The organism is Roseibium aggregatum IAM 12614 (assembly GCF_000168975.1).
Taxonomy (GTDB): domain Bacteria; phylum Pseudomonadota; class Alphaproteobacteria; order Rhizobiales; family Stappiaceae; genus Roseibium; species Roseibium aggregatum.
Window position 1 is genome coordinate 55,603 of record NZ_AAUW01000015.1, and the last position, 57,113, is coordinate 112,715.

The 57,113-nt window shown below is 60.8% G+C and carries 57 protein-coding genes (2 of these 57 only partly in view); 25 read left to right on the plus strand and 32 right to left on the minus strand.

Annotated elements, in window-relative coordinates:
* Positions 1–301: the 5' end (the start) of a sensor histidine kinase gene (locus SIAM614_RS19615; RefSeq protein ID WP_157139971.1), read on the minus strand. 1,502 nt of this gene lie to the left of the window's left edge; 301 of the gene's 1,803 nt are visible here — the first part of the coding sequence; it begins with the start codon at positions 299–301; its stop codon lies off the left edge, out of view.
* 86 nt (positions 302–387) lie between these two features.
* On the opposite strand from SIAM614_RS19615, the gene SIAM614_RS19620 reads away from it, so the two are divergent.
* Positions 388–678: a CsbD family protein gene (locus tag SIAM614_RS19620; RefSeq protein ID WP_324294002.1), complete on the plus strand. Its 291-nt coding sequence runs from the start codon at positions 388–390 to the stop codon at positions 676–678.
* Between the two features lie 159 nt (positions 679–837).
* Here SIAM614_RS19620 and SIAM614_RS19625 read toward each other — a convergent pair whose 3' ends face one another.
* Complete coding sequence (locus tag SIAM614_RS19625; protein WP_040440670.1) at positions 838–1,638, minus strand: response regulator; 801 nt, start codon at positions 1,636–1,638, stop codon at positions 838–840.
* Positions 1,639–1,824: 186 nt separating this feature from the next.
* On the opposite strand from SIAM614_RS19625, the gene SIAM614_RS19630 reads away from it, so the two are divergent.
* The 3 genes from SIAM614_RS19630 (at position 1,825) to SIAM614_RS19640 (ending at position 4,054) form a co-directional block, all read left to right on the plus strand.
* Positions 1,825–2,031: a NepR family anti-sigma factor gene (locus SIAM614_RS19630; protein WP_040440639.1), complete on the plus strand. Its 207-nt coding sequence runs from the start codon at positions 1,825–1,827 to the stop codon at positions 2,029–2,031.
* Positions 2,028–2,582, plus strand: coding sequence for a sigma-70 family RNA polymerase sigma factor (locus tag SIAM614_RS19635; protein WP_006937206.1), 555 nt, complete (start codon positions 2,028–2,030; stop codon positions 2,580–2,582). Before SIAM614_RS19630 ends, SIAM614_RS19635 begins: the two co-directional genes overlap by 4 nt.
* A gap of 161 nt (positions 2,583–2,743) precedes the next feature.
* The gene (locus tag SIAM614_RS19640) at positions 2,744–4,054 is read left to right on the plus strand and encodes a DUF2254 domain-containing protein (protein ID WP_006937207.1); all 1,311 of its coding nucleotides are present in this window, start codon (positions 2,744–2,746) and stop codon (positions 4,052–4,054) included.
* Positions 4,055–4,297: 243 nt separating this feature from the next.
* Here the strand turns inward: SIAM614_RS19640 and SIAM614_RS31280 are convergent, their stop codons facing one another.
* On the minus strand, positions 4,298–4,468 hold the full coding sequence (locus tag SIAM614_RS31280) for a DUF1328 domain-containing protein (RefSeq protein ID WP_006937216.1): 171 nt from the start codon (positions 4,466–4,468) through the stop codon (positions 4,298–4,300).
* Positions 4,469–4,626: 158 nt separating this feature from the next.
* Between SIAM614_RS31280 and SIAM614_RS19650 the strand changes: the two genes are divergently transcribed.
* A complete protein-coding gene (locus tag SIAM614_RS19650) occupies positions 4,627–4,812 on the plus strand; it encodes a PLD nuclease N-terminal domain-containing protein (RefSeq protein ID WP_006937218.1) in 186 nt (61 codons plus the stop codon).
* 123 nt (positions 4,813–4,935) lie between these two features.
* Entirely contained in the window at positions 4,936–5,865 is a 930-nt protein-coding gene (locus tag SIAM614_RS19655) for a PRC-barrel domain-containing protein (protein WP_006937220.1), read from the plus strand.
* 262 nt (positions 5,866–6,127) lie between these two features.
* On the opposite strand, the gene SIAM614_RS19660 is transcribed toward SIAM614_RS19655, so the two are convergent.
* The 25 genes from SIAM614_RS19660 to SIAM614_RS19785 all read right to left on the minus strand — a co-directional run bounded on the left by SIAM614_RS19660 (position 6,128) and on the right by SIAM614_RS19785 (position 31,541).
* The gene (locus SIAM614_RS19660; RefSeq protein ID WP_006937222.1) at positions 6,128–6,715 is read right to left on the minus strand and encodes an exopolysaccharide biosynthesis protein; all 588 of its coding nucleotides are present in this window, start codon (positions 6,713–6,715) and stop codon (positions 6,128–6,130) included.
* Between the two features lie 121 nt (positions 6,716–6,836).
* Positions 6,837–7,322 carry a DUF992 domain-containing protein gene (locus SIAM614_RS19665; RefSeq protein WP_208984048.1) on the minus strand — a complete coding sequence of 162 codons (486 nt, stop codon included), beginning with the start codon at positions 7,320–7,322 and terminating at the stop codon, positions 6,837–6,839.
* 108 nt (positions 7,323–7,430) lie between these two features.
* Complete coding sequence (locus SIAM614_RS19670; RefSeq protein WP_006937224.1) at positions 7,431–8,714, minus strand: TRAP transporter large permease; 1,284 nt, start codon at positions 8,712–8,714, stop codon at positions 7,431–7,433.
* Entirely contained in the window at positions 8,714–9,262 is a 549-nt protein-coding gene (locus tag SIAM614_RS19675) for a TRAP transporter small permease subunit (protein WP_006937226.1), read from the minus strand. Before SIAM614_RS19675 ends, SIAM614_RS19670 begins: the two co-directional genes overlap by 1 nt.
* An 18-nt stretch (positions 9,263–9,280) precedes the next feature.
* Positions 9,281–10,318, minus strand: a complete 1,038-nt coding sequence (locus SIAM614_RS19680; protein ID WP_006937228.1) for a TRAP transporter substrate-binding protein — start codon at positions 10,316–10,318, stop codon at positions 9,281–9,283.
* 25 nt (positions 10,319–10,343) lie between these two features.
* Positions 10,344–11,165: a putative hydro-lyase gene (locus tag SIAM614_RS19685; protein ID WP_006937231.1), complete on the minus strand. Its 822-nt coding sequence runs from the start codon at positions 11,163–11,165 to the stop codon at positions 10,344–10,346.
* Positions 11,166–11,238: 73 nt separating this feature from the next.
* The gene (locus tag SIAM614_RS19690; protein ID WP_006937233.1) at positions 11,239–12,147 is read right to left on the minus strand and encodes a LysR family transcriptional regulator; all 909 of its coding nucleotides are present in this window, start codon (positions 12,145–12,147) and stop codon (positions 11,239–11,241) included.
* Between the two features lie 213 nt (positions 12,148–12,360).
* A complete protein-coding gene (locus SIAM614_RS19695) occupies positions 12,361–13,935 on the minus strand; it encodes an acyl-CoA dehydrogenase family protein (RefSeq protein WP_006937235.1) in 1,575 nt (524 codons plus the stop codon).
* Positions 13,936–14,161: 226 nt separating this feature from the next.
* Positions 14,162–14,617 carry a DUF3237 domain-containing protein gene (locus tag SIAM614_RS19705; protein WP_006937239.1) on the minus strand — a complete coding sequence of 152 codons (456 nt, stop codon included), beginning with the start codon at positions 14,615–14,617 and terminating at the stop codon, positions 14,162–14,164.
* The gene (locus SIAM614_RS19710) at positions 14,614–15,486 is read right to left on the minus strand and encodes a 4-hydroxyphenyl-beta-ketoacyl-CoA hydrolase (protein ID WP_006937244.1); all 873 of its coding nucleotides are present in this window, start codon (positions 15,484–15,486) and stop codon (positions 14,614–14,616) included. The genes SIAM614_RS19705 and SIAM614_RS19710 overlap by 4 nt, the downstream gene beginning before the upstream one ends.
* A gap of 16 nt (positions 15,487–15,502) precedes the next feature.
* Complete coding sequence (locus tag SIAM614_RS19715; RefSeq protein ID WP_006937246.1) at positions 15,503–17,317, minus strand: feruloyl-CoA synthase; 1,815 nt, start codon at positions 17,315–17,317, stop codon at positions 15,503–15,505.
* 25 nt (positions 17,318–17,342) lie between these two features.
* The gene (locus SIAM614_RS19720; protein WP_208984049.1) at positions 17,343–17,813 is read right to left on the minus strand and encodes a MarR family winged helix-turn-helix transcriptional regulator; all 471 of its coding nucleotides are present in this window, start codon (positions 17,811–17,813) and stop codon (positions 17,343–17,345) included.
* Positions 17,814–17,832: 19 nt separating this feature from the next.
* Positions 17,833–18,600, minus strand: a complete 768-nt coding sequence (locus SIAM614_RS19725; RefSeq protein WP_040440640.1) for a crotonase/enoyl-CoA hydratase family protein — start codon at positions 18,598–18,600, stop codon at positions 17,833–17,835.
* A 10-nt stretch (positions 18,601–18,610) separates the two neighbouring features.
* Complete coding sequence (locus tag SIAM614_RS19730; RefSeq protein WP_006937252.1) at positions 18,611–19,375, minus strand: SDR family NAD(P)-dependent oxidoreductase; 765 nt, start codon at positions 19,373–19,375, stop codon at positions 18,611–18,613.
* 88 nt (positions 19,376–19,463) lie between these two features.
* Positions 19,464–20,780 carry a TRAP transporter large permease gene (locus tag SIAM614_RS19735; RefSeq protein ID WP_006937254.1) on the minus strand — a complete coding sequence of 439 codons (1,317 nt, stop codon included), beginning with the start codon at positions 20,778–20,780 and terminating at the stop codon, positions 19,464–19,466.
* A complete protein-coding gene (locus tag SIAM614_RS19740) occupies positions 20,777–21,364 on the minus strand; it encodes a TRAP transporter small permease (RefSeq protein WP_006937255.1) in 588 nt (195 codons plus the stop codon). Before SIAM614_RS19740 ends, SIAM614_RS19735 begins: the two co-directional genes overlap by 4 nt.
* Positions 21,365–21,430: 66 nt before the next feature.
* Positions 21,431–22,471, minus strand: a complete 1,041-nt coding sequence (locus tag SIAM614_RS19745) for a TRAP transporter substrate-binding protein (protein ID WP_006937256.1) — start codon at positions 22,469–22,471, stop codon at positions 21,431–21,433.
* Between the two features lie 514 nt (positions 22,472–22,985).
* Positions 22,986–24,632, minus strand: a complete 1,647-nt coding sequence (locus SIAM614_RS19750) for a dihydroxyacetone kinase subunit DhaK (protein WP_006937257.1) — start codon at positions 24,630–24,632, stop codon at positions 22,986–22,988.
* A gap of 11 nt (positions 24,633–24,643) precedes the next feature.
* Positions 24,644–25,639: an ABC transporter ATP-binding protein gene (locus tag SIAM614_RS19755; RefSeq protein WP_006937258.1), complete on the minus strand. Its 996-nt coding sequence runs from the start codon at positions 25,637–25,639 to the stop codon at positions 24,644–24,646.
* Positions 25,632–26,729 carry an ABC transporter ATP-binding protein gene (locus SIAM614_RS19760; RefSeq protein WP_006937259.1) on the minus strand — a complete coding sequence of 366 codons (1,098 nt, stop codon included), beginning with the start codon at positions 26,727–26,729 and terminating at the stop codon, positions 25,632–25,634. The genes SIAM614_RS19755 and SIAM614_RS19760 overlap by 8 nt, the downstream gene beginning before the upstream one ends.
* A gap of 5 nt (positions 26,730–26,734) precedes the next feature.
* Entirely contained in the window at positions 26,735–26,926 is a 192-nt protein-coding gene (locus SIAM614_RS19765) for a hypothetical protein (protein WP_006937260.1), read from the minus strand.
* On the minus strand, positions 26,923–27,864 hold the full coding sequence (locus tag SIAM614_RS19770; protein WP_006937267.1) for a carbohydrate ABC transporter permease: 942 nt from the start codon (positions 27,862–27,864) through the stop codon (positions 26,923–26,925). Before SIAM614_RS19770 ends, SIAM614_RS19765 begins: the two co-directional genes overlap by 4 nt.
* Positions 27,861–28,808, minus strand: a complete 948-nt coding sequence (locus tag SIAM614_RS19775) for a carbohydrate ABC transporter permease (protein ID WP_006937268.1) — start codon at positions 28,806–28,808, stop codon at positions 27,861–27,863. The genes SIAM614_RS19770 and SIAM614_RS19775 overlap by 4 nt, the downstream gene beginning before the upstream one ends.
* A gap of 159 nt (positions 28,809–28,967) precedes the next feature.
* Positions 28,968–30,287 (minus strand): ABC transporter substrate-binding protein, encoded by a 1,320-nt coding sequence (locus SIAM614_RS19780; RefSeq protein WP_006937270.1) that lies wholly within the window; start codon positions 30,285–30,287, stop codon positions 28,968–28,970.
* Positions 30,288–30,512: 225 nt separating this feature from the next.
* On the minus strand, positions 30,513–31,541 hold the full coding sequence (locus SIAM614_RS19785; RefSeq protein WP_040440641.1) for a LacI family DNA-binding transcriptional regulator: 1,029 nt from the start codon (positions 31,539–31,541) through the stop codon (positions 30,513–30,515).
* A gap of 536 nt (positions 31,542–32,077) precedes the next feature.
* On the opposite strand from SIAM614_RS19785, the gene SIAM614_RS19790 reads away from it, so the two are divergent.
* The 14 genes from SIAM614_RS19790 (at position 32,078) to SIAM614_RS19855 (ending at position 47,404) form a co-directional block, all read left to right on the plus strand.
* Complete coding sequence (locus tag SIAM614_RS19790) at positions 32,078–33,154, plus strand: coiled-coil domain-containing protein (RefSeq protein WP_006937274.1); 1,077 nt, start codon at positions 32,078–32,080, stop codon at positions 33,152–33,154.
* 11 nt (positions 33,155–33,165) lie between these two features.
* Positions 33,166–34,299 carry a hypothetical protein gene (locus SIAM614_RS19795; RefSeq protein ID WP_006937277.1) on the plus strand — a complete coding sequence of 378 codons (1,134 nt, stop codon included), beginning with the start codon at positions 33,166–33,168 and terminating at the stop codon, positions 34,297–34,299.
* A gap of 9 nt (positions 34,300–34,308) precedes the next feature.
* Complete coding sequence (locus SIAM614_RS19800) at positions 34,309–36,258, plus strand: ATP-binding protein (RefSeq protein ID WP_006937280.1); 1,950 nt, start codon at positions 34,309–34,311, stop codon at positions 36,256–36,258.
* A complete protein-coding gene (locus tag SIAM614_RS19805; RefSeq protein WP_006937282.1) occupies positions 36,255–37,622 on the plus strand; it encodes a DUF6638 family protein in 1,368 nt (455 codons plus the stop codon). The genes SIAM614_RS19800 and SIAM614_RS19805 overlap by 4 nt, the downstream gene beginning before the upstream one ends.
* Entirely contained in the window at positions 37,619–38,287 is a 669-nt protein-coding gene (locus SIAM614_RS19810; RefSeq protein ID WP_006937285.1) for a DUF1523 family protein, read from the plus strand. Before SIAM614_RS19805 ends, SIAM614_RS19810 begins: the two co-directional genes overlap by 4 nt.
* 204 nt (positions 38,288–38,491) lie before the next feature.
* Positions 38,492–39,172, plus strand: a complete 681-nt coding sequence (locus SIAM614_RS19815; protein WP_040440642.1) for an HAD family hydrolase — start codon at positions 38,492–38,494, stop codon at positions 39,170–39,172.
* Position 39,173: 1 nt separating this feature from the next.
* The gene (locus tag SIAM614_RS19820; RefSeq protein ID WP_006937289.1) at positions 39,174–40,130 is read left to right on the plus strand and encodes a sugar-binding transcriptional regulator; all 957 of its coding nucleotides are present in this window, start codon (positions 39,174–39,176) and stop codon (positions 40,128–40,130) included.
* Positions 40,131–40,294: 164 nt separating this feature from the next.
* Complete coding sequence (locus SIAM614_RS19825) at positions 40,295–41,605, plus strand: ABC transporter substrate-binding protein (protein ID WP_040440673.1); 1,311 nt, start codon at positions 40,295–40,297, stop codon at positions 41,603–41,605.
* Positions 41,606–41,690: 85 nt separating this feature from the next.
* Positions 41,691–42,563: a carbohydrate ABC transporter permease gene (locus tag SIAM614_RS19830; RefSeq protein WP_040440643.1), complete on the plus strand. Its 873-nt coding sequence runs from the start codon at positions 41,691–41,693 to the stop codon at positions 42,561–42,563.
* Between the two features lie 3 nt (positions 42,564–42,566).
* Complete coding sequence (locus SIAM614_RS19835; protein WP_006937301.1) at positions 42,567–43,397, plus strand: carbohydrate ABC transporter permease; 831 nt, start codon at positions 42,567–42,569, stop codon at positions 43,395–43,397.
* 11 nt (positions 43,398–43,408) lie between these two features.
* Complete coding sequence (locus SIAM614_RS19840; protein ID WP_006937304.1) at positions 43,409–44,413, plus strand: ABC transporter ATP-binding protein; 1,005 nt, start codon at positions 43,409–43,411, stop codon at positions 44,411–44,413.
* Positions 44,410–45,183, plus strand: a complete 774-nt coding sequence (locus SIAM614_RS19845; RefSeq protein ID WP_006937305.1) for an L-iditol 2-dehydrogenase — start codon at positions 44,410–44,412, stop codon at positions 45,181–45,183. The genes SIAM614_RS19840 and SIAM614_RS19845 overlap by 4 nt, the downstream gene beginning before the upstream one ends.
* A gap of 3 nt (positions 45,184–45,186) precedes the next feature.
* Complete coding sequence (locus SIAM614_RS19850) at positions 45,187–46,698, plus strand: mannitol dehydrogenase family protein (RefSeq protein ID WP_006937307.1); 1,512 nt, start codon at positions 45,187–45,189, stop codon at positions 46,696–46,698.
* A gap of 166 nt (positions 46,699–46,864) precedes the next feature.
* On the plus strand, positions 46,865–47,404 hold the full coding sequence (locus tag SIAM614_RS19855; RefSeq protein ID WP_006937308.1) for a TlpA family protein disulfide reductase: 540 nt from the start codon (positions 46,865–46,867) through the stop codon (positions 47,402–47,404).
* A gap of 32 nt (positions 47,405–47,436) precedes the next feature.
* Here the strand turns inward: SIAM614_RS19855 and SIAM614_RS19860 are convergent, their stop codons facing one another.
* The 4 genes from SIAM614_RS19860 to SIAM614_RS19875 form a co-directional block, all read right to left on the minus strand.
* Positions 47,437–48,264 (minus strand): heme ABC transporter ATP-binding protein, encoded by an 828-nt coding sequence (locus SIAM614_RS19860; protein ID WP_006937309.1) that lies wholly within the window; start codon positions 48,262–48,264, stop codon positions 47,437–47,439.
* Positions 48,265–48,273: 9 nt separating this feature from the next.
* Entirely contained in the window at positions 48,274–49,416 is a 1,143-nt protein-coding gene (locus tag SIAM614_RS19865; RefSeq protein ID WP_006937310.1) for a FecCD family ABC transporter permease, read from the minus strand.
* Positions 49,416–50,231, minus strand: a complete 816-nt coding sequence (locus SIAM614_RS19870; RefSeq protein ID WP_006937311.1) for a heme/hemin ABC transporter substrate-binding protein — start codon at positions 50,229–50,231, stop codon at positions 49,416–49,418. Before SIAM614_RS19870 ends, SIAM614_RS19865 begins: the two co-directional genes overlap by 1 nt.
* Before the next feature lie 78 nt (positions 50,232–50,309).
* The gene (locus tag SIAM614_RS19875; RefSeq protein ID WP_006937312.1) at positions 50,310–51,392 is read right to left on the minus strand and encodes a hemin-degrading factor; all 1,083 of its coding nucleotides are present in this window, start codon (positions 51,390–51,392) and stop codon (positions 50,310–50,312) included.
* Between the two features lie 266 nt (positions 51,393–51,658).
* Here SIAM614_RS19875 and SIAM614_RS19880 point away from each other — a divergent pair, with 266 nt between their 5' ends.
* From SIAM614_RS19880 to SIAM614_RS19900, 5 genes are all read left to right on the plus strand, one after another.
* Entirely contained in the window at positions 51,659–53,782 is a 2,124-nt protein-coding gene (locus SIAM614_RS19880; protein ID WP_040440644.1) for a TonB-dependent receptor domain-containing protein, read from the plus strand.
* 170 nt (positions 53,783–53,952) lie between these two features.
* Positions 53,953–55,017 carry a LacI family DNA-binding transcriptional regulator gene (locus SIAM614_RS19885; RefSeq protein ID WP_006937314.1) on the plus strand — a complete coding sequence of 355 codons (1,065 nt, stop codon included), beginning with the start codon at positions 53,953–53,955 and terminating at the stop codon, positions 55,015–55,017.
* 38 nt (positions 55,018–55,055) lie between these two features.
* Positions 55,056–56,051, plus strand: coding sequence for an ABC transporter substrate-binding protein (locus SIAM614_RS19890; RefSeq protein WP_040440645.1), 996 nt, complete (start codon positions 55,056–55,058; stop codon positions 56,049–56,051).
* 63 nt (positions 56,052–56,114) lie between these two features.
* Complete coding sequence (locus tag SIAM614_RS19895; protein WP_006937316.1) at positions 56,115–56,918, plus strand: ABC transporter permease; 804 nt, start codon at positions 56,115–56,117, stop codon at positions 56,916–56,918.
* Position 56,919: 1 nt separating this feature from the next.
* On the plus strand, positions 56,920–57,113 hold the 5' portion of the coding sequence (locus tag SIAM614_RS19900) for an ABC transporter permease (RefSeq protein WP_040440647.1). The gene runs 598 nt beyond the window's last position; 194 of the gene's 792 nt are visible here — the first part of the coding sequence; the start codon lies at positions 56,920–56,922; the stop codon falls past the right edge of the window.

Sequence of the window (57,113 nt, forward strand, 5' to 3'; positions counted from 1 at the left end):
GCTTGATCAGGCCTTGCGCGCCGTAAATCGGCCACCAGAGCGTTGCCAGGGCCGTCAGATGGGTCAGCGCACACGCCAGAATGAAGGCGATGAACAGATACCCGATCCTGCGGGAATTCCCCTGAATGTCCGGACGCTTGCGCAGGAAGTCGAAAATCATCAGGGGAATGATAATATAAGCCAGCGCGATCAAACCGTCGGAAATAGCATGGATTGCCACGAGATCCGGGCGCCAGAGCAGGCAGTATCCATGCGGCATGAACGCCGCCGCGCCAAAAAGATAAGTAACGATATCAGACATTTCGGTCTTGCTCCGTTGTCCGGGCATATGGCCTTGCGCAAAAGTCCCGCAAAAAGAAAGCCGCTTCCGCACCTGGGTGCCAGTCCATGTTCGGCGCCGGTGCCGACCGCAGTTCATTTGGAACCATTGACCACAGGAACCGTTTTCCATGTGTCATCAAGACAAGGAGAAAACGACCGATGAATTGGGACCGGATTGAAGAAAACTGGAAAGAATTCAAAGGAAAGGCCATCGCCCAATGGGGCAAGCTGACCGACGACGAAGTCGATCGGGTCGACGGCCGCCGAACCGAACTTGCTGGCCTCATCCAACAAAAATATGGCAAGACCCGCGAAGAAGCCGAGAAGGACATTGAGGACTGGCTCTCACGGCACTGAAGGAAAAGGGCGGGCCTTGGTGCCCGCCTCTTCCCTTCCGGATTGAATTTGCAGCGTTCTGACACGGTAGACAAGCGACCCGGACTTCCATCTTGCTCGCGTCCCGAGGAACGCACGCAAGACAAAGGTCCCGTTTCGCTCATCCCGTCACCACTTGCCTCAGGCAGCGACGACTTCTTCCGTGCCTTTGAAAAACAGGGCCTGGCTGATGCCAGCCTTGACCGTGTTCGGGTTGAACGGCTTGGTGATGAGGAACGTTGGCTCCGGCCGCTCGCCCGTCAGGAGGCGCTCTGGGAAGGACGTGATGAAGATGACCGGAACGGACATTTCCGCAAGGATTTCCTTCACCGCATCGATGCCCGATGAACCGTCGGCGAGCTGGATATCAGCAAGAACCAGCCCGGGTTTCTGTGCCTTGGCGGCAGCAATGGCGTCGCTTGCCGTCCGGGCCACGCTGGTAACACCATGACCGAGGGATTCCACGATCTGGATGAGATCCATGGAAATAAGCGGTTCATCCTCGATGATCAGCACATCGGTCTTGGTCTGCCGGTCGATTTCAGCAATCGCATCCTGAACCAGGCCGGTCACATCCTCTTCATTGCGCTGAATGATGAGCGCGGTTTCGGGAAGCGAGAAACCTTCCAGCGTCGACAGCAACAGGGTTTGCCGGCTTTCTGGTGCCATGGTTGCCAGACGTTGCTGAGCAGTCTGCTCGAAAATGGAAACGGTCCCGTCGTGTGTCGTTGGCGGAACGACACTTGCGTTCCACAAAACATGGAAAAGACGATACAGACCGATCTTCACGCCATGAGTCGTGTCGATGATGGTCTGATCTGCCACCAGCGCCTGCAAGCAGGCCCTGACGTAGGCATCGCCACTTTTCTGACTTCCCGCCAAAGCTCTTGCATATCTGCGCAGATATGGCAGCAGCGGCGCGATTTCTTCCGAAAGGCTCACGGACATAAATAAGTTCCTTAATATGGTGCCGCTCGATAGCGGCCGAACGGCCCGCTTTTTAGCGCGCCCGTAACTCGAAAATGCATTCGGCAAAAAAAAGTTCCCTGCGCAAGGAACTTTTTTTTTGCGGCTGCGTTTATGTCTCAATTAAGCCTATCTTCGAAGACGCGAAAATCGGAAACCGCAATGGCAAGCAAGCTCAAACCCGAAGTACCCAACGCTGGGTTCGGTGTCATCACACCCTCGGCGGGATCCAAGTCCAAAGAGGACTGGATCGGTAACCAGCTCAAGAAAGTTTATGACGAGGCCCTGTCGGAAGACATACCCGACGACATGATGGATCTGTTGTCTGCATTGGATGTTAGAGGCTCTGACGAGGAGGCCGCAGAATGAACGTCGCACAGTTCAAACAGGATCTAGTCGACGCAATACCGCGATTGCGCGCCTTCGCCAGATCCATCAGCGGCGACCGTGACCGCGCGGACGACCTGGTACAGGAAACACTGGCGAAGGCGATAGCCAACAAGGACAAGTTCACCGAGGGCACCAATCTCACCGCCTGGCTGATCACCATTCTCCGCAACCAGTATTATTCCGTCGGCAGAAAGATGCAGCGCGAAGTCGCAGATCCCGACGGGGAACATGCCGCCAGCCTGGAAAGCAAGCCGCAACAGTCAGGTCATCTGGAACTGAAGGATTTTCTGAGCGCCCTTCAGGTTCTCGCCGATGACCAGCGCGAAGCCCTCATTCTGATCGGTGCCAGTGGCTTCTCTTATGAGGAAGCTGCCGAAATCCTCGGTGTGAAGGTTGGCACCGTCAAAAGCCGCGTCTCCCGCGCACGACTGCGCCTGGAAGATCTCATGAACGGCAACGAACAGTTCGAACGGTCCGAACTTGCTGCCGCCGCATCCGCATCCCTGATCAGGGACGCTCTGACCGTCTGATCATTCTCGAAAAACCAGATTGTATCCGCTTCTGCGCCTGTAACAGACGGGCGTATGGTTTCGGGTGCGGATTCGCGAGTTTGATTGGAGCGTCTAATAGCAACAGCGGCTAGCAGGGTTTCATCCTGGATGACGCCCTGCCGGTCTGAGGGGGAACTGTGATGCATCTGATCTATCAGGAGAATGCCCGCGAACACGCGCTTGTCCGTCTGACCAAGGGTTTTCTGTTCATCCCCATTTGCATCACCCTCATGGGAGCCCTGCTCGCTTTCGCGGCCTTCGTGATAGATGATCTGGGTCTGCTGAACAGAGCTTTCGACTTTTTCGCCTACAGCACCATAAGTGTGGATGGTGCCCGCTCGGTCCTGTCGACCATTGCCGGCGCCATGATGTCCGTCATCAGCCTGGTCTATTCGTTGACGCTGGTTGTCTTTACCCTCGCCGCGGGCAATATTTCGGCGCGTCTTCTGGAGACCTTCGCCAGCAACCGGACAACGCAGATCACCATCGGCCTTCTGGGCGCGACCTTCCTTTACTCGATGATTGCCTTGTTCGGTGTCGACGAAAACGAAGACCTGCGATTTTCCGTCATCCTCTGCATTCTGCTGGCCTGCGCGAGCTTTTTCTGGCTGGTCTATTTTGTGAACGACGTGGCCGGACGGATCCGCGTTGATGCCGAAATCGGCCGGATCCATTCCTCGCTCCGGTTCTCGATCGACGAGCTACTGGCCAACGAGCCGCGTGAACAGCCCAATGACTGTGACGAGATCCCTGATCTGCCGGTCCGGGTCTACAAATCAACCTACAGCGGCTACATCACCTTCATCGACAGCAACCAGCTCATCGAAATCGCGAAGTCTCTCGACGGCTTCATCGAGGTGACGGTCAGCCCCGGAACCTACGTCATCGAAGGCATGCCGATTGCAAAAGTCCGCACTGCCGAATCCGAGCCGGATCTGAAACAACTCGAGAAAACTTTCCAGATCGAAAAGGCGCGGGCTCCTGAAGGGGACATCCAGTTTTCGGTCCACCTGATGGTGGAGATCGCCCTGCGCGCCCTCTCGCCCGGCGTCAACGACAGCTACACCGCCATCAGCGCAATCGATCACCTGTCTGCCTCCGTCGCTCGGATCCTTCAGCGCGGCGCTCCAAGCTCGCTGATCACCGATGACGAAGACACCCCTCGCCTCTGGCTGACCATTCTGGAAATGCACGATCTGCTGGACACGGCAGTCAGCCCGCTGCGGCAGGCCTCCAGAGGCAACATCCTTGTGCTGGATCACTTCATCTCCGCCCTGGAAAAGGCATCCCTGGTGTGCCGCAAGGAGCATTTGCCACTGGTTTCCAAGCAATTGTACAACATCGCACAGGACGCGGTCTTCTCCATTGAAAGCAGACCGGACAGACAGCAGATCGCGCACAGGCTCTGGACCGCCCGCAATACGGTGCGCGAACAGGCGAGAGCCGGCTAGAACATAGCGTGGAAAGCAGGTTCTGTTTTTTCTGGAAAAGCTTCACGCTCAGAAAGTAAAAAAGCGTGCCCCGCTTAAACGGACAGAACACGCTTTGGACGAGGCGCCGAGCAGACCATTGAAAATGGAAGCGATGGAGGGGGCCAAGTGCCGCCTGAGCATCTGTTCCGCCCGTTCCCTCTACTTCATCCAGGCCATGTAGAAGGCAAAAAAAGGGGCGCCGTAGCGCCCGTTTTTCTCGTATCAAACCCTGCGGCCTCTGATCGCGTGCGCGACTGCCGAAATCAGGAACAGCGCGATAGCGACGAAGAAGATCAGCTTGGCGATGCCGACCGCAGTACCGGCGATACCACCAAAACCAAGAACGGCTGCAACGATAGCAACCACCAAGAACAACAGTGCCCAGGAAAGCATATCAACCTCCGATATTTGAGATATGGAGATTTAACGCAGCGACCCGAAATTGGTTCCGAATATTTTTTCAGTTTTATTTCACCCCATTAAAAGAAGAGCAGGGAACCTTCTGCACGCCTGACCGTTTCCGAAACAGCTACACAACCCGGAGATCTGTCATGGAATATGGAATCGTTGGCCTCTTAATCCTCATCGTGGATGTCTACGCGATCATCCAGGTTCTCGGGAGCGGATCCTCCACAGGCGCCAAGCTGCTGTGGGTCCTCGGCATCCTGATTTTCCCGGTTGTCGGCTTCATCGTCTGGCTGCTGGCCGGACCGAAAAGCTCCGGCAAACTGGCCTGAATTCCCGCGCCGCGATTACGCCTGCAGATAGCTGTGCATCGTGGCGCGACTTCGGAATTTCCTGAAAATTCAATCATTTACCAGGCAAACCCCAAATTTCTAACCCCAAAGGGAGATGCTCAAATGCTTCGCCATCTACTCGCCACCACCGCACTCGTTGCAGGCCTTTCGACGGCCGCCATCGCCGGTGACACCGCTGCGATGAAGGACGGCGGTCAGACCGGTGCAAAAAATGACACCGGCGTCTATGAATTCGAACTCCACACCCTTGCGCCGGACGCAACCACCGGCATCCTTGCCACCAACATGGTCGGCAAGCCGGTCCTGACCAGCAGGAACGCTGACGGCGAAGAAATCGGCGACATCAATGACGTCGTCTTCGGCCGTGACGGAACCGTGCGTGCGGTCATCGTCGGCGTCGGCGGGTTCCTCGGCATGGGTGAAAAGGAAGTCGCCCTCGACTTTACCCGCCTCAGCTTCGTGTCCGGTCAGGAAAACCAGCTCATCGTCGTCACCGACGTCTCTCGCCAGGAACTGGAAGGTGCGACCCCTTACGAGCGTCCGGACTATATTCCGCACTGGATGACGGCAGAAGGTGCACGCGAGCAGATGGACAAGGTCACTGCAAGCGCCAAGGACACCTATGAAACCGTGCGCAAGGAAGCAATCGACCCGGCAAAACAGCGTCTGGACGAAGCCATGGCCGACCCCTGGACCGCTGAAAAAACAGAGGTCGACGCGGCCAGCGTCTCCACCGATGAGCTGATCGATTCCACGGTCTACACCAACCAGGACACTGACATTGGCGACGTCGCCGAGGTTCTGATCGGCAAGGATGGCAAGGCACAGGCAGTCGTCATCGATGTAGGGGGTTTCCTTGGCTTCAACGCGAAGCCGGTTGCCGTGTCCTACTCCAGCCTCAAGATGTTCGAAACGGAAAATGGCGACCTTCTGGTGACAGCCCCCTTCACCAAGGAGCAGCTTGAAAACGCGCCGACCTATGAGCCGGCCGCTTACAAGTCCAATCCGGATGCGGTTCTGCTGAAAGGCTGAATGGTAAGATCGGACATGTGAGCAGAACGGGTCGCCTCGGCGGCCCGTTTTTTTTGCCCTCGTTTCAGGCGGCAGCACCGGCAACAAGGATGAACTGTCCAGAAGGTGTCTGGCTGAGCGCTCTGCAGCTCAGAAAAGCCACACAACTCTTGCACCTTCCGGAGCCGGTAGCGGTTGCCAGGGCGGCTACCCCGCCCGGTCTCCTCCTCCCCGCTGCCAGCCACGAGGAGACTTTCTCAGTTCCAGAGAGTTTCAGACAGTCTCAGACGAGCCAGTAAACGACGGTCGCGACCGCTGCCAGAGCCACGATCAGGCCCACCATCGTAACGACGCCATCGCGCACCAGCAGCCCAAGGCTCAGCAACAAAATGGCCGAACCCGGCAGGGCGACGGCAAAGGGCAGCAGGGTGGCGGGATAAACGAGAAGCGACAGAAAGATGCAAAACGCCGCGACGATCCGGCTTGCCGTCTCGCCGGCCAAGAGGGACAGGCGCTGTCCGAGGTAACGGTCGGCGCGCTCCGCATAAGGGGTCAGCTTGTCGATGGTCGACGTCACCTTCTTTTTGGGCAGACCTCGATTGCGCACGAACGACGGCAGCCAGATGGCGGATCTGCCGACAACGAGCTGGCCTGCCACCAGAAACGTCAACGTGGTGAGAACGATAGGAACGCCCGGAATGGCTCCGATGGGAGAAATCATCACCAGAGCCGGCAGAAACAGCAAAGGGCCCGCCGCACGGCTGCCGGACGCCTTCAGCAGCGAGCCGACGTCGGCCTTGCCTTCCTCTTCGATTTCGTCTTCCCAGTTGGTGAGAACGCCTTTGATTGTCTTTGCCTGATCGGATGCCATTTCGGAACTCCTTCAGTTGGACCTGACTTTCAGCCTGCAGGCACTTGTCCGGCGGCAACAGGCGCAGAAAACGCAAAAAGGGCCGGCAAAGCCGACCCTTCTTGACGTCATGTCACTTGGTTCACTTGATTGCTTTCAGCGAAAGCTGGCTGATGCCAAGAGTAATGTTGGTGCCCGTCTGGCTTTCCACGCTCAGCGGGTTCAGCGCAATCGACTTGTCGAAGCCGCCGATAAGGGCATTGGCCTTCAGGCCCGCACCAAGGCTGGCACCTGCGGTCACACCGCCGTATTCGCCTTCAAGAGCACCGACTTCCAGGTCGGCAGTCGGGGCAACAACACCCCAGATCAGCGTGGCCGAGTCGGTCGTACCGATATCAAGCCCGAATTCGCTCACGGTCGCCGTGTAGTAGCCGGTAGCGCCACTGCCGGCCCGGTCGAACGTGCAGTTCATGATGGCCTTGGAACCGACGATGAAATTGGTTTCCTGCTCGACAACGCAGGTCAGTTTTCCGACCTCAACGCCCGCAGGCTTGTCCTGAGCCATGACAGGGGACGCAAGAAGCGTGGCACCGGTAAGCATCAGGGCGAGTTTCGTAAACCGTTTCATCAATGTCTCCTTCGTGTAAGAGCCTTCCGGAATACTCCGGTCCGCCTTCATCACGGTGGAAACGTCTGCCTCGTCAGTCAGTTCCAAAATAATTCTACGGATGTCCCGTCAGCGCATGGCCATCGGCAGATAAAGGGCAATCTGCGGCAGGGCAATCAGCGCCGCGACCATGGCCAGCATCGCCAGCACATAGGGAATGGCTCCCAGCATCACCTCGGCAATGGATCCGCCGCGCCGCGCACTCTGGACAACGAAGAGATTGAGCCCCACCGGCGGTGTGATCAGCGCCATCTCGATCAGCACGATCATCAGGATGCCGAACCAGACCGGATCATAGCCCAGACTGATGACGATCGGCACCACGATCGGGATGGTGATGACCATCAGCGACAGGGTCTCGATGAAAAAGCCGAGCACGATATACATCGCAACGATCACCAGCAGCGTCTGCAAGGGACCAAAACCGAGCCCTTCTAGGAAACCACGCAGCTCCTGCGACAGGCCGGCGGCCGAAAGCGTGAAGTTGAGAAACGACGCCCCGATCACCACCAGCATGATCATGGCCGTGACCCGCACGGTGCCGATGAGCGCTTCACCGATCATGCGCGTGTTCAGCCCGCCAAAGAGCGCGGCAATTGCCAGTGCCCCGGCAACCCCGACAGAGGCCGCTTCGGTCGGTGTCGCCCAGCCTTTGTAGATCGAGCCGATGATGGCACTGAACAGAAGAATGATCGGCAGAAGGTCTGCCAGCCCGAGCAGCATTTCCCGAAAGGGGAACGTCCGCCGTTCCCCGCCAAGCTTCGGATTGACCAGGCAGACCGCCGCGGTGACCGCCAGAAAGGCCAGCGCCAGCAGGATACCCGGCAGAAGCCCCGCGAGAAAAAGCTGGGGGATCGAGGTCTGAGTCAGAAAACCATAGACGATCAGGTTGATCGACGGCGGGATCATGATCCCGAGCGTTCCCCCAGCGGCAATCGCACCGGAAAAGAGCTTCGGGTCGTAGCCCAGCCTATCAGCCTGCGGCATGGCCACCGTCGCAACGGTCGCGGCTGTTGCCACCGACGAGCCGGATGTGGCCGAGAACATGGTGGCGGTCGCCACATTGGCATGCACCAGCCCTCCAGGCAGCCAGGAGACCCAGCGGTCGAGCGCCGAGTAGGTTCGTGCGGCGATGCCGGTGCGCACCAGGATCTCGCCCAGCAGCACGAAGAACGGAATGGCGATCAGCGCCGCATTTTCCGACGTCGACCAGACCATCGAGCCGAGGCCGCGCGTCAGCGGAAACGCACTGAAGAACTGGTCGATGCCGAAACCCAGCAGGAACAGCACGATGCCGACAGGAATGGAAAGGCTGAGGAGGCCGAGAAGGCCGACGGAAACGAAGGAAAGCATCAGGCCGTCTCCCCTTCCGGAAAAGCGCCGATGGCCTGTTCGGATTTGGTAAAGTCACCTCGCAGAACCAGCAGCACACCGGCAACAAAGGTCAGCCAAGCGGTGACGGCGAACCAGACCCACCCGGCGAACCAGGGCAGTTGCACCAGCGCGAGCGGCGTTTCCAGAGGCGTATTCGCCCTTGAGGAATTGCGCAGGGTCGTCTCCACCACCGGCCAGCACTTCAGCGCGACGATGGAGACGGTCGAGGACAGGGCGAAGATCGACAGAAGATCCAGCACCGCCCGCCATTTCGGCAGACCGACCGAACGGCGCAGGAAATCGATCCGGATATGCGACAGTTCGCTCAATCCGAAAGCCATGCCCCAGGCCGTGCCGATGGCCATCACATAGCCGGAGATTTCGTCGGTGCCGCCGAAGGAGGCACCGACACGGCGGAGACAGATATCAATCAGAACAAGACCTGCACAGGTGAGGAACAGAACGCCGACCGAAATCGCTATCGTCCGGTTGATCCTCGACAGGATTGACAGGAGTTTCTCCGCCACCTCGATGTCTCCCGGGTTCTAGTTGGTCTTGATCTGCACACCGACGACGGTGCCGGCACTTTCGTTCCAGCGCGCGGCCCAGTCACCACCGGCCCGCTCTGCCCATTCCGGCAGAACATCGGTTTCCAGGATCTGCCGTGCCCGCTCGATGTCGCCGTCGCTGGCTTCGACCAGAACCATGTCCCGCACCTCGCCCGAGGCGCATTCGCCCTTGCCGGTCAGGCAGGCGATGTCGTTGGTCAGCGCACCTTCTGCCGATGCCCAGGCGGGGGCTTCGAACTTCTCGGCAATTTCCTTCTGGATCAGGGCCTGGGTCTCCCCGGAAAGGGAATTCCACTTGTCGAGATTGATCGCCGTCACCACCGGATCCCAGCCGCCCAGCGGGATCGGAAGCAGATGCGTGCTGACTTCCCACCAACCGGCGCTGTAGCCCGAGCCCGCCCCGGTCACCGCACAATCGACGACGCCTTTCTGCAGCGCGCCCGGCACCTCGGAAAAGGCAACCGTAATGCCTTCCGCACCGAGCGCTTCCAGGAACTTGGCCGTCATGCGGCCGGACGCGCGGATCTTCTTGCCCTTCAGGTCGTCCAGCGAGCCGACTTCAGCGTTGCAGAACACCACCTGCGGCGGATAAGGCGCAATGGCGAGCACCTTGGAATTGAAGCGTTTCTCGAAAATCTCCTCGACCATCGGCCGGGCAGCGTCGACCGCTGCATGGGCCTTGTCGGCGGACATGGCCACCAGCGGCACATCGAGGCCTTCCAGTTCAGGCGCATCGGCAACCGCATAGTCGCCCACCGTCATGCCGACGTCGAACACACCCTGGCCAAGCAAGCGGAACACTTCGCCGACGCCGAGGTTCATCTGGTTATGAGTGGTGACGGTGGTGTTGATGGTGCCGCCGGAGGCTTCGGGCAAGGTGGTCTGCCAGAACGGCGCCTCATAGTCCTGATGCAGCGGCAGGCTGGACCAGCTACCGACGACAGACAGGTCTTCCGCGGCGGCGGCCGAGGACATGGCAGCACCGGCCATGAGGAAAGTCAGAATCTTTTTCATGTGTCCACTCCGTGAAAGTTCGAGCTTACTGCGTCTTTTTTGTTATGATTGGAATTTCAGCGTCATCCGGGATGTCCGTGATCAGCATGTGTCCCGGTTTGTGGGTAATCAGCAGCGGCAGGGCCGCTTTCTGGATGATGGCCTGGGGCGTCACTCCGCACGCCCAGAAGACGGGCGTATATCCGGCCTCCACCGGCACCGCATCGCCCCAGTCCGGCTTGCCGAGATCGGAAATGCCGATGGCGGCGGGATCACCGATATGCACGGGCGATCCGTGCGCCAGCGGAAAGCGGGCCGAAATGGCAACCGCGTCCTGCACCCGCTCATCCGGGATCATCCGCATGGAAACCACCATCGCTCCCCGGAACGGCCCGGCCGGTATCGTTTCCAGGTTCGAGCGGAACATCGGTACGGTGACATTGCTGGAAATGTGCCAGACGTCGATCCCCGCCTCGATCAGGGCATGTTCGAAAGTGAAGGAACACCCGAGCGCAAAGGCGACGAGATCGTCGGACCACAAGGCGCTTATGTCCGTCACGGAGCCTTCCAGCCGGCCATCGCGATAGATGTTGTAGGCCGGAACGTCGGTACGGATATCCAGGCAGTGTCCCAGGGTAAACAGGAGGGGATTTCCCGTGTCCGAAGCACCGATCAGAGGACAGGGTTTGGGATTGCGCTGACAGAAGCGCATGAAATCCAGCGCATAGGCCTCCGGAATGATCGCCAGATTTGCCTGAAGCAGGTTCTTGCCGAGCCCAGCCGTGTGCGAGCGATAGCTGCCGGACCTTATCTGCGCCCGAAGCGTCTCGATGCTTTCCTGCCGAAGGGTTTCATAAGATTGCAGCACTGGGGCTCTCCTCCATTGGAGAAAGGCTCCTGCATTGCGGTTATAAACTCAAATTGAATGATTTTAGCGGATCTTATAAATTATTTTTATATCCTGAGTAAGCGACCGCAACCTCCAGCGCCTTCTTCGCCGCAGCCGCCACGATGTGGCTGCGCGGGTCACCGAGATAGCTTGCGGAGAACCTCAGGGCGTCCGGCACCCATCCCGGATCGAACTCGACGATCCGTCCGCCATCGACATAGGGCCGTGCCAGCGCCTTCGGCAACGCCGCGACCCCGAGCCCTGCTTCCACCAGCCGGAAACAGGCCGAAAGCGACGACGACGGAAACATCTGCACGTCCGGAGCTACCCGTTCGAACAACAGCGTTTTCAGTTCGCGGTAGGGGCGCGTGTGCCTTGCGTAGGTGATCACCGGCTTCTCCCGCAGAAGCGCTACGGCGTCCTCTCCTTCAGCCGGGCTATCCGCCGCCACATACCAGCCGAGATCGAAGCCGGGCAACTCGATATTGTCGACCGAATATTCAGATATCGGTCCCAGCAGCAAGGCCAGATCGATTTCCCGGTCGAGCAGCCCCGCCCTCAGGTTCACCGAGATATCGACGTTGATTTCCACGATGAGGTTCGGAAAATCGGCCCGCAGCGCGGCAACCAGATCCGGCAGCCAGCACTGCGCGATGGTTTCGGACGCACCGATGCGCAGATGCCGATCTATGCCCTCACGGGAGACCACCGTCTCCTCGACCTTGTCCGACAGCCGCTCGAACTGCTCGGCGAACGTCTGCAGCAGCTCACCGCGCTTGGTCAGCTTCAGCCTGCCGGGAGAACGCTCGAACAACTCGGTGCCCAGCGCCTCTTCCAACCGCTTGATCCGCGTCGTCACCGCCGGCTGGGTCAGGTTCAAACTGCCCGCCGCCTTGTTGACGCCGCCATGGCGGACAACGGCCAGAAAGGCCCTGAGCTGTTCGAGATTGAGCGGATGCATGAAAGGTCCCGGCGTGATCGGTTTGGGCTAGTTTGCGCGAAGCTGCGGAGATTGCAAAGCTTTCGGGAAAAGACCGGGTGCGACAGACCCCAGCAACCTCACCCCCTGCGCAGCGTCCTCCCGTCTCCCCCGCATGCGGACAGCGGGGGATGCACCTCTGCAAAACATTTTTGGTGCGACTGCCGAAACTCTGTCCCTGTGTCTTGAGGAAGATCAGGCGCTCAGAGCCAGTTCGGATCGTGCCAGCACTTTCCCGGCCAGACGCCGGATCCGATCCGGCTCCGGATGGTGGTCCGCTTTCTCGGCCATCCGTGCCCACAGGACTTTCAAGAGGGTCGCGCTTGTCACTTTCATGAAGTCATGCGCCAGAGCGGTCGGATCCTCGCTCTGCAACAATTGCTCGCGCGCATGGCACCAGTGGGCAACCACCTCGCTCAATTGATGATAAGCCGTGTCGTTGCGCTGGCATTCGGCGCGCAGGAAATCCTCGAAGGCCTTGCCTTCCTTGCCCGGCAGCAGGCGCGTGACCAGCGCCCGTTCGTGAATGGCGTTGGCGCCTTCATAGATCGCGGTGATCCGCACATCCCGGTAGCACTGCTCCAGGAAATATTCCTTCAGGTAGCCATAACCACCCAGCACCTGCATGCCGAGTTCGGTTGCCTGCATCCCGGCCTGTGTGCAGAAGGTCTTGGCAATCGGGGTCAGGAATTCCGCCAGGGCCCGGTTCTCGCCCGCCTCGACCGTCACCAGCGCCAGATGCGCGATGGCCCGGCCACCGAGAGCAAGGGCGTCGATCTCGTCCAGCATGCGCCGGACATCGACATGGCCGTCCAGCGTCACAGGCTTGCCTGCAGCGTCCCGGCCCTGCTTGCGCTCTGCCGCATAGGCGCTGGCAATGTCCGCGGCGCGGGCGGCATGGGCAACCCCCTGCAAGGCCACGTCCACGCGGGCGTGGTTCATCATCGTGAACATTGCCTTCAGGCCCTCGCCTTCCCGGCCGATCAGTTCGGCCATGGCCCCGTCGAAGGCAAGCTGGCAGGTGGGGGAGGCATGGAGGCCCATCTTTTCCTCGATGCGGGTCACGGTCACCGCATTGCGGCTGCCGTCCGCACGGGTGCACGGGCATAGAAACAGCGACAGGCCCTTCACGCCCTCGTCCGACGTGCGCGCCAGCACCAGGTGATAGATCTTCTCGCTCATGTCCTGATCGCCGCCGGAAATGAAGATCTTCTCACCGCTGATCGACCAGCCATCACCAGCCTGCACAGCCCGGCAGCGGATGCGGGACAGATCGGACCCGGCGTCCGGTTCGGTCAGGCACATGGTGGCCAGCGCTTCACCGGATGCAAATTGCGGGATCACCCGTGCCTGCTGATCTTCGGTTCCGAAGGCAAGCAGGGTGCGGGCGGCTCCGGCCGCAAGGCTCGTCACCATCTGCAGACTGTGATTGGCACCGGTGAAGATCTCCGAAGTGATCGCAAGAGCGCCAGCATCGAGCCCCTGCCCGCCAAGCTGTTCCGGGATCGTCAGCCCCGGCCAGCCCTGCTCCGCATAGGCGGCATAGGCCTCGCGGAACCCGTCCGGCATCTGCACCCGCCCCTCCACCAGCCGGCAGCCCTGGCTGTCGCCCGGTTCGTTCAAGGGGGCCAGCTGCTCCTCGGCGAAGGCGGCGAAATGACCGCCGATCTCGGCGGCAAGCTCTGCATCGAAGTCCGGCAGATCCGCCGCCCCGGCAACATAGGTCAGGCAGAACAGGATATCGTCAAGCGGTGCGGCAAAGGGTTTCATGGGCTACAGGCTTTCAAAGGAACGGCGATACGGCAGTTGCTGCAAATTCCCCCTCATCCTGAGGAGGGCGCCAGCCCGTCTCGAAGGATGGGCGGCAAACTCCTGCGCAAGCGGCCCATCCTTCGAGACGGACCTGAAGGTCCTCCTCAGGATGAGGAGATCGGTGATCGAGGACTTTGTTTCGGGATGTTTGGAGAGCCCGGACATCACAACCTCACTCCCGCCCTCACCCCACCTGGAACAATGACACCAGCACGGCGGACGCCAGGCGGTGGCCGGTGCCAAGGAAAAGTGTACGGTTGACCCAGTCATAACGCGGATCTCCCGTTTCCAGCCTTGCCACCGTGCGGAAGTAATAGAGCGACGGGTCGACATCCTCGCCGCGGGCGAGCGCCTGAAGAACTTCCTGCGGGCCATGGCGCACGCCCTTGTTGATGATCTCGATCACCACGCCGTCGTCTGTCTCAAAGGCATAGCGGGTGTCGATATCGGCCGAACCGTCTGCCAGGATGGTCTGCCAGTCGGCGCCCATGTCGAGCACCGTTCCGGACACCTGACCGCTCACCCGACCACCGATGATCGGGATGATCCGCCGCGTTCCCGCCCTGCCCTGTCCCATTTCCCGGACAGGGCCCAGTTCGACTTCAAGGTCGCAGAAATGGGTGAGCTCCGGCGTGATCATGCCAGCCCCAGCAGCCTTGCCGCATTGCCCTTGATGATGTCCGGCCGCAGCTCGTCCTTGATCGCGATCTTCTCGAAATCCGCCAGCCAGCGCTCCGGCGTGATCATCGGCCAGTCGGAGCCGAACAGCACCTTCTTCTTCAGGATCGAGTTGCAGTATTTGACCAGGATTTCCGGGAAATACTTCGGCGACCAGCCGGAGAGATCAATATAGACATTCGGCTTGTGCTGGGCGACCGCCAGGGCTTCTTCCTGCCAGGGGAAGGAAGGATGCGCGAGGATGATCTTCATGTCGGGGAAATCGACCGCGACATCGTCCATATACATCGGGTTGGAGTATTTCAGCCGCATGCCGTTGCCACCGCGCATGCCACTGCCGACACCTGTCTGGCCGGTGTGAAACAGCGCAATGGAACCTTCTTCCGCAATCGCTTCATAGAGCTCGTAGGCCATGCGGTCGTTCGGGTAAAAGCCCTGCATCGTCGGATGGAACTTGAAGCCCTTGATGCCGAAATCCTTCATCAGGCGCCGCGCCTCGCGCGCACCCATCTTGCCCTTGTGCGGATCGATGGAGGCAAAGGGGATCAGCACATCGTCGTTTTCGGCGGCAAGCTCGGCCACTTCCTCGTTCTTGTAGCGACGGTAGCCGGTCTCGCGTTCCGCATCGACCGGGAAAATCACCGCCGCGATGTTCTGCTCGCGGTAGTGGGCCGCCGTTTCCGGCACAGTCGGCGGATGGCTCCAGGGTGCGCGGAAGTATTTCGCCATCGTCGCCTGCAGGTCATCATAGCCATCATCGGAATGGCAGCCGCAGGGTTCCTCGGCGTGGGTATGGATGTCGATGGCGCGAACCTTGGTGATATCGACCATTTCAAGCGCTCCTCAATCAGAGTGTGACCACAGCCGGGTCATCGTCTTTGTAAAGCCGTTCCAGCAGCCGCTCGCGGCGTGACAGAACCTTGCGGATGTTCAAATTGCCCTTGGCGGTCATTTCGCCTTCCGGCATGGAGGCCGGCACAGACAGAACGATGGCGCGGGACACCAGCGTCGAGCTGCCGCTGATTTCGCGGGCACGGGCACTGAGCCGCCGGTGGAGTTCCCCCTGCAGCAGCTTGCAACGGAACGCGCCGTCGTCATCTTGCAGGTCGAACCCTTCCCGCTTCAGTTCCCCGAGGTTGGGGAAGATCATGACGCCGATCTGCTGGCGGTCGGCGCCGGTGATGATCAGATCGGAGGCAAGCGGCGCGAGGCGGGACAGCATGTCGAGCTTCAGTTGTGCCGCCCTTACCCAGGTGCCGGACTGCAGCTTGAAGTCCTCCGATATCCGGCCATCAAAACGCATGCCCTTGTTCGGGTCTGCCGGGTCGAGGAACAGCATCGCGTCTCCGGTGATGAAGAACCCTTCTTCATCGAAGGCGGCGGCCGTCTTCTCCGGATCGTTGAAGTAGCCCGGCATGATGTTGGGGCCCTTCACCCGGACTTCGCAGCGCATGTCCGCATCCGGGATCAACTTGACGGTGACCCCGTTCACCGGAACGCCGACAATGCCGGAATGCGGTGCCGGTTCCTGCTGCATAAGGGCTGAGGGTGCAGTTTCTGTAAGCCCCCAGGAAGAGGTCATCAACGGCACCTCGCCCTTGACCTCCATCGCCATGCGCTCGAACCCGGACCAGACCTCCTGCGGCAGCGAAGCCCCGGCGTAGAAGATCAGGTCCAGATCCTCGAAGAAGCGGTGACGCAGGTCCGCATCTGCCTCCAGTGCCTTCAGCAGCATGCCGAAGCCGAGCGGCACGTTGAACACCAGCGTGCCGGTCTTGAGTGTCAGGTTCTCGATCGTGCGCTCGAACAGGCCCTTCACCGGCTTGCCGTCGTCGATATAGAAACTGCCGCCATTGGCCAGCATCATGTTGAAATTGTGCGAGCCGCCGAAGACGTGGTTCCAGGGCAGCCAGTCGACGATCACCGGCGGACGCTTGCGCAGGAACGGCAACGAGTCGGCAAGCTGGACCTGGTTAACGCACATCATCCGGTGGGTGGTCAGCACACCCTTCGGGCTGGAGGTCGAGCCCGAGGTCATCAGGATCTTGCCGACCGTATCCGGCGTGACGGCTGCAAAAGCGCTGTCGACATCGACGCTGCCATCACCTTTCAGGAGATCGGCGAAAGTGGTGACGCTTCGGCTGCCTGCCCTGCTGGCGACAATCTCGACGTGCGCCAGTTCCTCAAGGTTCAGTGCTTCTCCATATTGTTCTGCATCGACCACATAGGCCATTTTCGGCTTGATCAGGTTGATCGCCTCGCGCAGGCGGCCATGGGCACCGTGGATGAGCGAATACTGCTCGGCCACCGGTACCACCGGCACACCGACGTATTGCGCGGCAAGCGCAAGAATGCCGTGATCGACACCATTGCCGGACATGATCAGGATCGGTGTATCGGCCCCCATGCCCCTTGCCAGAAGCGCGGCGCCAACAACCCGAACCTTTTCCAGAACACCGGCATAGCGTTCCTCCCGCCAGCCTGCGCCGCTGCGCTCGGCCAGAAACACCCGCTCCGGGGCCTCTTGAGCCCATTGGTGCAGCCAGTCACCCGTCCGGTCTGCCACCGGGCCGAGCGGATAGGTCGACCGCAGCAGGATGGTGCCGTCCGGCCGGTCTTCCCGCTCGACCGAATGGCGCAAAAATTCTTTCGTGCGCTTCATGATCGTCTCCTCCCGAAACGTCTTGTCAGTCTTCCCGTTGGCGGTTGCTTTCGATCATCTGCATCACCTTCGTGGCTCCCTTCAAAGCATCCGGACTGATGCCGCTGAGCAGCCTCTTTTCGTGCGCCATGACCGCGGCCATCGCCTTTTCGCAAAGCCGCCGTCCGGCGAGCGTCGCCTTCAGCGCATAGGCCCTGCGGTCATTCGGCAGGCGGTCGCGGATGATCAGGTCGCGCCGCTCCAGTTCGTCGACGATCACGACCAAGTTGGGCCGTTCGATATCCAGGGCCTCTGCCAGTTGCGACTGGCGCAGGCCCGGATTATCGACGATCAGGACAAGGGCGGTGTAGGTCAGCATGCGCAGGTCAAGCGGCTTCAGGGTGCGGCTCAGGTCCGACTGAATGACGTTGAACGTCCGCTTCATCTGATAGCCGTAGAGCGACCGCAGGCTCCTGTCGCTGACGGTCACAATTCCAGTTTCACTCTCCGGTTCCATCGCGGTTTTCCTCATGGGGTCACCTGAAGGTCGGGTTGCGCTTTTCCAGGAAGGCGGCAAGGCCTTCCAGCGCGTCCGGGCTGGTCTGGGTGATGGCGGCGCACAGGCTCTCGGTGAACAGACCGTCCGTCTTGGACATGTCCGCGATCCGCGCCAGCGCCTGGATCATGATGTAGTTGGACAGCGGTGCGTTGGAGGCAATCCGGGCAGCCAGATCCTGTGCCTTCGCCAGCGCCTCGCCCTCCTCCACGGTGTAATGGGCAAGGCCCAGGGCCAGACCTTCGCCTGCGCTGTACTTGCGGCCGGTGAGCATCATCTCGGTCATCCGGTCCGCCCCCAGGATGCGGCCGACGCGCACCGAAGCCCCCCCGCCGACGAAGATGCCCCGGCGGCCTTCCGGCAACTGGAAGAAAGCGGAAGGCTCGGCGACACGCACATGGGTGGCGCTGGCCAGTTCAAGCCCGCCACCGATGACGGCCCCGAACATGGCGGAGACCACCGGCAAGCCGCCGAACTGGATCCGGTCCATAACCTGATGCCAGCCGCGCGAGTGGCGCATGGTGCCTTCTGCATCGCGGGCAACATGCTCGGACAGATCGAGGCCCGAGCAGAAGTGCCCGGCGGTGCCGGTGATGACCACGGCCTTCACCTCGGCGGGCGGGGCCAGGAAAAATCCGTCGATGGCTGCCAGCAGCTCGTCGCACATGGCGTTGCGCTTGTCCGGACGGTTCATGGTCAGGGTCGCGACGCTGTCGGAAATCTCGATTTTCAGGATCGGTTCTGTCATGGGTCTCTCCTCAGCGCGGCGGCAGCCGCACGGCGCCATCCAGACGGATGGTCGTGCCGTTCAGAAACGGGTTGGTCACGATGTGGCCGGCAAGCAGGGCATATTCCTCCGGCTCGCCCAGGCGTGGCGGAAACGGTATGTTGGCGGTGATCTTCGCCGCGACTTCTTCCGGCAGGCCTTCCATCATCGGTGTGCGAAACAGGCCCGGCGCTATGGTCATCACGCGGATGCCGTGCTGGGCGAATTCCCGCGCCGCCGGCAAACACATGGACGCGATGCCGCCCTTGGACGCCGAATAGGCAGCCTGGCCAAGCTGTCCGTCCTCGAAGGCGACCGATGCGGTGTTGATGATCACGCCGCGTTCGCCGTTTTCCAGCGGCTCCACATCCATCAGGCGCCGGGCGGCATGGCTCATGACGTTGAACGTGCCGAAGAGATTGACCTTCAGCGTCTTTTCAAAAGTATCGAAGGAAAGCTTGCCTTCCCGGCCGACGATGCGGGCGGCAAAGCCGACACCGGCGCAGTTGACAATGATGCGCGGCGGCATGCCGAGCAGCTCTGTCGCCTCTTCGAGCGCGGTGTTCACGGCCGCTTCGCTGCTGACATCGGCCTGGACGGCGACCCCGCCGATTTCTTCCGCGACGGTGCGGGCCCGGTCGATATCGAAATCAAGGATCGCAACCTTCGCACCCTGGCTTGCAAAATAGCGAGCGGTTGCAGCGCCAAGTCCGCTGCCGCCTCCTGTGATCAGCGCCGCTTGTCCGGATATCAGCATGGCACAGCCTCTAGATTGGTTTTAGTCATCATTGTTATATCTCATACCTATTTTGATACGCCGAAAGGGCGCACGCCTTCCGGCTGGGTTAACCAGCCAGAAGGAACAGGGTGATTGACGGAAACAGGACCAGAAGGATCACGCGGACGATGTCGGACGTCACGAACCAGAGAACCGCCTTGTAGGTCTCCTTCATCGGCGTCGACCGGTCCATCGCGTTGATGATGAACAGGTTCATGCCGACGGGTGGCGTTATCAGCCCGACCTCCACAACGATCAGGACCAGAATGCCGAACCAGATCGCGACATGTTCCGGGCTCATGCCGAAATCAAGCACGCTGATCACCGGGAAGAAGATCGGGATGGTCAATAGGATCATCGACAGGCTGTCCATCAGGCAGCCGAAGACCAGATAGAAAAGCAGGATCAGCGTCAGCACCACCAGCGGGCTGAAGCCCTGGCCGACGACCCAGCCCGAGAGTTCCTGCGGCAACTGGCTGAGCGCAAGGAAGCTGTTGTAGAACCCGGCGCCAAGCACGATGAAGAAGATCATCGCCGTGCTCATGGCCGTCTGGATCATGCTGTCGACGAAGATCTTCCAGGTCAGATTGCCGGAAATGAGCGCGATGATACCCGTTCCCGCAGCCCCGACCGCAGCCCCTTCCGTGGGTGTGAACCAGCCCAGATAGATGCCGCCGACCACGAGACCGAACACCAGCAGCACCGGCCAGACGTCCATCAGTGCGCGCATCCGCTCGGCGTAGGGAACCGGCTCACGCGTACCGGCGGAGCCGGGGTGAAGGCGCACGTAGATCGAGATCGTGATCATGTAGCCGATGGCGGCCAGGATGCCCGGAATGAAGGCAGCCAGGAACAGTTTGGCAATGTTCTGCTCGGTCAGGATGGCATAGATCACCAGGATGACCGACGGCGGAATGAGAATGCCGAGCGTCCCGCCAGCCGCCAGCGTGGCCGTCGAGAACCCGCCGGAATAGCCGTAGCGGCGCAGTTCCGGCAAGGCGACACGGCTCATGGTGGCGGCAGTTGCAAGCGACGATCCGCAGATCGCGCCGAAGCCGGCACAGGCCCCGACAGCGGCCATGGCGACACCGCCCTTGCGGTGGCCGAGCCAGCTTTCGGCGGCCTTGAACAGGGACGCCGACATGCCCGAATGGGTCGCGAACTGCCCCATCAGCAGGAACATCGGAATGATCGTCAGCGAATAGCTGGAAAAGGTCGAATAGGTTTCCGACTTCAGCTTGGCGAGAATGATGTTGGGGCTGCCGGTCGCAAGATAGAGACCGCCCAGGCCGCAGATCATCATGGCAAGACCAATGGGCGCCCGCAGGAAGATCAGGAAGAGAAGAACGGGAAACGACAGATAGCCGAGTTCAAGCAGGCTCAATGGACCCCTCCCTCGGCGTCGGGTGTGAAACGCCGGCCGGTAAACAGTTCAAGCACCTTGGCAACCGCACAATAGAGCGCCACGACGGAGGCAACCGCAGCGGCGGCAAAGCTGAGCGCGAAGGCCCACCAGATCGGGAATTGCAGCAGAAAGGTGGTTTCGTTGTAGCGCATCTTGTCTTCCATGCCGACGAACAGCCGCCAGGTGATCAGGAAGATCAGCAGGCTGAAGAGAACCTCCCAGAGCACTTCGAGACCCCGGTTCATCCAGATTGGAAAGCTGCCGGCGAAAACGTCCACGGTGGCGTGTCCGCGCTTTAGCTGGCAGATGGGCAGGAAGGCGAAAATGGTGAAGCTGATCCCCGCCTCGACCAGTTCAAAATCGCCCGAAACCGGACCGACGCCGGTCGCAATCAGCGCGTTGGCCGCGCTTTCGGACAGTGAGGTCAGAAACTCGGAATGACCGAATGTGTTCAGGCCGCGGCCGAGCACGCTGACACATGTCAGCCCGATCAGCGCCGTCAGAACCAGACCGCCGAGTATCGCCATGAAGCGCGCGAGACGCTCCACCAGAGTGAGCAGCATTTTTCTTGTATCCTGTCGAAGTACGCCCTTCGGAAACATCGTTTCCGAAGGGCTGCTTCATGACGGTCAGTTGGCCATCAACGCTTCGGCACGGGCCTGCAGCGCCTTGCCGTCGATGCCCTTGGCATCCATTTCGGCGTACCACTCGTCGATGGTGCCCTGAGCGGCGGCTTCCCATTCAGTTGCCTGCTCGTCCGTCAGCGTGATGATGTTGTTACCCATCTCCACCGCGGCGGCACGCGGGCCGGCATCGTCGGCCTGCATCTGCTTGCCGGCGAAGGCCGAGAATTCCTCACCGGAGTTCGCATCGATGATGGCCTTCAGGTCATCCGGCAGGCTGTCATACTTGTCCTTGTTCATCGCGAAGATGAAGGACGTGGTGTAGAGCGCCTTGCCCGGGAATTCCGTGTGGTTCTTGACCAGCTCGTTCACCTTCAGCGCGCCGACGACTTCCCACGGGATGACCGTGGCATCGACAACGCCCTTGCTGAGCGCTTCCGGAATGGCCGGAACCGGCATGCCGATCGGCGTTGCGCCGAGATTGGAGAACAGCTTGTTGGTGACACGGGTCGGAGCGCGAAGCTTGACGCCGTTAAGATCCGACAGGGCCACGATCGGCTTGCTGGAGTGGATGACACCCGGGCCATGAACCCAAAGGGCCAGCGGCTTGAAGCGCGCAAAGTCCTCATCCATCATGGTTTCTTCGGCAAGCTTCCAGTAGGCGCGGGACATGGTTTCCGCATCCGTCATGGTGAACGGAAGCTCGAACACTTCGGCGCGCGGAAAGCGGCCGGGGGTGTAGCCTGCAACGGTCCAGACAATATCCACGACACCATCGACGACCTGGTCGATCAGCTCCGGCGGCTTGCCGCCAAGCTGCATGGCCGGATAGCGCTCGATCTTGATGCGCCCATCAGATTCGGCTTCGATCTTGTCGGCCCAGGGGTCGAGTACGTTCTTGGGAACATTGGCCTGAGCCGGCAGGAACTGGTGCAGGCGCAGTGTGACTTCCTGCGCCAGCGTGGCTGATGCGGTGCCTGCAAGCGCAAGTGCGGATACAGTCGCAGCCACGGCCAGTTTGGCAAACTGCTTATGCAAGTTGATCATTGGTTTCCTCCCTGTTCGATCAACTTCAAAATCCAACCGGAATCCTCCCTCCGGTCAGATGATGACGTATAATAGTTATAGTTCATAACTTTTTTCAAGCTATATTTCTGACGTCAGTTCTCTCCCTCCACGCTCAGCTTTGCATGCACGCGGCCGTTCGGAAAGTTATACATTCTGGTCAGCCGCAAAAGCATCACAACATCCGGTAAAATTTGCCGGAGTTTGTGATGGATCGTCGCCGAAGGCAAGGCTTTCCGATAAGAACAATGGACAGAAAACGCCGGTATCCTCAACCCTGCAAAATCCTGCAAGGAAAAGTCAGGCAGGCGGGCTGAGGTTTCGGGTATTCCCGGGGGGAAAGGCCGAAGGCACTGAGCGGGTGCCGCGACGGTGAAAGTCCTGAGAAAACCTGAAAACCGGAGCTTCACCGGCAGGGAGAATCATCCGCGAAAAAAGCGGGGAAAGCACCGGCGGGCCTTGGCGCTGAGGCCGGGCCCGCCGGTCAGGAACCGGCCTATGCGGACTTGGAGGTAAGGGCCGGAGAAAGGGTCAATTGCTCGAACAGCCGCGCAACGGCTTCCGCGCCCGGATCGTTGTGTCCGGAGAGGCTGGCCTCGGAGACATAAGACGCCCTGCCCGCGCGTGCCCGCGTGATCCGCGACGTCGCATCCGCCCCCTGACGGGCCTCGCTCGCCGCAGCCTCGATACCGTTTTCCAGCGCATTCAGTGCCGGCAGCAGCGCGTCGATCATGGTGCGGTCGCCCGGCTGGGCGCCGCCCACCTGCATGATCCGGTCAAGACCGGCCTTCAGGGCTCCGATGGCCCCGCGCCCGCTGGACGACGCATCGCCCGCAGCGGCAAAGAAGATCGCCAGCAGCACCCCGGAAGACCCGCCCATGGTCTGGCTGAGTTCCAGCCCGATGGCCCGGTAGAGCTGGGTGAGATCCGCCAGCGGCAGCCGGTCGAGCGCCTTCACCAGCGCCCGGGCGGCGGTGGCAAGCGTGCTGCCGGTGTCGCCGTCGCCCGACTTGGCGTCGAGCGCATTGAGGTCGTCCTCGGCGGCGATCAGGATATCGCAGCAGCGCTCGATGAACTTCCGCGTCTCCGGGTTCTTGGACGGCAGCGGCTGGATCGGCGTCAGGCCGTCCGGTAGCGGCAGCACGGACACTGCGCCAAGCGCAAGGCAGCCGGGCCATGCCCAGGGCGCGACCGGGGCCTGCAGCAAGGCTTCTTCGGTCTTGCCGACCGGCAGCAGCGACACGGAGAACCCATGCATGTCGAGCGAGGTCATCATCGCCGCCGGGCCGATGACCCAGCGGATCTGGCTGCCGATGCGCGAAGCCGTGAGTTCTTCCAGAAGCACCGACATTTCCAGCGGCGTCGTGCTGCCCAGATTGTTGAGGATCGCCACATGCGGTCCGGGCGAGAGGTTCGGCGCCAGCCGGTCCACCACCATGGCCATGGCCGCGCGGGCGTTGGAATAGTCGACCTGCTCGATCCCCGCCTCGCCGTGAATGCCAAGTCCGAGTTCCGCCTTGCCGTGTGCAATGCGGTCTTCCTTGGGCGATCCCGGCACCGTGCAGGTGTCCAGCGACATGCCGATGGAAATCGCACCGCCGATGGTTTTCCTGGCGGCCTCCGTGATGGTTTCCAGATCCGCACCCTGATCGGCAAGCGCTCCGGCGATCTTGTGCACGAACAGCGTGCCGGCGACACCGCGCGCCTGCGGCAGGTCCGGCAGGGCAACGTCGTCGTCGACGATCACCATGTTGACCTTCAGTCCGAAGGAGCGGGCCCGCTCGGCGGCCAGACCGAAGTTCAGCCGGTCGCCGGTGTAGTTCTTGACGATCAGCAGGCAGCCAGCCTTGCCGGTGACGGCCAGAATGCCCGCCAGCACCGCATCCACGGAAGGCGAGGCAAACACTTCGCCGCAGACGGCCGCCGTCAGCATGCCCTGGCCGACGAAACCGGCATGGCTCGGCTCGTGGCCGGAACCGCCGCCGGACACCAGAGCCACCTTCGATTTGTCCCAGTCGGTGCGCACGACCACCTTGATATGCGGATAGCCGTCAAGCCGGGCAAGCCGCCCGCCGGCCGTGCGCAACATGCCGTCAATCGCTTCGGTGACGAGCGTTTCCTTGGTATTGATGAATTGCTTCATGTCCCGTCTCCTCAGGAAATGCGAGCGCCGCTGGCGTCGAAGAAAAGCGGATTGCGTGGTTGAATGGCGAGCGTGTCGCCAGGCTCAAGAGCGGTGTGGCTGTCTGACAGCGTTACGACGGAATGTCCATCGAGCGAAAGATGCAGCCGGGTCTGATCGCCCAGATGCTCGACGCGGCGCACTTGCGAAACCTTGCCTTCGCCCTGCGTGATATGCTCCGGGCGCAGGCCGATGGTCTTGGCGCCGCTCGGTGCTCCGGCAAAGATATCGGCCGGCAGGACGTTGATGCGCGGCTGGCCCAGCCGTCCGGCGACATAAAGATTGACCGGGTTCTCATAGATCTCGCGCGGAGACCCGAACTGCACAAGCCCACCACGATCGAGAACTCCCACATGGGTGGCCATGGTCATCGCCTCGATCTGGTCGTGGGTCACGTAAAGCAGCGTGGCCCCGAGGCTCTCCTGGATGCGCTTCAGCTCGATGCGCAGATCCGAGCGCAGCTTGGCGTCGAGCGAGGACAGCGGCTCGTCCATCAGATAGATGGACGGATCGCGTACCAGCGCGCGGCCGATGGACACGCGCTGCATCTCACCACCGGAAAGGTTGGTCGCCTTGTTGGCCAGCTTGTGCGAGATGCGAAGGACCTCGGCCACTTCGGCAACCTTGCGGTCGATCTCGTCCTCCGGTGTCTTCAGCAAGGGCGAGCGCAGCGGAAAGGCCAGGTTCTCGCGCACGCTCATGTGCGGATAGAGGGAATACTGCTGAAACACCATGGCAACGTTGCGCTGCGCGGGCGTATCTTTGACAACGGAACGCCCGGCAATGACGACATCGCCCTCATCCGGCTGTTCCAGCCCGGCGATCAGACGCAGGATGGTGGTCTTGCCGGCCCCTGTCGGCCCCAGCAGCGTGACAAAAGCGCCGTTGGGAATGTTCATGCTGACCTGATTGACGGCGAGCGTATCGCCGAACCTTTTGGTGAGGCCGGATAGCCTGACTTCAGCCATGGGCAAGCACTCCCTCGTTCAACTCCGACCGCAGCGCCCGGCCCGACTGGTTGTCGAACAGCGTGACCGTGGACCCGTTGAACTCCAGACCGGCGAATTCTCCCGCGCGAACGGGCTGGTCCGATGGAATGCGGGCTTTCAACTCGCCGGAGGGCGTCTTCATTGTCACGATCTGCGTGGTGCCGAGATATTCGGCGGCCATGACCTCGCCCCGGAAGGAACCGCTGTCGCTGAGCGTGATGTGCTCCGGGCGAATGCCGAAGACCATGTCGCCCTCGAAGGGTTCCATCAGGCGCGGCACCTCCAGTTCCTCGTGATGCATCTTCACCCTAGACGACCCGGCATGGACTTCGCCGTGGAAGCGCAGGAAGTTCATCGGCGGCGAACCGATGAAGTCGGCAACGAACATGGTCGCCGGTTTGTCGTAGATATCCTGCGGCGTGCCGAACTGCTCGATCACCCCGTGGTTCATCACCACGATCTTGTCGCCCATCTGCATGGCTTCCAGCTGGTCATGGGTGACATAGACCGTGGTGGCGCCCATGCGGTCATGCAGGGCCCGCAGTTCCTCGGCCATATGCTCCCGGAACTCCGCGTCCAGCGCCCCCAGCGGCTCGTCCATCATGAAGGCCTTGGGATCGCGGACGATGGCCCGGCCGAGAGCGACCCGCTGACGGTCGCCGCCGGAGAGCCCACCCACCGGCCGGTCGAGAATGTCGGTTATGCCGAGAATGCGGGCGACTTCCGCCACCTTCTCGGCCACCTGGCTTTTCGGCATGCCCTGGCTGACAAGAGGATAGGAGATGTTCTTGCGCACATTCATGTGCGGATAGAGCGCGAACATCTGGAAGACGAAGGCAATGTCCCGCTGGCTGGCCGGCCGCTGGCCGACCTCCTCGCCGTCGATATAGATCTCGCCCGATGTCGGCAGCTCCAGGCCGGCGATCATGCGCAAGGTGGTGGTCTTGCCGCAGCCGGACGGCCCCAGAAGCATGAAGAACTCACCGTCCTCGATCTTGAAGGAAGACGACTGCACGGCGGTGAAGTCGCCGAAATCCTTCCGAAGATTTCTGATTACGATCTCTGCCAAGACAGTCACTCCGGAAAGTGGCTGACGATGATGAACATGACTGTTCCGGTCAGCGTGACGATGAAGGAGTAGGTGTAGGCCCACAGGAAGACCGGCTGCATCAGCATGATCACCCCGATGGCGATCAGAAAAGATGCGAGCATTTCCCAGGACCCGCGGCGCAGGCGGACGAGGCCGCTCATGAAATCGCTGATCATTTGCGGACCGCTCCGAAGGTGATGCCGCGCAGCAGATGTTTGCGAAGCAGGATGGTGAACACCATGACCGGCACCAGGAACAGGGTTGCCCCCGCTGCGACCGCCGGCCAGTCCTGGCCGCCGACACCGATGATGGTTGGAATGAAGGGCGGGGCCGTCTGGGCCGTACCGGAGGTCAGCAGCACCGCGAACGCATATTCGTTCCACGAGAAGATCAGACAGAAGATCGCCGTCGACGCGATGCCCGTTGCCGCCTGTGGCAGCACCACCTTGTAGAAGGCCTGGAAGCGGGTGTAGCCGTCGATCAGCGCCGCTTCCTCATATTCTCGCGGGATCTCGTCGATGAAGCCTTTCAGCAGCCAGACCGCCAGCGAGATATTGACCGCGGTATAAAGCAGGATCATGCCCAGGTGCGTGTCCGACAGCCCGAGCGTGCGGAACATCAGGAAGATCGGGATCGCGACCGCGATCGGCGGCATCATCCTGGTCGACAGGATGAAGAACAGAAGATCGTCCTTCAGCGGCACCTTGAACCTGGAAAAGGCATAGGCGGCGAGTGTTCCCAGGAACACCGACAGGAAGGTGGAGCCGAAGCCGATGATGACCGAATTCAGGAACCTTTCACCGTAACGGGAGGGACCTGCGATCACCATGTCGCGGTTGCGCACGATCTCCTCGTACCAGGTGGCTGGCGGCGGCAGCGCCTGAAGCTGTTCCGGCGACACCCGGGTGCGGGTGGTGAAGAGATTGACATAGCCTTCCAGCGACGGCTCGAAGAGCACCTTCGGCGGATAGGCAATCGCATCGACCGGCGACTTGAAACCTGTTGTCAGGATCCAGACCAGCGGCAAGAGGGTGATGACCGCGTAGGCGATGACCAGCGTTCCGGCCACCCACTTCTGCCGCGAAGACGGTTCTGTGATGGAATAGCTGCTCATCTTTCCTTCACCTTGTTCAGGGCTTTGACGTAGATCGAGGCGAGGCCGAAGACGGTCACGAACAGGATGATCGCATAGGCAGAGGCATAGCCCGTGCGCCATTTCTCGAAGGCTTCACGCTTCAGGTTGATGGAGGTCAGCTCGGTGACCGAGCCAGGCCCGCCCCCGGTGAGCTGCACCACCAGATCGAACATCTTGAAGTTTTCGATGCCGCGGAACAGGACGGCCAGCATGAGGAACGGCAGCACCATGGGCACGGTGATGGTCCAGAACTGGCGCCACTTGCTGGCCCGGTCGATCTCCGCGGCCTCGTAGATATAGTCCGGGATCGATCGCAGGCCCGCCAGACAGATGAGCATCACGAAGGGCGTCCACATCCAGGTATCGACGATCACGATGGCCCAGGGCGCGAGTGCCACGTCGCCGATCATCTGGAAAGAGGCCGGATCGATCCCGGTGAAGAACGACACGCCGTAATTGAAGAGACCGATCTGCGGCTGATAGAGAAAGGTCCAGAAGTTGCCGACAACCGCCGGCGACAACATCATCGGCAGCACGATGAGCGTGGTCCAAAGATCGTTGCCCTTGAATTTCCGGTTGATCAGCCAGGCCAGTGTGAAGCCGATCAGCACCTGCAGAGCGATGGTCCAGAACAGGAAATGCGCCGTTGCCTGCATGGTCAGCCAGATGTCGCCGTCCGTCAGGATGCGCTCATAGTTGCGCAAGCCAACATATTCGACATCCCGCGTGGGCCGGTTGGCCCGGAAATTCGTGAAGCTGAGATTGATCGTCCAGATCAGCGGAAAGATGTTGACCGCCAGCAGCAGGAAGATTGTCGGGGCGACAAAAAGCCAGGCAATCGTGCGGTCGGAAAGCCCTCGGATTTTGGCGGCAACGGTGGGCGGCGTTGCCTTTGCTACTCGGTCTATCGGGGTGTCGGCCATGAGACGCTCTTTGTGAGAAACGGTTCCGGAAAGCGCCGGCCGGACCGGCCGGAGCTTTCGGGGTGTGACAGCCCGCGAGAAGGCGGGCTGTCCGCTGGAGCCGGGAGCAGGTCAAACCCTGACAACACTCCATGTGCCGGCAGGGTTTGCCTGGAGCCCTCAGAGCTTGCCTTCGTCCTCGAAGGTTTCGGTCCAGTCCTCGATCAGCTTGTCGAGCGCTTCCTGTGCGGTTCCCTGATCGGCGACCACATAGTCATGAAGTCGCTTTTGCATCGCCAACAGCAATTCGGCGTAAGCCGGCTCCTGCCAGAAATCCATGACGTTATCCATGGCCAGAAGGAAGTCGGACGCAAACGGCGCGCTGTCGGGGAAGCTCGGATCGTTGAGCACGCTGACATGGCAGGAATAGCCGCCGAGATCCCACCATTTCTTCTGAACGCTCGGCTGGGCGAACCACTTGATGTAGTCGAGCGCCGCGTCCTGCTTGTCGGAATAGGCCACCACGGAGATGCCCTGCCCGCCTAGCGTCGAGGCTTCCCGGTTCTGGCCGGGATTGACGAAGAAGCCGATCTTGTCGCCGCCCACATCCGGATCGGCATAAAGGCCGGGGAAGAAGGCAAACCAGTTCATGGCCATGGCCACCTGGCCCGACTTGAAGGCATCAAGCGACTGTTCCATGTAGCTGTCGGTGTATCCCGGAGGCGTGCCGGTCTTGTAAAGTTCCTTGTAGAACTCCAGACCTGCGACGGCTTCGGGCGAGTTGACCGCGCCTTCCATGTCGTATTTGCCCGGCGTCATTTCATACTTGAAACCGAACGGATAAAGCGCGCTGGTCGCGCCCATGGTGATGCCTTCCGAGCCGCGCTCGGTGAAGATGGACGCTCCGTAACGGGTCTGACCGTCAATCTCGCGCCCCTGGAAGAACTGGGCGATCTCAAGCAGTTCGGCCTGGGTCTTGGGCGGCGCCAGATCGCGGCCGTGCTTTTCCTTGAAGGCCGCCTGGATGTCCGGCTTCTCGAACCAGTCCTTGCGGTAGAACCAGCCGTTGGCATCGCCCATGGCCGGCAGTGCGTAGTAGTTCGGCTCACCCTTGGGCCAAGTGGAATAGGCATAGACGGTCGCCGGGGCGAAATCGTCCATGCTGATGCCTTCCTTTTCGAAGAAGTCGTTCAACTTGACGTAATGGCCGTTTTCCGCACCGCCGCCGATCCACTGGCTATCGCCGATCAGCAGATCGCACAGTTTGCCGCCGGAATTGAGCTCGTTCAGCATGCGGTCGGCGAAATTCGGCCAGGGCACGAATTCGAATTTCATGGTGTGGCCGTATTCGGCCTCGAATTCCTTCGACAGCTCGACCAGCGCGTTGGCCGGATCCCAGGCCGCCCAGCACAGGGTCAGCTCATCGGCCTGAGCATTGGAAACAGATAGTCCGCTGACCGCAACAAGAGCGGTCGCCGCGAGAAGTTTCGCAGTTTTCATGGGTGAAGTCCTCCCGAATGGTCGCGCGCCGGCGCCTGCCGGACCGCAGCACTCCTCCAAGTGCAGGCTCACGCTATGTGACATACGTATGTCACGTCAATCGAAAAACTGACATACGTCTTTCTTTTTGACATCACCAATAGGCAATTCAAGCGGCAGGAACGCCGCACTCCATTGAATTCACTTATCTTTCGGGAGTTGTCTCCTTTGACGAGGAACGAGGCCTCAATAGAGGTTTTCGCGCATGATGATCTCGATCCGGATCTTTTCCTGCGCCTCGTAGATGTCCGTGCCGTCGCATTTGGCCCGCAAGACCCGCAGGGCACTGCGCACAAGGTGCCCCACATTCTGGGCGATGACCGCATCGAGCTCGCCGTCGGCGAGAGCCTGCCGCGTCACCGGCGTCAGGTCGTGGGCAATCACCACGAAGCGTCCGGCAACACCATGTTCGCGCAGCGCGTCCAGCATGGCCGCATTGCCCGACCCCATGGAATAGATTGCCTTCAGCTCCGGATGGGCCTTGAGCGCATGGTCCAGCGTCTCGTGGATCCGGTCCGGATCATCATAGAACTCGATGGTCGGCAGGGTTTTCAGCTGCGGATAGTCCCGCGACAGCACCTCGTCCAGACCGAAGCGCCGTTCGATGCTGTCGCGCGCCACCATGGAATTGGTCACCACCAGGATGCTGCCGGTCTCGTTGCGCAGGAACTTGCCCAGAAGCGCCCCGGCCGTCTTGCCGGCGGAGAAATTGTCGACACCGGCAAAATAGTGGCATCTGGAGTTCGGCAGATCCGACACCAGCGCAACCACATAGACACCCGCACTCTTGATATGCGCAATGGCATCGCGCACCTGCGGGGTTTCCGGAACCATGATGGCAACGCCGTCCAGTTCGGACAGGTCCAGGGTCTTCAGCCGGTCGACGACCGCATGCGGGTCGGCAGCGTTGACCAGCAGCACGCTGACATCGGCCCGGTCCGCCACCTGCGCGCCGGATGCCTCCTCGACCGCCGCCACCAGCGTCTCGACAAAATGATTGGGGCCTTCGGGCAACACGAACACGAACTTATACTGGCGCTGCCTGGCAAGATTGGCCGCATGGGTATCGCGCACATAGCCGAGCTTGCGGACAGCTTCCTTGACCCGTTCCGCGTTTTTCGGGCGCACATCCGCGCGTCCGTTCAAAACCCGGTCGACAGTCGACAGGCTGACCCCGGCCTCACGGGCAATATCGTGTACGGTTGGCTTGACCATCACGTCTCCCGGACCATCCCGCGCTCTCATGACCGCAGACAAGATGTTCCAATACCTCTGGCGCCGATCAGCGCCTTTGCATCCACCCGGAACCGACCGGACGCCTTCTGACCGACAAGGAGACAATGTCGCGCAGCATTCTGACATACGTCAATCAAAAATCCGCTTCGCAGCGAATGACGGAAGAAATTTCCCCAAGGATATCAGTCAATTGGAAAACGGAACGCTGTCTGATCGGTGCACATTGGCGTTCATATACACCTTGGCCCGCAGCCAATCCGATTCCGCTCAAGCAGACAAGTGGCCGAGGCTCTTTAAGCCGTCGCCAGCTCATAGCAGCACTGCCAGACGGCGAAATTTGCAGGGTCTGCCTTATCCGCCCCGTGTGCACACAAAGGTGCGTGCCGCTGAGCATGGCCACTTGCCTCGGCAAGCAACCAGTGTCATGACGCATCGGCAGGCGCGTTGTAATTGTATTTCCACGAAGACTTGCTAAATAAGAACCACATTACAAAGATTTTATCCGGAAGGGGCACATGGCGGATTTCAGCGCTCAGATTGAAAAATCGAAAAAGGAAGTGGCCGCCGCAAGGCAGAAGATCGACGAGCTGACCTCGAAGATCGAAACTGCAAAGTCCAAACTGGACACCGGCCAGGATATTTCAATCGACATCGAGAACGCGTCCCTGGACGATGTGCACAAGCACACCGAGCTCATGGGCGCCAATATCGCCGAGCTGATCATGGGTCTTGACGATGTCACCGCAACCTTTTCCAAGGACTTCGATGCCATGCGCACGAAGACCGGATGGGAAAACTTCATCGGCATCTTTTCCAAGCAGCGCTCCGACAGCATCCGCCAGGAACGCATGCGCTCCGCCAGCATCGACGACAAGCTGCAGGACCTGATTTCCAAATCCAATGTCATCGGCCAGTTGTTGCAGGAACAGCTCAGCACGCTGAACGAACATTCCAAGCGCGTGGAAGCCAACCTCAGCGAGACGCTGGCCCAGCGCGAACAGACCGTCAGCACGCTGGAAGAGATCAAGGCCAAGCTGATCGCGATGGATCCGGACGTGATTGCACTGGAAAACAAGATTTCCATGGAAACCGACGCGGCCACGCGCACCAAGCTGGAAAGCCAGCTTGCCGCGATGAACGCCGAATACAACCGCCTTGCCCAGGAAGAACAGGTCAAGCTTGCCGAAAGCCAGACGCTGGAACGTTACATAGAAAAGGGCAAGACCTGGGTCGACAGCCTGCAGAACCAGGCAGCCACCCAGATGGTGCTGATCAACAAGCTGCAGACGGACACCAAGCAGCGCGTCGTGCTCTACGATGCGCTTGTGAAGTCGCTCAAGACGGCGCAGCAACAGGACATTGCCCACAAGATCAACGAGATCGGCGTCGCTACCGACAAGGAAGCCCAGTCCGCGATGGCGGCCATCGGCTCGGCAACCAACCAGCGCATGGCCGACATGATGGAGGCCCACGAGGATCACATGGTGTTCGCCCGCAAGGTGCTGGAAGAAAAGGCCAAGTCGGACGAGCGCTTCGCCCGACGCTTCCAGCAGATCGTCGAGAAGCACGACAAGAACACGTACGGGGCCTGAGGGTCTGAACGGTGGATCTGACCCTGGACCACAGAACCCTGGAAGAAGCGCATGAAACACGGCGCTACTTCGCCAAGTTCGAGCGGATCATCTCGCATTTGCAGGGCGTCGCGGAAAGCGTCATCAACGAGAACACGGCGCTTCCGACGGAAATTCCGATTCTGAAGGAATATCTGGAAGCGCTGTCGGGCACCTTTACGGCGCTTTCCTACAAATACCTTCTGGCGGGCCGCGTCTCGGACATGCTGCCCTCGCTCCTGAACATCGACCGGCAGGACAGCGGCTTCCCGATCTATCAGGAGCTGCTGCAGATGGCGAATGACGCCATGCAGGCGGACAAGCATTTGCGCTCGCTGCCGACGATGCGCGAGCTGAAGCTGGAAATGGTCAACCATATCCTGCGCGAGCAGTCGTCGCCGACCAACCTGCAATTTGCCGCCTCTCAGCGCCAGTATTATGAGGAACTCGCCAAGGGGGCACTGTTCTGGGCGCGGAATGACCCGCGTCTGGCCTGGATGGGCAACGTCGCAGACAACCGGCGTCTGTACCGGCTGCACTGGGCGGTTTACGACAGCCAGCAGAACATTCCGCTGATCTACATTCTCGACCTGGAAGATAGCGGCAAGTGGCCCTTGGCCAAGGACGAACGCCGCTGGCCGCGTGTCCAGAGCCACCTGACCGCGCAATCCGCTGCCTCGCTCAAGCTGGTGACGATCGCGCGTGGTTTCGACCGCGACTTCGACGACCTGCACCCAAAACGCCTGCGCCGGTTCTTTCTGGGCCCGATGTACAGCCACACGTTCACCCAGCAGTCCGGACCGTTGCGCGATGTGCTGGCCGAAGTCGCCGGCAAGCCGGGTGAGGACTGGGCTCTTGCCTGGACGACCGAGACGCTGGTGGCCTCCGGCTCAGAGTTCGAATCCGCCGGCTTTTTCTCGTCCGTCGAGCGGCAGATCTACCAGCTCGATCCGCTGTCGGCCCAAAGCCCCGCGTCGCAGGACGTGGCCGGCCATAGCCACCAGCAGCGGTCGCTCATTTTGCCCCAGCGGCCCTATCAGGTCCTGGAAGAGCGCAACCCGCCGGGCTTTGCCAACATCCGCAAATATGCCGTCAGCCCTTCGGGCAAGATCCTCAGTTACAAATAGGTTTTCCGCGTGACCCTTTCCAACGATCTCATGGAACTCAAAGAAGACAAGATCCGCGAGAAATACGTCTTTGCGGAAGCGATGCTGCAGGGGTTCGACCACACGCCCCGTATCGCCAGGAAATCCGAAGCCCCAGTTGCCCAGGAGCGCTCCCCCGGACTTGGTGCCCGCCGTCGTTTCCGCTCCACGACGCCCGGCCTCGTTACACGCTCCACCGCCCGTCCGGAAGGCGTGCAGCTTTCGGCCCGCATCCTGGATTGTGACGACGACGCCCTGACCACGCCGACCCAGGCCAGCGTCCTCCAGTCCCTGCGCCGGGCGCTGGCTGTTGCCCAGGTGACCGCCGACCAGTTTGCCGAACAGAGCGGCCTTGCCGAGCTGAAACGCGCCAATCTTTCCGGAACTCTGGACGCCTCGCAGAAGGTGCGGTTCCAGGACCTCTTGTCGGCAACGGCCATGATCGCGCTTCATGTCTTCGCCAACATGACCGATTTCCTCTTGTCCGGTCTCTCGACCGACGCCGGTGAGATCGACATCCAGAGCGGTGAGGTCGAGGAAATTCTGTTCGACAACGACCAGCTTGCGCTTCATGGCGTCCTTTGGGAGCTGGACCAGGAAATTGCCGCCGCCGCGATTGAAGCCGACGCCCAGCTCATCGGTCTGGTCACCTCCTTCTGCGAACAGCTGATGGAAAAGGTAACGCTGCGCGCGGAAGGCGTCAGCGTATTGCATCCGTTCTCGCAAAGCCGCTACCGGGTGGAAGCGGACAATTTCGAGATCACCGGCTTTACGCCCTCCGCGCGCGCGCGCTCCACGACGCTCGCCATGGCGTTCAAGAAACCGGAAGAAGTCGTCGGCAACCACATCGCCAAATACCAAGCGATGAAACTTGCCAAGATGCTGATGGCCTATGATTTCGACCGCAAGCTCAACCCGTTCGCGGAGCTCGGCGGCTTCATCTTCACCTTCATGGGTGACGGCAAGCCGGGCACCGGCAAGACCACCTTGATCCAGATGATGGCCGGTTTGGTCAACGACTATTGCCAGGTCGCCGGTTATCCGTTCCGCTACCAGAACCTCTCCACCGAGAGCATCGACAGCTACCAGGGCAAGTCGGCCCAGAACGCCAAGGCCTTCATCCGCAACGTCACCGACCCGAATGTGATCGGCTTCGGCACCATCGACGACATCGACCAGCTTGCCGGCAAGCGCGGCGACCGCCAGTCCTCCGCCGGGCAGCTGGAAATCACCGCTGTCCTGATGGAAAGCTTCGCCGGAGCCAACACCGTGGTGCGCGGCAACTGCACCTTCGGCATGTTCTCCAACTATCCGGAAAACGTCGACGATGCTCTGCGCCAGCGCGCGGGGGCCCGCTTTCTGGTCGACGGTCCGCAGACCCGCGAGGACTACATCGACATCCTGCATCTGCTGATGGGCAAGAACCACTCGATCCCGGTCGGCGACCATGACCTTTTCGAAGCACAGGCCCTGAAGAAGGCAGTTGCCGCGTCCTACGACCGCCACTCGCGGCCACAGGAAGACGCCTTGATCAAGGTGTTTGACGCAGTGCAGTCGGATATCGGGGACCTTAACACCATCGCCAAGCTCGGCACCTACCTGAAAGCCATCCAGCAGGCGGACGAACGTTTCACCGGCCGCGCGATCAAGAACATCACCGATGCGGTGAAGGTGCGGGCGATGGATTTCGAACTGCCGGACGAATGGATGGAAGATCCCGAGCTGTTCCTGTTCAAGGATTACGAGACCAAGAAGGCGATGATCGCCGACCTGGCGCAGCCGATCACCGTCAACATGGTCATTCAGGAAATCAACCGCTATGCGGACAGCGAGTTCCGCTATGCGGACAAGTCCGACGAGGTTGCCATCGAGAACGCCGTGCGCGAGATGCAGCGCATGGAAGAAGCCAAACGCCGTTACATGGAAATCACGCGCCGATGATGAGGCTCGTCAAACATGGCTTGATGTTCGGCAACCTTTACGAGGTGTCCTCACCATCCATGGTCGCCCGCTACAACCGCGCGCTGGAACATCTGACCGGCAAGCGGACGGCACTTGAGGCCTTTCACATCGACATCTCCGGCTATTCGCCCGAGATCGGCGACGAGCTGGACGACGTTCATTACCTCAACCCCCATGGCTGCAACCGGCAATTCATCCTGCTGTCGATCGAGCAGAAGACAGGACCGCTGCTGAACGCCCGGTTCTCCACCTCCCGTTCGATCCTGAAACGCTTCATCGAGGACAACGAAGAGCAGCTCTTTGCCCTGTCGATCCGCGATTGTGTGGTCGGGGAACTGGTCAACTCGATCTATTCCATCTCCTCGCCGCAGGATCTTTTCTATATCCGGGCCATCGAGGTGGAGGCCGATACCGTCGGCGGACATTCAGAGGCGGGCGAGGAACTGGCCGACAAGATCGAGGCGTTCATGAGCGAGCCGGATGGCTGGTGGGACGATGTCCTGATTGCGGAGATGATCGAACTCTCCAAGCACACCGGCGACATCATCCGCACACCCTTGTCCATCAGCTCCAAAAGCTATGAGCAGGGCAACTTCTACACGTCCCACTTCGGCGGGCTGTATATCTTCCGAGATGTCAAGGAAACCGCCTGCATTGCCTCCAAACGCATGGACGTCGTCGTCGACCTGCCGGTGAAGCATCTCTTCAGTCTGGAAGACCGCTATGAGGTCGCCGATTTCCTGAACCGCAACCAGCTAGTGGAGCCGATCCTCGACGCAGGCGGCGGCGTTGCCAGGAGCCTGTTGAAACAGAAACTCGACTTCATCGTCATCGACACCGCCGCCAGCCAGGGCGAGGACCTGTCGGATGTCTCGCGGCGCGACCTGCGCGCGCTCCGACGCAAATATCACCAGCAGCTTCCGGCCGAGTATCATGCGCTCAACGAGATCGTGCAGCGGCTGGACCTGAAACCCGAAAAACTCTGGGTGGAACCGGAAAACGCGGCTTACTTCTACCTGCTGCGCTCGCGCAATCACCGCGACATGAACCTGGTCAACATGCTGCTGGCCGAATTGACGCCGCTTGACTTCCGCCAGCTTTTCATTTGTCACAAGGACGCCTTCTACGACCATTACCGCACCTGGAGCGAGGCCAAGAAGGTCTATGCGGCCCAGTTCCTGGCGGAAGAATATATGGTCGACAAGGTCGGCACGCGGCTGGAACTGTTCGGCCCGGAGGCCGGCATGGCGGAGGAAGACCAGGCTGACTACGGCTTTGGCAGGAACATGGGTCCGTGGGGTGCTATCCCCAGAGAACGAGACGGTGAGGACGGCGCGCGATGAAGTGGATCAAATGGATAATCGGCATTCCGCTCCTGCTGATCCTTGTCGCTTTCCTCCACTACACTTTGCCCGGCCGCGACGTGGTGCGGATCGTCGGCACGGACGTCAAACGCATGGACATCGGTGCATCGTCCCTCTTCTGGGCCGCGCCTGACGCGGGCACCAACAAGAACTGGACCCGGGACGTCCGCTTCATCAACACGGTCTGGCCCAACGGCAAGCCGAGGGTCTACCGCAATGAGGACACCGACTGGGGCTGGCCGCCCTATTTCAAGTTCGACAGCAGCAACATCACCGCCCAGGCGCAGGATCTGGCCAAGAAAAGCGACGATGTCTGGATTGCGGTCACCCATTATGGGTGGCGACTGGAACTGTTCACGATCTTTCCCAACGCCATCAGCATCGAGGTCGTCTCCGGCCCGGATGTTTTCCTGATCCCCTGGTTCAATATCCTGTTCATCGTGGTGCTGGTGGTTCTGGCCTACCTGATCATCAAGACCGTCAATGCCTTCAAGAAAAGCCGGATCGACCCCATGGTCGACGGCATCGACGACTTCATGGACGATGTCGGCGACAGCGCCGAACAGGCCCGCGCCAGCGCCCACCGCCGCGCGAGCGACGTCACAAGCGGGTTCCGCCGCTGGCTGAAACGCTGGTTCGGTTGACGGGACCGCGACGGCGTGCAGGATCAGTGCACTTTCCAATGCCCCTCCTCATCCTGAGGAAGCGCGACAGCGCTGTCTCGAAGGATGGGCCGCTTGCTCCCGAGTGTGCCGCCCATCCTTTGAGACGGACCTGACGGTCCTCCTCAGGATGAGGGTGACTTGCTTCTAGACACCAAAAACAATCGTAAGGCAGGAACCTCGAGCTTGAATCAGCCAATCGACCTTGTCATCTTCGACTGCGACGGCGTGCTCATCGACAGCGAAGTCATCAGTGCGCGCATGCTGGTGGCGGAGCTTGCGACGCGCAATGTCCACATCACCATGGACTATGTCGCCCACCATTTCCTGGGCCGAAGCTATCCGGTGGTTCTGCAGCAGATCCGGCAGGAGTTCGGCGTCGACCTGCCGCCGGAGTTCGAAACCGCCTACCGGGCAAGTCTTCTCAGCGCCTTTGAAGCGGAGCTCCGGCCGGTCGAGGGTGCACGAGAGGTGATCGAGGCCCTTGCCGTGAACTATTGCCTGGCTACCAGTTCCAGCCCGCCGCGGCTTGCCAGATCGCTGGAAATCACTGGACTGACGGATCTGTTTGCCGGACGCACGACGACAGCTTCCGAAGTTGCCCACGGCAAGCCCGCCCCGGACCTGTTCCTGCTGGCAGCGGAAAAACACGGCGTTGCACCCGAGCGCTGCCTGGTGATCGAGGACAGTGAAAACGGCATCAAGGCAGGCCTTGCCGCCGGTATGGAAGTCTATCGTTTCATTGGCGGATCGCATCTCACGGGACTTGCGACCTCCAGCACTGCCGCGGCCGGTTCCACGCAAGTGTTTGCATCTTTCGGCGAATTCTTTCAGCTTAGGCCGGATCTGAAGAAAAACGGCAACTAAGATGAAACAGAAAATTCCTGCCGAGGCATCCCGTCTCGACGATGCCGCCCGCGCCGGCTGGTTATACTATGTTGCCGGCAACACCCAGGACGAGATTGCCCGCAAGCTCGGCGTCTCGCGGCAGTCGGCACAGCGACTGGTGTCGCTTGCGGTCAGCGAGCGCCTGATCAAGGTCCGGCTCGATCATCCGATTGCCCATTGCATGGAATTGAGCAGCCGCCTGACCGAACGCTTCGGCTTGCAGAGCTGTGAGATCGTGCCGAGCGACCCCGACGCGCCGTCCTCCACCGTCGGCATTGCACTGGCGGCGGCTGCCGAGATGGAGCGTCACTTCCGGTCCCAAACACCGAAGATCATCGCCTATGGCACCGGCCGAGCCCTGCGCGCCTCGGTCGATCAGTTGCCGATGATGGACTGCCCGCAGCACCGCATCGTCTCGCTCCTGGGCAACATGATGTCGGATGGCTCGGCTTCGGCCTACAACGTCATCATCCGGCTCGCGGACCGCATCAATGCCCGTCATTACCCAATGCCGCTGCCTGTCTTCGCCCGCTCCCGAGAAGAACTTCAGCTTCTGCACAACCAGGAAGCGGTGCACAATATCCTCGATCTCATCCGTCAGGCCGACGTCACCTTCGTTGGTATCGGCAACATGGGGCCAACTGCGCCATTGACGGTCGACGGATTCGTCAGCCACGACGAAATGCGCGCCCTGGAAAAAGCCGGTGCCATCGGCGAGATCACGAGCTGGGTTTACGATAGGAAAGGCGCGCTCGTCGAAGGACTTACCAACGACCTTGTTGCCAGCGCCCCCCTGCTGCCGGCGGGGGAAAAACCGGTCTACGGAATTGCAGCGGGCGACGGCAAGGTGCCGGCCATGCTGGGCGCTTTGAATGGCAAATTCATCAATTGCCTGATCACCAACGAGACCACGGCTGAGCAATTGCTCAAACTCTGAGCTATTACCCATCACATATAACTATATGTATTTAAAAGGCTTTTCGCAGTGCAGCGAGAAGCCTTTTTAGTTTTAGGCGATTCACATCTTGACTCACGCCGCGAAATCGAGCGAATATTTGCCCGCAAGAATGGCAAATGCCCAATCTCGCTTGGGAGGAAAAAATGGCATTTCATACCCGTGCGCTGCTCAGCGCATGTGCAATGGTGGCTCTGTGCGCATCCGCATCTGCAGAAACCATCACCATCGCAACCGTGAACAACGGCGACATGATCCGCATGCAGGGTCTGACGAAGGATTTCACCGACAAGAACCCCGACATCGAAGTCAAATGGCTGACCATGGAGGAGAACGTTCTCCGCCAGCGCGTCACCACTGACGTCGCCACCAAGGGCGGTCAGTTCGACGTCATGACCATCGGCACCTACGAGGTTCCGATCTGGGGCAAGCAGGGCTGGCTCGTTTCCCTGAACGACCTGCCGGAAAGCTACGATGTGGACGACATCCTGCCGGCCATTCGTGGCGGCCTGACCGTTGACGGCGAGCTCTATGCAGCACCGTTTTACGGCGAAAGCTCCATGGTCATGTACCGCAAGGACCTGATGGAAAAGGCCGGCCTGGAAATGCCGGAAGCCCCGACCTGGGACTTTATCGTCGAAGCCGCCAAGGCAATGACGGACAAGGAAAACGAAATCTACGGCATCTGCCTGCGCGGCAAGGCCGGCTGGGGTGAGAACATGGCGTTCCTGACGGCCATGGCAAACTCCTACGGTGCCCGCTGGTTCGACATGGACTGGAAACCGCAGTTCGACACGCCACAGTGGAAAGATACCCTGACCACCTATCTCGACGTGATGAACGAAGCAGGCCCTCCAGGCGCTTCGTCCAACGGCTTCAACGAAAACCTGGCTCTGTTCCAGACCGGTAAGTGCGGCATGTGGATCGACGCCACCGTGGCGGCCTCCTTCGTGACCAACCCGAAGGACAGCCAGGTTGCCGACAAGGTCGGCTTCGCTCTGGCACCGGACAACGGCCTTGGCAAGCGCGGTAACTGGCTGTGGGCATGGTCTCTGGCCATTCCGGCCGGCACCCAGAAGGAAGCTGCTGCGAAGAAGTTCATCGAGTGGGCGACTTCCAAAGAATACCTGGAGCTGGTTGCGGCCGAAGAAGGCTGGGCGAACGTCCCCCCGGGAACTCGCACGTCTCTCTATGAAAACCCGGAATACCAGAAAGTTCCGTTCGCAAAGATGACGCTGGACAGCATCAACTCAGCTGATCCGCAGAATCCGACCGTCGATCCGGTCCCGTATGTCGGTGTGCAGTTCGTCGCTATTCCGGAATTCCAGGGCATGGCAACTGTTGTCGGTCAGGCATTCTCCGCAGCTCTTGCTGGCTCGATGGATGCTGACGCCGCCCTGGCCGCAGCACAGGCTGCGACCGAACGCGAAATGAAGAAGGCCGGTTACCTCAAGTAGAAGCCTTCGCGGACCGGCGGGTGCCTGCCCGTCCCGCCGGTCTCCTCCTCTTCCGCGTGAGCTCTGACCGAGCAAAGGTCACACCATGGCTACCCAACACTCACGGGCGGCGGCCCGTTTGATGATCTCTCCGGCAGTTCTGCTGCTGCTGGGCTGGATGATCATCCCGCTGTCGATGACCCTCTATTTCTCTTTCCTGCGCTACAACCTGCTGATTCCGGGAATGGAAGAGTGGGCCGGCTGGACCAACTACGAGTTCTTCCTCACCGATCCGGCTTTCTTTGCAGCGCTGAAGAACACCCTGCTGCTTGTCGGCGGCGTCCTTCTCATCACCATCATCGGCGGCGTGTTGCTGGCCCTGCTGCTCGACCAGCCCTTCTGGGGCCAGGGGATCGTGCGCATTCTGGTGATTGCCCCGTTCTTCGTCATGCCGACCGTTTCCGCGCTGGTGTGGAAGAACATGTTCATGAACCCGGTCAACGGCCTGTTCGCCTACTTTGCGAAGTTTCTCGGGCTGGAACCGTTCGACTTTCTTTCCCACGCGCCGCTTTTCTCGATCATCCTGATCGTCGCCTGGCAGTGGCTGCCCTTTGCAACGCTCATTCTGCTCACCGCGCTTCAGTCGCTGGACAGCGAACAACTGGAAGCGGCCGAAATGGACGGCGCCAATTTCCTGAACCGCTTCGTCTTCATCATGGTGCCGCATCTGGCCCGCTCGATCACGGTCGTGATCCTGATCCAGACGATCTTCCTGCTGTCGGTCTTCGCGGAAATTCTCGTCACCACCAATGGCGGTCCGGGCTATGCCTCGACCAACCTCACCTACCTGATCTATGCCCAGTCGCTGCTGCAGTTCGACGTCGGCGGCGGATCGGCCGGCGGTGTGGTCGCCATTATCCTCGCCAACATCGTTGCGATCTTCCTGATGCGGATGATCGGCAAGAACCTGGAGGCCTGACCCATGGCGCGCGCAGTCTCCACCCGCCGCAAGGCCCTCGTCACCATCTGTGCATGGGCCGTCGGCATCGCCATCTTCTTCCCGATCCTGTGGACCGTGCTGACCAGCTTCAAGACGGAAGCAGAAGCCATTGCGTCTCCTCCCAGCTTCCTGTTTTTCGACTGGACTCTGGAAAACTACAGCACGGTCCAGGAGCGTTCGGACTATTTCCGGCACTTCTCCAACTCGGTCATCATCTCCTTCGGCTCCACCTTGCTGGGCCTCCTGATCGCGATACCGGCGGCCTGGTCCATGGCCTTCGTGCCGGGCAAGCGCACCAAGGACGTGCTGATGTGGATGCTGTCCACCAAGATGCTTCCGCCGGTCGGCGTGCTGATCCCGATCTATCTGCTGTTCCGGGACACGGGCCTTCTCGACACCCGTATCGGCCTCGTGATGGTGCTCACCCTCATCAACCTGCCGATTATCGTCTGGATGCTGTTCACCTACTTCCGCGAAATTCCGGGCGAAATCCTGGAAGCCGCGCGAATGGACGGGGCGGAGCTCTGGTCCGAGATCGTCTATGTGCTGACGCCCATGGCGGTGCCCGGCATTGCCTCGACCCTGCTGCTCAACATCATCCTGTCCTGGAACGAAGCGTTCTGGACCTTGAACCTGACGGCTGTCGACGCTGCCCCCCTCACCGCTTTCATTGCCAGCTATTCCAGCCCGGAAGGCCTGTTCTACGCAAAGCTGAGCGCTGCCTCGACGATGGCAATCGCCCCGATCCTCATCATCGGCTGGTTCAGCCAGAAGCAGCTCGTACGCGGCCTGACCTTCGGCGCGGTTAAATAGGAGACCTGAACATGGGTCAGATAACCCTCAACCAGATTACCAAGAGCTTCGGCGACGTTCAGGTCATCCCGCCGCTGGATCTGCAGATCGACGACGGTGAGTTCGTGGTGTTCGTCGGTCCGTCCGGCTGCGGCAAGTCCACACTCCTGCGGCTGATTGCAGGCCTGGAGGATGTGTCTTCCGGCGACATCACCATCGACGGCAAGAACGCCACCGAAGTGCCACCTGCAAAACGCGGCCTTGCCATGGTGTTCCAGTCCTATGCGCTTTATCCGCATATGTCGGTGCGCAAGAACATCGCCTTCCCGCTGCGCATGGCCGGTATCGACAAGGCCGCGCAGGACGCCAAGGTGGCTGCGGCCGCCAAGGTGCTGAACCTGACGGACTATCTGGACAGGCGCCCGGGCCAGCTTTCCGGCGGCCAGCGCCAGCGTGTTGCGATCGGCCGTGCCATCGTGCGCGAACCGGCTGCCTTCCTGTTCGACGAACCCCTGTCGAACCTCGATGCAGCCCTGCGCGTCAACATGCGCCTCGAGATCTCCGAGCTGCACCAGTCCCTCAAGACGACCATGATCTACGTGACCCACGACCAGGTGGAAGCCATGACCATGGCCGACAAGATCGTGGTGCTGCAGGCTGGACGGATCGAGCAGGTCGGCTCGCCGCTGGAGCTTTATCACACGCCGCGCAACAAGTTCGTGGCCGGCTTCATCGGCTCGCCCAAGATGAACTTCCTGACGGGCTCCTTCGCTGACGAATTCGATGCAGCCACCATCGGCGTGCGGCCGGAACATCTGACCGTTTCGCAAAGCGACGGCAAATGGGTCGGCAAGGTCGGCGTGTCGGAACACCTTGGCTCCGACACTTTCCTCTATGTCGACATGGACGGCGTCGATGAACCGATCACCGTGCGCTCGTCCGGCGAGATCGGTTTCCGCCACGGCGACATTGTTCACCTGACCCCGGCCCCGGACAAGATCCACCGCTTCGACAATCAGGACTTGAGAATCGCATGAGCCGACTTGCAGGAAAATCCGCGCTGATAACCGGGTCTGCCCGGGGTATCGGCAAGGCCTTTGCCGCGCGGTTTGTGGAAGAAGGGGCCAAGGTGGCGATTGCCGATATCAACCTTGAAGGCGCTGAAGCTGCGGCCAGGGAAATCGGCCCGAACGCCTATGCCCTTCGGCTGGACGTCACCGACCAATCCTCCATCGATGCGGCCATTGCGGCCGTGGAGGAGAAGACCGGCGGGCTCGACATCCTGGTCAACAATGCGGCGCTGTTCGATCTGGCACCGATCGTCGAGATCACCCGCGAAAGCTACCAGCGCCTGTTCGATATCAATGTCGCCGGAACCCTGTTCATGATGCAGGCCGCGGCGAAATCGATGATCAGGCGCGGCCAGGGTGGCAAGATCATCAACATGGCCAGCCAGGCGGGCCGGCGCGGCGAAGCGCTGGTGGGCATCTATTGCGCCACCAAGGCCGCCGTCATCAGCCTGACCCAGTCGGCCGGCCTCAACCTGATCGAACATGGCATCAACGTGAATGCCATCGCCCCCGGCGTCGTCGACGGCGAGCACTGGGACCACGTGGATTCGATGTTCGCGAAATACGAAGGCCTGCAGCCCGGCGAAAAGAAGGCTCAGGTTGGAGCCTCCGTGCCGTTCGGGCGCATGGGCACCGCGGAAGACCTCACCGGTATGGCTGTTTTCCTGGCGTCGAAGGACGCGGACTACATCGTATCGCAGACCTACAACGTCGATGGCGGCAACTGGATGAGCTGACCAATGACCCAGAAACTAGATGAAACTGTGCTCTCCTCTCTTCCTGAAACCGTCAAGGCACCGGCTTACCGCCGGTCGGACCTTTCCCCCGGCATCCTTCACATCGGCGTCGGCAATTTTCACCGCGCGCATCAGGCCATCTACCTGAGCAAGCTGTTCGATCTTGGCGAAGGCCATGACTGGGCCATCGTCGGCGCGGGTCTGAAGCCCTACGACAAGGCCATGCGCGAACGCCTGCAAGGCCAGGACTGGCTGACAACCGTGGTCGAACTCGATCCGGACGGCCTCAGCGCGCAGGTCTGCGGTGCCATGATCGACTTTGTCGATGTCGACCCGCAGGCGCTGATCGCACGCCTTGGCGACCCTGACATCCGCATCGTCTCGCTGACGATCACCGAAGGCGGCTATTTTGTCGATCCGAACACCGGCGGCTTTGACGTCAACCACCCGGAAATCCAGGCGGATCTGGCGTCTCCCGATGCCCCGCAAACGGTTTTCGGCGTGCTTGTGGCCGCTCTGCTGGCAAGGCGCGACAAGGGCCTTGCCCCCTTCACCGTGATGTCCTGCGACAACCTGCCGGAAAACGGCCACATGGCAAAACAGGCCGTTGCCGGGTTTGCCAAGGCACTGTCCCCGGAAGCGGGAAGCTGGATCGCCGACAACGTCGCCTTTCCGAACGGAATGGTCGATTGCATCACGCCGGCGACCGGCGACCGCGAACGCAGCCTGGTGCAGGAGCGTTTCGGCCTGACCGATGCCGCTCCCGTCGTCTGCGAGCCGTTCCGCCAATGGGTGCTGGAGGATCATTTCCCGGCAGGCCGCCCGGCTCTTGAAAAAGTCGGCGTCGAATTCGTCGACGATGTCGCGCCTTACGAACTGATGAAGCTGCGCATTCTCAACGGCGGCCATGCGGCCATCGCCTATCCGGGTGCGTTGCTGGGGCTTTACTTCGTTCATGACGCCATGGCCGACCCGCTGATCCGCGCCTTCTTGCGGAAGCTGGAAGAAGACGAGATCCTGCCCACCGTTCCGGAAATCCCCGGCGTCAGCTTTCAGACCTATCTCACCACGGTGATGGAGCGGTTCTCCAATCCTGCGGTGGGTGACACGATCCCCCGCCTTTGCCTCGACGGTTCCAACCGTCAGCCGAAGTTCATCCTGCCGTCGATCCAGGACCGGCTGGACAAGGGACTGCCGATTGCCGGTCTTGCTCTGGAAACGGCGCTGTGGTGCCGCTACTGCCTCGGCCAAAACGAGGCTGGGGAACCGCATGTCATCGAAGACAATAACGCCGGCCTTCTCAAGTCCTGGGCGCAAAGCGTTTATGCCAGCAAGACGGATCTGATCGAAATGCCGGAGCTCTTCGGCAACCTCGCCTTCGACGGCAACTTCCTGAGGGCGTTCAGCTATGCCGCGGAGATGATCGCTACGGAAGGTGTTGCCGAAACCCTGAAGGCCTATATCGACGGCCGGTTCCAGAGCGGCGTGGCCTCGCTTCAGGCCAGAGCCAGCTAGGGCGCGGCCTCATAAATGACAGGGGATCACGCTCGCGCCACCGTGTGCGCAATGTGATCCCTTTTGCCTTTCAATTTGCCCCGCTGCGCTTACCTTTGCCTTCACTGACAGGCGAGGTTTTGACCGTCGCCTGTACGACAGATCGCGGCAAGGCGGGATTACGGGCATGAGACACTTGAACCGACGGGACTTTCTGGCAGGCAGCGCGGCAATGGCGATGCTGCCGGGAACCGCGTTTGCGGCAGGCAACGACTTCTACCGGCTTGGCCTGGCCGAACCGGCTTTTTCCATCGAGCCAAAACTCGATCTCCCCGATCTTGGCGGCACCGTCCACACGCTCTCCGACTATTCCGGGAAGATCCTGCTGGTGTCGTTCTGGGCGACATGGTGCCCGCCCTGCCGAAAGGAAATGCCTGGGTTGGCGCGGCTCAACCGGGAACTTGGCCCCGAAGGTTTTTCGGTGCTTGCCGTCAACGTCGGCGACCGGCAGGATCGGATCGAAGGCTTTCTGGATGAGATCGACTACGACGGCCTCACCGTCCTGATGGACACGGACAAGGCGATGCCGAGCACCTGGTTCCTGCGCGGCTTGCCGGTGACCTACATTCTGGACGGCACCGGCAAGGTCGTCCTTGCCGCCATCGGTGACCGGGTATGGGATTCGGACGAAATGATCGCCGCGCTGCGCTCCCTGAAAGGCGCCTGACGGCGCAGCAGCGACCCGAGGCGACGGGCCCGTCAGCCGTTGTCCACCGGAACGATCACCGGCCGTCCCCCGCCCGTACGTGTCAGGATCTCCAGCGGAAAGTCGTAAGCCTTCGACAGCAGCCCGGCCTGCATCACCTCGTCGCGCACACCGAAGGCGAGACGACGCCCGCCCTGCATGACCAGCACACGGTCGGCGAAGGCCGCGGTCAGATTGAGATCGTGCATCACAGCAACGACCCCGCCGCCGCGTTTGGCGTAATCGGCCGCAAGCTGCATGATCTGGACCTGATGCTTGATGTCGAGACTGGACACCGGCTCGTCCAGGAACAGCCAATGCGGCAGGCCTTCTTGCGGAAGCGGCTCCCACACCTGACACAACACGCGCGCGAGCTGCACCCGTTGCTGCTCGCCGCCGGACAGGTCCTGATAGCTCCGCCCTTCGAACCCGGCAAGGCCCACCTGCGCGAGCGCCTCGGCGATGCGCCGGGCACGAAAGTGTCTGTCCCGGCGTCCGCCGGTCACGCCCAGTCCGACCACTTCGGCCACATTCAGCGGAAAGGAAATCTGGCTCGCCTGCGGCAACACTCCGCGCATGGCCGCCAGAACCTCCGGCGACAGGCCGCTGACCTCAAGCCCGGCCAGCGTAATCGCTCCGGAATAGGGCATGTCCCCGGTCATGGCTTTCATCAAGGTGGTCTTGCCGGAGCCGCTCGGCCCGATGATCGCCAGCACCTCGCCCGCCTTTGCATGAAAGGAAAGGTCCTGCACGATCCGGGTCTTGCCGGCAGAAACAGACACCTGCTCGACAAAAAGATCGGGCGTCAGTGCCGTGCCGTTTTCAATTGTCCTGTGCAACATTACGCCCCCTTAAAGACCTGTAAGGCCGCGCTTGCGCAGCAGGATCCAGAGGAAAAATGGCGCGCCCGCAAAGGCGGTGATGATGCCGATGGGCATTTCGGCCGGAGCCACGAGGGTGCGCGCCAGCGTATCGGCGGCAATCAGCAGACAGGCGCCAAGAAGCGCTGCGGCAGGCAGCATGTAGCGGTGGTCCGGACCGATTGTGAGGCGCAGCAGATGCGGCACGACAATGCCGACAAACCCGATGCCGCCACTGACTGCCACGCAGGCCCCCGTTGCGGCCGCCACCAGCAGAATACTGAGGTTCTTGAGCCGCTGCACCTTGATGCCGATGTGAGAGGCTGCGGCCTCGCCCAGAGTCAAGGCGTTGAGACCGCGCGCCAGGAACGGCACACAGACGAGCATGGCCAGGATGATGGGTGCGGCGGACGCAACCTTTTGCCAGTTGGAGCCCGCAAGCGAGCCCAGCCCCCAGAACTGCAGGTCGCGCAGTTCCTGATCATCCGCCACATAAACCAGCAGACCGGTGATTGCACCGGTGAGCGCCCCAAGCGCAATGCCCGCCAGAAGCAATGTCGCCACCGAGGTGATGCCGCCGCGTGTGCCGATCCGGTAAAGCAGCAACGTCGTCGCAAGACCACCGCCAAAGGCCGCCAGCGGGACCGCGTATATGCCAAGGAGTGCCATCACCGGGGCGAGCAGCGAATTTCCCAGAACGATGAACGCCGCCGCGCCGAGCCCCGCCCCGGCCGAGACGCCCACAATGCCTGGATCCGCCAGCGGATTGCGGAAGAGCCCCTGCATCACCGCACCGGACACCGCCAGGGCCGCGCCGATCAGCGCTCCCAGCGTGACGCGCGGCAGGCGGATATCCATGAGCACGATCCAGTCTCTGGCCGAAACGCCGTCCGGAACCTGCTCCCCTGCCCCAACGATATAGGACGGCACATGGGGAAGAAGCTCCAGAACGGGGATCGAGATCGGGCCGATGGCAAGGCTTCCCAGAACGACAAGACAGGTGAACGCCGCGAGCAGCACAATGACCGCCCGCGCGAGGGGCGCCCGGTCTCCGTGTTTGAGATCGGCAAGACCGAGCAGCGAGGATAGCCGCCCGCTTCTGCCGGCCAGCGCCGTTTCACTCATCAAGGCCATCAGCTTGCCGTGTCCGCCAGGCGGTTCGACAGTTCGCGGACAGCTTCGGCCGTGCGCGGACCGAACCCGAGGAGGAGCTGGCCGTTCATCCGGACCAGCCGCTTGTTCCGGCCTGCCGGCGTTTGTGCCAGCGCCGGATGATTGAACAGGGCATCACCGCTGGCATCGCCGTCACCGTCGCCATGCCGGTCCATCATCAGCACCACATCGGGTGCCGCGCTTATGATGGCCTCGTCGCTGAGGATCTTGTAACCGGAAAAGCCGGACGTGGCGTTTTCCGCCCCTGCCAGGGTCAGAATGCCGTTGGCCGCCGTATCGGATCCGGCCGCAAGAATACGCCCGGCTTTTGTCGACAGAACAAACAGAACGCGCACCCCTTCGGTCCTGCTTTCCGCGGCACGTTGCGCTTCGGCGAGATCCTCTTCAAGCTTGCCTGCAAGAGCTTCGGCCTTCGCCGGAACGCCGAGCACCTCGCCGACGACGCGCACCTTCCGGAGGATACCCTCTGCGGTGTAGGCCTCCGGCACATCCGCCAGCGCCACACCGGACTTGTGCAACACGTCCAGCGCTTCCTGCGGACCGCTGCCTTCCAGCATCAGGATCAGATCCGGATTGACGGACAACACGCCTTCCGGTGAAAGCGCGCGCATGTAGCCGACATCCGGCAGGCTTGAAGCTTCTGCCGGGTAGATGCTCGTGCTGTCGCGGGCAATCAGCCTGTTGTCTTCACCAAGGGCATAGACGATCTCTGTCACGGAGCCGCCGATGGCGACGATCTGGTTGCTTTCCGGACGGCTTGACCCTTCGGCGAACAAGGGATTGCCGGGCAGGACAACCGCCGCGGCGGTCAGAACGACAGCCGCAGAGACACTGCAAAACGTGAAGGGACCCGATCATGTGCTGCTCCCAGCCGGACGCACGTCGAGTTCGGCATGTTTCGGCAAGGCCGCGCCATCGGTCCGCTCCCGGTTGCCTTCACCGCGCACACCGAAGAACTGGATGATCTGCTGGCCATCGCTGTCATAGGCCTCGATGGAGGTGACATGACCGATATCCGCCGGCTTGCGCACCGCCCAGACCTCATAGATGTGATCGGTCCGCAGATGCAGATGGAAGGTCGGGTCCATGACGTTGATCCAGGGGCCCTTGTCCATCACGGTTTCCACCGGACCCGAATGGATCTGGATGCAGCCACGGTTGCCGACGAAACACATGATCGGGATCTTTTCCGAAGCGGCCAGACGCAGCAAGGCCGGGATCGCGCCGCGATCGAGCGGCCAGGCCCAGGCATCGCCCGCCAGCTCGAACGCGCTGACCCGGTCGAGGTCCAGATCCTTCAGAAGTCCGTGGAACTGATGCGGATCGGTCATCGCTTGCCAGCGGGCGCGCAGAACCGTTTCAGCACCCTCCGACGGCGACTTGCGGCGGAACGGGTCTGCCCTGGCTACCTCCGGCAGCACATCCGGCGTCTGGTCTTCCAACGCCAGTTTGTCGACCAGTGCGTTCCAGGCGTCCAGGTCCGTTTCCGCACGGGTGTGGATCTTCATCACCGCGTCGCCATGGGCATCGAAGAACTGCAGCGACCGGCGGATGTCGTTGCCGTCAGCCTTTTCGACGGCAAAACCATGCACCCAGTTGGCCGGGAACATGCGTGTATCGATCTGCTCACCCAGCATCAGGGCTGCCCGCTTGCCGTTCACGAATTTCTCGAAGGGCCCGATCTTCTCGTGCACCGCGCTCTCGTTACGCGTCAGTGCCATGACGGTGCCGACGCTCTGCAGCCCCGGAAACAGGTCATCGAACCGCGGCTCGATTCGGCGCACGCCATGCCCCACGAAGCTGGCGACAAGCTCCGCCTCCGTGATGTCGAGCATCTGTGCCAGATCGCGCTCGCGCATCTTCGGATTGTTTGCGCGTGCCGCCCGGATGCTGGCAGCGCCTTGCCTGGGTTCAGAGGAAATCTGATCGGCATTCATGAGTTTTGCCCCTAATCGCTATGGTCTTCCTGCTGCGCATCTTCAGTTTGCCGCCTCATCATCCCGTTGGGTAACATTCTGGGATCATTGGGTATTTTGGATTCATTCCAAAGAAACGGTTTTCCTCAAACGCCGCAATCTAATACTTGACTCATATATTCATATTTCATTAGGAACACAATACATGAGTCACTGACTCATGTTTATAACGCTGTGTGAGAGGCAGCGAAAAGGACGCGAACAACGCGCACTCTTGGAGAATTTTTATGGGGCTAAAGAAGACCGGCAACTCCCGCTTGATGGGGGGTGTTGCCCTTTGGGTTCTGGCTTTTAATTGCGGGGCAGCGGCACAGGATCTGGCACCGGATGCCGCATCGGCGGCACCTGCCACCGGACAGGATCAGCCGGTGTCTGTGTTGCAGCAGATCGTGGTCAGTGCAGGCGTTCCGAAAGTCGCCATCGACACACCGCAGGCGGTCACGGTGCTGGATCAGGAACGAATCGACGATCTGCAACCGCGCTCGATCGGCGACGTTTTCGAGGAAATTCCGGGCGTCACACCGATCGGCAGCAACTCGATCCTCGGCGAAAGCATCAATATCCGCGGTATCGGCGAAGCCCTTTCGGGCGACGAGACCCGGATCATCATGCAGGTCGACGGGGTCAACAAGTTCTTCGAACAGTACCGGATGGGCTCGTTCTTCTCCGATCCGGAGCTTTACAAGCAGATCGAGGTCCTGCGCGGACCGGCGTCCTCGACGCTCTATGGTTCCGGCGCCATGGGCGGTGTGATCACCTTCACCACCAAGGACGCCAGCGATTTCCTCGATTCGGGTGACCTGATCGGCGGACGGCTGAAAACGTCATGGGATTCCAATGGCAACGGTTGGCTGGGTAGTGCGATCATCGCGGCAGAACCGGTCAAGAACCTCGAGTTGCTCGGTGCCCTCAACTACCGGCAGTCTCAGGACATCACGGACGGCCAGGGCAACGAAGTCCCGGACACGGATTTCAACTCCATCAACGGCCTGATCAAGGCCCGTTACACCTTCGGGGAGAACGACGACCAGTCCGTTTTCGCAAATTACCAGAACTGGTCGAGCGACGAGGACAACCAGAACTACGATCAGATTTCCTGGGAGAACACCTTTGGAGACGTGGACCGGACGGTTACCGACCAGACCGCGATCATCGGCTACCAAAATGCCTTCACCGGCAACGATTTGCTTGATGTGAAGGCACAGGTCAGCTGGTCCGACACGCGGGTTGAGCAGAAGAACCAGGACCCGATCTGTTACGGCCCAAATAGCTGCGTCTACTCTCTCGGCATGAGCTCAGAATATTCCTATGAAACCTGGCAGGGCAAGGCTGACAACGTTGCCACGTTCCAGTTGGGTGAAGACTGGATGGCCTATGTGACGACCGGGATCGACGGCCAGTATCAGGAGCGGCTCAATCCACGCCATTTTGCGAACTATACTCAATCCGGTTCGAACTCTCACCCGGAAGGCGAAACGGTCAACGTTGGTGGATACGCGCAGGCCGAACTGGTCTGGAACGACCGCATCACCCTCATTCCCGGCATGCGGATCGACTACAGCAATGTGTCTGTCGGCAGCTATGTGAACAGCAAAGGCACGACTGTTGACCTGAACGAGGACAAGAGCGCCGTCGGCTATTCTCCGAAGCTGGCAGCCATGATCAAGATGTCCGAGTGGCTCGGCGTCTTCGGCTCCGTCGCTCATACCGAGCGCCTGCCGTCTCTCGACGAGGTGTTCTCGAATTATGTCGTCAACGATCTCGACAAGGAACTGTCGAACAACTTCGAGGCCGGTGTCACGCTGTCCTTCGACGACCTGATCATGGGTGGCGATGCCTTCCGCCTGAAGGGAACGGCGTTCCGCAACAACGTCACCAACTATTACGCCAGCTACTGGAACGGCTCGTCGGTGGTAACAGAGGTCATTCCGAAAGCCCGTTACGAAGGGCTTGAACTGGAAGCCTCCTACTGGACGGAAAGCGTTTACGGATCGCTTGGCGCCTCGCTGATCCGGGGCAACAACGTCAGCACCGGCGGCTACATGAATGCCGTCCCCGCCGACAGTGCGTTCCTGAAGATCGGATACGTCTACCGCCCCTGGAACCTCGACTTCGGCTGGAAGGGCGACTTCTACGCCGCCCAGGACCGCGTGGGGTCCGACGAACAGGAAACCGCCGGCTATGTGCTGCATAACCTTTATGCCGCCTGGAAACCGGAAGAAGGTTTCATGGCGGATAGCGAGGTCCGCTTCAACGTCGACAACGTCTTCGACAAGTCCTACCGGAACCACCTGAGCGAAGACGAAGGTGCGGGCCGCAGCTTCAAGCTGAGCTTCGCCAAGAAGTTCTGACCCATGACCCGCCGCCTGTCCCCGCGGGCGGCGGGTTTCAAGCCGGGCTCCGGCGAACGTCTGCGCCTTAAAAAAGCGCCTCCCTCCCTTTTTGGAAACGCTTTCATCAAAGTGACATCGACGCCCTGTATTCAGCCTTGGAAACGTTTCCAAGACTGAGGGAGCCAGGAGTGAGATCGCGACCACCGACGATCAAGGATGTTGCCGAGCAGGCCGGTTGCGGCATTGCAACGGTAAGCCGCGTTCTCAACGGCACCGGCTCCGCAAGCGCCGACACACGCCGGAAGGTTCTTTCGGCAGCAGACGCACTCGGTTTCGAGTTCAGCGCGCTTGGCCGGTCCCTGCAGAGCAGCTCGACCAAGACCATCGGCTGCATCGTCCCCTCCCTTGCCAATCCCGTTTTCGCCGAAGTCGTCCAGGCTGCTCAGCAGGAAGCCCACCTCGAGGGCTATCAGCTCATTCTGGCCTGTTCGGAATACGACGAGATGCAGGAGCTTCAGGCCGCGCGCACCCTGATTGCCAAACAGGTCGACGGCCTGGTTCTGACCGTCAACAACGCTTCGGACAGCGAAGCCCTGGAACTGATCCGGGACCGGCGGCTTCCCTGTTGCCTTGTCTACAATCGCGCGTCTTTCGGCCTGCCCGCATGGGCCGTCGACAACCGGGCGGCAGCGCGCGAGGTCGCACAGGCCTTCCATGACGAGGGACACGTTCAAACAGGCTTCCTCGCCCTGCGGTTCCACCGCTCCGACCGCTCGCGCGAACGCTACGAAGGCTTCGCCGCCGCGTGCCGCGAATTCGGCATGGCGGACCCGCTTCTTCTGGAAATCGAGGAGCAGGAGGGCAACCTTCTGGAATTGCTCGGCACGCTTCTGGCGGAACACCAGGCCCTGACCGGAATTTTCGCGTCGAACGACTTTCTGGCCCTTGCCGCCATGAAGGCCGCACGGGCCCTCGGCAAGCGTATTCCCGACGATCTGTCGCTGGTCGGATTCGACGGCATTTCCACCGGCCTGCTGGTCGACCCGCATCTGGCGACCGTCGAAACCGATCCGCGCACAATGGGTCAGGGCGCGGTCCAATCCGTCCTGGCAAGGCTGCTGGACCGGCCAACACCCGACCTGCCGTCCGCTGCCGCCACATTCAGTTTCCGGGCCGGAGGCAGCCTCGGCCCTCCCGTTCCCGGAAAAGCCGATGGCAGAGAAGCTGCCACTTCCCTGCCATCCCATGAGTAACCCCGAGACCTGCTTGAGATCGCTTAGGAGTCACTGACATGAAACGTACACTTTTCGCATTGGCCATGACAATGGCGGCCGTCGTGCCGGCAAAGGCCGAAGATGCCGTTTGCTACAACTGCCCGCCGCAATGGGCCGACTGGGCATCGATGCTGGAAGCCATCAACGAAAAACTCGGCATTGCCATGCCGCATGACAACAAGAATTCCGGCCAGACCCTCAGCCAGCTTCTGGCCGAGAAAGCCGCACCGGTTGCCGACGTTGCCTATTACGGCGTAACGACGGGCATCAAGGCCGGCAACGAAGGTGTCGTCACCGCCTATAAACCTGCCGGTTTCGACGATATTCCCGAAGGCCTGAAGGACCCGGAAGGCAAATGGTTCGCCGTTCACTATGGCACGCTTGGCCTGTTCGTGAACGTTGACGCCCTCGGCGATGCACCGGTGCCGCAGTGCTTTGCCGATCTGAAGAAGCCGGAATACCGCGGCATGGTCGGCTATCTCGATCCGTCATCCGCCTTCGTCGGCTATGCAGGCGCGGTTGCCGTCAATCTGGCCTTCGGCGGTGATCTGGAGAACTTCGATCCGGCCATCAGCTACTTCAAGGAACTGGCCGAAAACGACCCGATCGTTCCCAAGCAGACTTCCTTCGCACGCGTCGTTTCCGGCGAAATCCCGATCCTCTTCGACTATGACTTCAACGCCTACCGCGGCAAATACGAAGAAGACGGCAACTTCGAATTCGTGCTGCCGTGCGAAGGCTCCGTGCGCGTTCCCTACGTGATGAGCCTGGTGGCAGGTGCGCCGCATGAAGAAGCCGGCAGGAAGGTTCTGGACTTCATCCTCTCCGACGAAGGCCAGGCCATCTGGACCAACGCCTACCTGCAGCCGTCCCGCCCGGTGGAACTGCCGGCTGAAGTCGCAGCCAAGTTCCTGCCTGCAAGCGACTACGAGCGCGCGGTTGCCGTCGACTATGCCCACATGGAACGCGCCCAGGCCGGTTTCGGCGAGCGTTACCTGAACGAAGTCAAATAACGTCCTGACCTTGCGGGCCGGAGTGCATCGGCGTTCCGGCCCGTTTTCCCGAAGGCATCCTTCATGTCCGACAGAACATTCGTGACCGCCTGCCTTGTGCCGCTGGCGGTATTCACCCTCGCTTTTCTGGCACTGCCGCTGGTGCGCCTGGTTCAGGCTTCGTTTGAATCGGAAGCCGGCTGGCAGATCTACCTGCAGATCCTGCAGACACCGCGTTATCTGGAAACTCTGGTCAACACGGTGCTGGTGTCGCTGGCGGTCAGCCTTGCCGCGCTGGTGCTGGCGACCACCGCCGGTCTGTTTCTGGCGCGGAACAGGTTTATCGGACGCGGCCTGCTGCTCTCCGTCCTCACCCTGCCGCTCGCCTTTCCGGGCGTCGTCATCGGCTTCCTGATCATCCTCCTGGGAGGACGTCAGGGGCTTTTCAACCAGCTTTTGCCCGGGCACATCGTCTTCGCCTATTCGCTGACCGGCCTCTTCCTCGGCTATCTCTATTTTTCCATTCCGCGCGTCCTGCTGACGGTGATGGCGGCGGTGGAAAAACTTGACCCCGCGCTGGAAGAAGCCGCCCGCACCCTCGGCGCGTCGCCCTGGCGTATCGTCATCGACGTGATCCTGCCCGGTCTTGCGCCGTCCCTGGTTGCCGCCGGCGCCATTGCCTTCGCCACCGCCATGGGCGCCTTCGGCACCGCCTTTACGCTGGCCACCAACATCGATGTGCTGCCGATGGTGATCTACACCGAGTTCACCCTGTCGGCGAATATCGCCATGGCGTCCGCCCTCTCCGTTCTGCTGGGTATGGTGACCTGGGCCCTGCTTTATGTCGCCCGCAGTTTTGCGGGAACGACGGTTGCGGCGGGAGGCTGACATGAAAAGATCTCTCGCCTGGTGGCTGCAATGCGCGGTCACGCTTGTCATCGCCGCCTTTCTGCTGGTCCCGGCCATCCAGTCGATCCTGGCCGGGGTAACAGCCAACTATTTCCGAGGCCTCTCTTCCGGACTGACACTGAAATGGATCGGGCGGGTCTGGGAGCTTTATTCTGCCAGCATCTTCCTGTCGCT

Bases quoted from the DNA above. Each gene is read 5' to 3' on its own strand.
- SIAM614_RS19620 (WP_324294002.1), top strand. From the start codon at position 388: ATGTTCGGCGCCGGTGCCGACCGCAGTTCATTTGGAACCATTGACCAC.
- SIAM614_RS19630 (WP_040440639.1), top strand. From the start codon at position 1,825: ATGGCAAGCAAGCTCAAACCCGAAGTACCCAACGCTGGGTTCGGTGTC.
- SIAM614_RS19635 (WP_006937206.1), top strand. From the start codon at position 2,028: ATGAACGTCGCACAGTTCAAACAGGATCTAGTCGACGCAATACCGCGA.
- SIAM614_RS19640 (WP_006937207.1), top strand. From the start codon at position 2,744: ATGCATCTGATCTATCAGGAGAATGCCCGCGAACACGCGCTTGTCCGT.
- SIAM614_RS31280 (WP_006937216.1), bottom strand. From the start codon at position 4,468: ATGCTTTCCTGGGCACTGTTGTTCTTGGTGGTTGCTATCGTTGCAGCC.
- SIAM614_RS19650 (WP_006937218.1), top strand. From the start codon at position 4,627: ATGGAATATGGAATCGTTGGCCTCTTAATCCTCATCGTGGATGTCTAC.
- SIAM614_RS19655 (WP_006937220.1), top strand. From the start codon at position 4,936: ATGCTTCGCCATCTACTCGCCACCACCGCACTCGTTGCAGGCCTTTCG.
- SIAM614_RS19660 (WP_006937222.1), bottom strand. From the start codon at position 6,715: ATGGCATCCGATCAGGCAAAGACAATCAAAGGCGTTCTCACCAACTGG.
- SIAM614_RS19665 (WP_208984048.1), bottom strand. From the start codon at position 7,322: ATGAAACGGTTTACGAAACTCGCCCTGATGCTTACCGGTGCCACGCTT.
- SIAM614_RS19670 (WP_006937224.1), bottom strand. From the start codon at position 8,714: ATGCTTTCCTTCGTTTCCGTCGGCCTTCTCGGCCTCCTCAGCCTTTCC.
- SIAM614_RS19680 (WP_006937228.1), bottom strand. From the start codon at position 10,318: ATGAAAAAGATTCTGACTTTCCTCATGGCCGGTGCTGCCATGTCCTCG.
- SIAM614_RS19690 (WP_006937233.1), bottom strand. From the start codon at position 12,147: ATGCATCCGCTCAATCTCGAACAGCTCAGGGCCTTTCTGGCCGTTGTC.
- SIAM614_RS19695 (WP_006937235.1), bottom strand. From the start codon at position 13,935: ATGAAACCCTTTGCCGCACCGCTTGACGATATCCTGTTCTGCCTGACC.
- SIAM614_RS19705 (WP_006937239.1), bottom strand. From the start codon at position 14,617: ATGATCACGCCGGAGCTCACCCATTTCTGCGACCTTGAAGTCGAACTG.
- SIAM614_RS19710 (WP_006937244.1), bottom strand. From the start codon at position 15,486: ATGGTCGATATCACCAAGGTTCGCGCCATCGACATCCATACCCACGCC.
- SIAM614_RS19715 (WP_006937246.1), bottom strand. From the start codon at position 17,317: ATGAAGCGCACGAAAGAATTTTTGCGCCATTCGGTCGAGCGGGAAGAC.
- SIAM614_RS19720 (WP_208984049.1), bottom strand. From the start codon at position 17,813: ATGGAACCGGAGAGTGAAACTGGAATTGTGACCGTCAGCGACAGGAGC.
- SIAM614_RS19725 (WP_040440640.1), bottom strand. From the start codon at position 18,600: ATGACAGAACCGATCCTGAAAATCGAGATTTCCGACAGCGTCGCGACC.
- SIAM614_RS19730 (WP_006937252.1), bottom strand. From the start codon at position 19,375: ATGCTGATATCCGGACAAGCGGCGCTGATCACAGGAGGCGGCAGCGGA.
- SIAM614_RS19740 (WP_006937255.1), bottom strand. From the start codon at position 21,364: ATGCTGCTCACTCTGGTGGAGCGTCTCGCGCGCTTCATGGCGATACTC.
- SIAM614_RS19745 (WP_006937256.1), bottom strand. From the start codon at position 22,471: ATGATCAACTTGCATAAGCAGTTTGCCAAACTGGCCGTGGCTGCGACT.
- SIAM614_RS19750 (WP_006937257.1), bottom strand. From the start codon at position 24,632: ATGAAGCAATTCATCAATACCAAGGAAACGCTCGTCACCGAAGCGATT.
- SIAM614_RS19755 (WP_006937258.1), bottom strand. From the start codon at position 25,639: ATGGCTGAAGTCAGGCTATCCGGCCTCACCAAAAGGTTCGGCGATACG.
- SIAM614_RS19765 (WP_006937260.1), bottom strand. From the start codon at position 26,926: ATGATCAGCGATTTCATGAGCGGCCTCGTCCGCCTGCGCCGCGGGTCC.
- SIAM614_RS19770 (WP_006937267.1), bottom strand. From the start codon at position 27,864: ATGAGCAGCTATTCCATCACAGAACCGTCTTCGCGGCAGAAGTGGGTG.
- SIAM614_RS19775 (WP_006937268.1), bottom strand. From the start codon at position 28,808: ATGGCCGACACCCCGATAGACCGAGTAGCAAAGGCAACGCCGCCCACC.
- SIAM614_RS19780 (WP_006937270.1), bottom strand. From the start codon at position 30,287: ATGAAAACTGCGAAACTTCTCGCGGCGACCGCTCTTGTTGCGGTCAGC.
- SIAM614_RS19785 (WP_040440641.1), bottom strand. From the start codon at position 31,541: ATGGTCAAGCCAACCGTACACGATATTGCCCGTGAGGCCGGGGTCAGC.
- SIAM614_RS19790 (WP_006937274.1), top strand. From the start codon at position 32,078: ATGGCGGATTTCAGCGCTCAGATTGAAAAATCGAAAAAGGAAGTGGCC.
- SIAM614_RS19805 (WP_006937282.1), top strand. From the start codon at position 36,255: ATGATGAGGCTCGTCAAACATGGCTTGATGTTCGGCAACCTTTACGAG.
- SIAM614_RS19810 (WP_006937285.1), top strand. From the start codon at position 37,619: ATGAAGTGGATCAAATGGATAATCGGCATTCCGCTCCTGCTGATCCTT.
- SIAM614_RS19820 (WP_006937289.1), top strand. From the start codon at position 39,174: ATGAAACAGAAAATTCCTGCCGAGGCATCCCGTCTCGACGATGCCGCC.
- SIAM614_RS19825 (WP_040440673.1), top strand. From the start codon at position 40,295: ATGGCATTTCATACCCGTGCGCTGCTCAGCGCATGTGCAATGGTGGCT.
- SIAM614_RS19830 (WP_040440643.1), top strand. From the start codon at position 41,691: ATGGCTACCCAACACTCACGGGCGGCGGCCCGTTTGATGATCTCTCCG.
- SIAM614_RS19835 (WP_006937301.1), top strand. From the start codon at position 42,567: ATGGCGCGCGCAGTCTCCACCCGCCGCAAGGCCCTCGTCACCATCTGT.
- SIAM614_RS19840 (WP_006937304.1), top strand. From the start codon at position 43,409: ATGGGTCAGATAACCCTCAACCAGATTACCAAGAGCTTCGGCGACGTT.
- SIAM614_RS19845 (WP_006937305.1), top strand. From the start codon at position 44,410: ATGAGCCGACTTGCAGGAAAATCCGCGCTGATAACCGGGTCTGCCCGG.
- SIAM614_RS19850 (WP_006937307.1), top strand. From the start codon at position 45,187: ATGACCCAGAAACTAGATGAAACTGTGCTCTCCTCTCTTCCTGAAACC.
- SIAM614_RS19855 (WP_006937308.1), top strand. From the start codon at position 46,865: ATGAGACACTTGAACCGACGGGACTTTCTGGCAGGCAGCGCGGCAATG.
- SIAM614_RS19860 (WP_006937309.1), bottom strand. From the start codon at position 48,264: ATGTTGCACAGGACAATTGAAAACGGCACGGCACTGACGCCCGATCTT.
- SIAM614_RS19865 (WP_006937310.1), bottom strand. From the start codon at position 49,416: ATGGCCTTGATGAGTGAAACGGCGCTGGCCGGCAGAAGCGGGCGGCTA.
- SIAM614_RS19875 (WP_006937312.1), bottom strand. From the start codon at position 51,392: ATGAATGCCGATCAGATTTCCTCTGAACCCAGGCAAGGCGCTGCCAGC.
- SIAM614_RS19880 (WP_040440644.1), top strand. From the start codon at position 51,659: ATGGGGCTAAAGAAGACCGGCAACTCCCGCTTGATGGGGGGTGTTGCC.
- SIAM614_RS19890 (WP_040440645.1), top strand. From the start codon at position 55,056: ATGAAACGTACACTTTTCGCATTGGCCATGACAATGGCGGCCGTCGTG.
- SIAM614_RS19895 (WP_006937316.1), top strand. From the start codon at position 56,115: ATGTCCGACAGAACATTCGTGACCGCCTGCCTTGTGCCGCTGGCGGTA.